47 protein-coding genes and 1 riboswitch (1 of these 48 running past the window's edge) are annotated in these 57,671 nt (G+C 60.2%); of the genes, 25 read left to right on the top strand and 22 right to left on the bottom strand.

The window, feature by feature from the left end; translation table 11 throughout:
* The 4 genes from ACQZ40_RS19560 to ACQZ40_RS19545 form a co-directional block, all read right to left on the bottom strand.
* Window positions 1-121: the 5' end (the start) of an autotransporter domain-containing protein gene (locus ACQZ40_RS19560; protein WP_448748511.1), read on the bottom strand. Its footprint begins 3,815 nt before the window's first position; 121 of the gene's 3,936 nt are visible here — the first part of the coding sequence; the start codon lies at window positions 119-121; its stop codon lies off the left edge, out of view.
* 236 nt (window positions 122-357) lie between these two features.
* Entirely contained in the window at window positions 358-882 is a 525-nt protein-coding gene (locus ACQZ40_RS19555; RefSeq protein WP_003519878.1) for a flavin reductase family protein, read from the bottom strand.
* Complete coding sequence (locus ACQZ40_RS19550; protein WP_078052565.1) at window positions 882-1,775, bottom strand: aldo/keto reductase; 894 nt, start codon at window positions 1,773-1,775, stop codon at window positions 882-884. The genes ACQZ40_RS19555 and ACQZ40_RS19550 overlap by 1 nt, the downstream gene beginning before the upstream one ends.
* Window positions 1,775-2,932: an LLM class flavin-dependent oxidoreductase gene (locus ACQZ40_RS19545; protein WP_448748510.1), complete on the bottom strand. Its 1,158-nt coding sequence runs from the start codon at window positions 2,930-2,932 to the stop codon at window positions 1,775-1,777. The genes ACQZ40_RS19550 and ACQZ40_RS19545 overlap by 1 nt, the downstream gene beginning before the upstream one ends.
* Before the next feature lie 100 nt (window positions 2,933-3,032).
* On the opposite strand from ACQZ40_RS19545, the gene ACQZ40_RS19540 reads away from it, so the two are divergent.
* The 6 genes from ACQZ40_RS19540 (at window position 3,033) to ACQZ40_RS19515 (ending at window position 10,403) form a co-directional block, all read left to right on the top strand.
* Window positions 3,033-3,737, top strand: coding sequence for a GntR family transcriptional regulator (locus tag ACQZ40_RS19540; protein ID WP_065655620.1), 705 nt, complete (start codon window positions 3,033-3,035; stop codon window positions 3,735-3,737).
* Between the two features lie 335 nt (window positions 3,738-4,072).
* Entirely contained in the window at window positions 4,073-5,149 is a 1,077-nt protein-coding gene (locus ACQZ40_RS19535) for an ABC transporter ATP-binding protein (RefSeq protein ID WP_448748509.1), read from the top strand.
* 52 nt (window positions 5,150-5,201) lie between these two features.
* Complete coding sequence (locus tag ACQZ40_RS19530) at window positions 5,202-6,452, top strand: ABC transporter substrate-binding protein (RefSeq protein WP_142844610.1); 1,251 nt, start codon at window positions 5,202-5,204, stop codon at window positions 6,450-6,452.
* 173 nt (window positions 6,453-6,625) lie between these two features.
* Window positions 6,626-7,537 (top strand): carbohydrate ABC transporter permease, encoded by a 912-nt coding sequence (locus ACQZ40_RS19525; protein WP_020810525.1) that lies wholly within the window; start codon window positions 6,626-6,628, stop codon window positions 7,535-7,537.
* Window positions 7,538-7,541: 4 nt separating this feature from the next.
* On the top strand, window positions 7,542-8,396 hold the full coding sequence (locus tag ACQZ40_RS19520; protein ID WP_003519886.1) for a carbohydrate ABC transporter permease: 855 nt from the start codon (window positions 7,542-7,544) through the stop codon (window positions 8,394-8,396).
* 12 nt (window positions 8,397-8,408) lie between these two features.
* The gene (locus tag ACQZ40_RS19515) at window positions 8,409-10,403 is read left to right on the top strand and encodes an alpha-glucosidase (protein WP_448748508.1); all 1,995 of its coding nucleotides are present in this window, start codon (window positions 8,409-8,411) and stop codon (window positions 10,401-10,403) included.
* Between the two features lie 25 nt (window positions 10,404-10,428).
* Here ACQZ40_RS19515 and ACQZ40_RS19510 read toward each other — a convergent pair whose 3' ends face one another.
* On the bottom strand, window positions 10,429-11,718 hold the full coding sequence (locus tag ACQZ40_RS19510; protein ID WP_065655615.1) for a pilus assembly protein TadG-related protein: 1,290 nt from the start codon (window positions 11,716-11,718) through the stop codon (window positions 10,429-10,431).
* A gap of 218 nt (window positions 11,719-11,936) precedes the next feature.
* Window positions 11,937-12,039, top strand: a riboswitch (TPP riboswitch).
* Window positions 12,040-12,163: 124 nt separating this feature from the next.
* On the opposite strand from ACQZ40_RS19510, the gene ACQZ40_RS19505 reads away from it, so the two are divergent.
* The 5 genes from ACQZ40_RS19505 to thiD are packed head-to-tail and all read left to right on the top strand — an operon-like array spanning window position 12,164 to window position 16,076.
* Window positions 12,164-12,949 carry an ABC transporter permease gene (locus tag ACQZ40_RS19505; RefSeq protein WP_448748507.1) on the top strand — a complete coding sequence of 262 codons (786 nt, stop codon included), beginning with the start codon at window positions 12,164-12,166 and terminating at the stop codon, window positions 12,947-12,949.
* The gene (locus ACQZ40_RS19500; RefSeq protein WP_448748506.1) at window positions 12,946-13,896 is read left to right on the top strand and encodes an ABC transporter substrate-binding protein; all 951 of its coding nucleotides are present in this window, start codon (window positions 12,946-12,948) and stop codon (window positions 13,894-13,896) included. Before ACQZ40_RS19505 ends, ACQZ40_RS19500 begins: the two co-directional genes overlap by 4 nt.
* A complete protein-coding gene (locus ACQZ40_RS19495; RefSeq protein WP_174000140.1) occupies window positions 13,893-14,633 on the top strand; it encodes a hydroxyethylthiazole kinase in 741 nt (246 codons plus the stop codon). The genes ACQZ40_RS19500 and ACQZ40_RS19495 overlap by 4 nt, the downstream gene beginning before the upstream one ends.
* The gene (thiE, locus tag ACQZ40_RS19490; RefSeq protein WP_448748505.1) at window positions 14,620-15,282 is read left to right on the top strand and encodes a thiamine phosphate synthase; all 663 of its coding nucleotides are present in this window, start codon (window positions 14,620-14,622) and stop codon (window positions 15,280-15,282) included. The genes ACQZ40_RS19495 and thiE overlap by 14 nt, the downstream gene beginning before the upstream one ends.
* On the top strand, window positions 15,279-16,076 hold the full coding sequence (gene thiD / locus ACQZ40_RS19485) for a bifunctional hydroxymethylpyrimidine kinase/phosphomethylpyrimidine kinase (protein WP_448748504.1): 798 nt from the start codon (window positions 15,279-15,281) through the stop codon (window positions 16,074-16,076). The genes thiE and thiD overlap by 4 nt, the downstream gene beginning before the upstream one ends.
* A 217-nt stretch (window positions 16,077-16,293) precedes the next feature.
* On the opposite strand, the gene ACQZ40_RS19480 is transcribed toward thiD, so the two are convergent.
* On the bottom strand, window positions 16,294-16,752 hold the full coding sequence (locus ACQZ40_RS19480; protein ID WP_003500727.1) for an Lrp/AsnC family transcriptional regulator: 459 nt from the start codon (window positions 16,750-16,752) through the stop codon (window positions 16,294-16,296).
* 127 nt (window positions 16,753-16,879) lie between these two features.
* On the opposite strand from ACQZ40_RS19480, the gene alr reads away from it, so the two are divergent.
* Together alr and ACQZ40_RS19470 are read left to right on the top strand one after the other, a co-directional pair.
* Window positions 16,880-18,046: an alanine racemase gene (gene alr / locus ACQZ40_RS19475; protein WP_448748503.1), complete on the top strand. Its 1,167-nt coding sequence runs from the start codon at window positions 16,880-16,882 to the stop codon at window positions 18,044-18,046.
* Window positions 18,047-18,053: 7 nt separating this feature from the next.
* Window positions 18,054-19,310 carry a D-amino acid dehydrogenase gene (locus tag ACQZ40_RS19470; protein ID WP_078052554.1) on the top strand — a complete coding sequence of 419 codons (1,257 nt, stop codon included), beginning with the start codon at window positions 18,054-18,056 and terminating at the stop codon, window positions 19,308-19,310.
* A 48-nt stretch (window positions 19,311-19,358) separates the two neighbouring features.
* Here ACQZ40_RS19470 and ACQZ40_RS19465 read toward each other — a convergent pair whose 3' ends face one another.
* Complete coding sequence (locus ACQZ40_RS19465; RefSeq protein ID WP_003519916.1) at window positions 19,359-20,069, bottom strand: GntR family transcriptional regulator; 711 nt, start codon at window positions 20,067-20,069, stop codon at window positions 19,359-19,361.
* Window positions 20,070-20,248: 179 nt separating this feature from the next.
* On the opposite strand from ACQZ40_RS19465, the gene ACQZ40_RS19460 reads away from it, so the two are divergent.
* A complete protein-coding gene (locus tag ACQZ40_RS19460; RefSeq protein WP_078052553.1) occupies window positions 20,249-20,725 on the top strand; it encodes a BA14K family protein in 477 nt (158 codons plus the stop codon).
* A gap of 86 nt (window positions 20,726-20,811) precedes the next feature.
* Here the strand turns inward: ACQZ40_RS19460 and ACQZ40_RS19455 are convergent, their stop codons facing one another.
* Both ACQZ40_RS19455 and ACQZ40_RS19450 read right to left on the bottom strand, forming a co-directional pair.
* Window positions 20,812-22,176 carry a sigma-54-dependent transcriptional regulator gene (locus ACQZ40_RS19455; RefSeq protein ID WP_443407738.1) on the bottom strand — a complete coding sequence of 455 codons (1,365 nt, stop codon included), beginning with the start codon at window positions 22,174-22,176 and terminating at the stop codon, window positions 20,812-20,814.
* A gap of 1 nt (window position 22,177) precedes the next feature.
* The gene (locus ACQZ40_RS19450; protein WP_271045745.1) at window positions 22,178-24,019 is read right to left on the bottom strand and encodes a sensor histidine kinase; all 1,842 of its coding nucleotides are present in this window, start codon (window positions 24,017-24,019) and stop codon (window positions 22,178-22,180) included.
* A gap of 236 nt (window positions 24,020-24,255) precedes the next feature.
* Here ACQZ40_RS19450 and ACQZ40_RS19445 point away from each other — a divergent pair, with 236 nt between their 5' ends.
* Both ACQZ40_RS19445 and ACQZ40_RS19440 read left to right on the top strand, forming a co-directional pair.
* Window positions 24,256-25,602, top strand: a complete 1,347-nt coding sequence (locus ACQZ40_RS19445) for a dicarboxylate/amino acid:cation symporter (protein WP_448748502.1) — start codon at window positions 24,256-24,258, stop codon at window positions 25,600-25,602.
* A gap of 183 nt (window positions 25,603-25,785) precedes the next feature.
* Window positions 25,786-26,223, top strand: coding sequence for an EamA family transporter (locus ACQZ40_RS19440; protein WP_127755823.1), 438 nt, complete (start codon window positions 25,786-25,788; stop codon window positions 26,221-26,223).
* A gap of 39 nt (window positions 26,224-26,262) precedes the next feature.
* On the opposite strand, the gene ACQZ40_RS19435 is transcribed toward ACQZ40_RS19440, so the two are convergent.
* Window positions 26,263-27,615, bottom strand: coding sequence for an aspartate aminotransferase family protein (locus ACQZ40_RS19435; protein WP_271045744.1), 1,353 nt, complete (start codon window positions 27,613-27,615; stop codon window positions 26,263-26,265).
* A gap of 36 nt (window positions 27,616-27,651) precedes the next feature.
* The gene (locus ACQZ40_RS19430; protein WP_065655602.1) at window positions 27,652-28,386 is read right to left on the bottom strand and encodes an SDR family NAD(P)-dependent oxidoreductase; all 735 of its coding nucleotides are present in this window, start codon (window positions 28,384-28,386) and stop codon (window positions 27,652-27,654) included.
* Between the two features lie 234 nt (window positions 28,387-28,620).
* Between ACQZ40_RS19430 and ACQZ40_RS19425 the strand changes: the two genes are divergently transcribed.
* Complete coding sequence (locus ACQZ40_RS19425) at window positions 28,621-30,267, top strand: GNAT family N-acetyltransferase (protein WP_125146977.1); 1,647 nt, start codon at window positions 28,621-28,623, stop codon at window positions 30,265-30,267.
* 60 nt (window positions 30,268-30,327) lie between these two features.
* Complete coding sequence (locus ACQZ40_RS19420) at window positions 30,328-31,482, top strand: amidohydrolase (protein ID WP_448748501.1); 1,155 nt, start codon at window positions 30,328-30,330, stop codon at window positions 31,480-31,482.
* Between the two features lie 39 nt (window positions 31,483-31,521).
* On the opposite strand, the gene ACQZ40_RS19415 is transcribed toward ACQZ40_RS19420, so the two are convergent.
* The 5 genes from ACQZ40_RS19415 to bcsN all read right to left on the bottom strand — a co-directional run bounded on the left by ACQZ40_RS19415 (window position 31,522) and on the right by bcsN (window position 40,594).
* Window positions 31,522-33,855 carry a cellulose synthase gene (locus ACQZ40_RS19415; RefSeq protein WP_448748500.1) on the bottom strand — a complete coding sequence of 778 codons (2,334 nt, stop codon included), beginning with the start codon at window positions 33,853-33,855 and terminating at the stop codon, window positions 31,522-31,524.
* Window positions 33,846-34,901, bottom strand: a complete 1,056-nt coding sequence (locus ACQZ40_RS19410) for a glycosyl hydrolase family 8 (RefSeq protein ID WP_448748499.1) — start codon at window positions 34,899-34,901, stop codon at window positions 33,846-33,848. The genes ACQZ40_RS19415 and ACQZ40_RS19410 overlap by 10 nt, the downstream gene beginning before the upstream one ends.
* Entirely contained in the window at window positions 34,898-37,411 is a 2,514-nt protein-coding gene (locus tag ACQZ40_RS19405; protein WP_448748498.1) for a cellulose biosynthesis cyclic di-GMP-binding regulatory protein BcsB, read from the bottom strand. The genes ACQZ40_RS19410 and ACQZ40_RS19405 overlap by 4 nt, the downstream gene beginning before the upstream one ends.
* Window positions 37,408-39,597: a UDP-forming cellulose synthase catalytic subunit gene (gene bcsA / locus ACQZ40_RS19400; RefSeq protein ID WP_448748497.1), complete on the bottom strand. Its 2,190-nt coding sequence runs from the start codon at window positions 39,595-39,597 to the stop codon at window positions 37,408-37,410. The genes ACQZ40_RS19405 and bcsA overlap by 4 nt, the downstream gene beginning before the upstream one ends.
* Before the next feature lie 94 nt (window positions 39,598-39,691).
* Window positions 39,692-40,594: a cellulose biosynthesis protein BcsN gene (gene bcsN / locus ACQZ40_RS19395; RefSeq protein WP_065655645.1), complete on the bottom strand. Its 903-nt coding sequence runs from the start codon at window positions 40,592-40,594 to the stop codon at window positions 39,692-39,694.
* A gap of 432 nt (window positions 40,595-41,026) precedes the next feature.
* Here bcsN and ACQZ40_RS19390 point away from each other — a divergent pair, with 432 nt between their 5' ends.
* Window positions 41,027-42,211, top strand: coding sequence for an AGE family epimerase/isomerase (locus ACQZ40_RS19390; RefSeq protein ID WP_448748496.1), 1,185 nt, complete (start codon window positions 41,027-41,029; stop codon window positions 42,209-42,211).
* Window positions 42,212-42,262: 51 nt separating this feature from the next.
* On the opposite strand, the gene ACQZ40_RS19385 is transcribed toward ACQZ40_RS19390, so the two are convergent.
* Genes ACQZ40_RS19385 through ACQZ40_RS19365 form a run of 5 tightly spaced genes read right to left on the bottom strand, consistent with a single transcriptional unit; the run spans window position 42,263 to window position 47,698 of the window.
* A complete protein-coding gene (locus tag ACQZ40_RS19385) occupies window positions 42,263-43,225 on the bottom strand; it encodes a glycoside hydrolase family 26 protein (RefSeq protein ID WP_448748495.1) in 963 nt (320 codons plus the stop codon).
* A gap of 13 nt (window positions 43,226-43,238) precedes the next feature.
* The gene (locus ACQZ40_RS19380; RefSeq protein ID WP_448748494.1) at window positions 43,239-43,742 is read right to left on the bottom strand and encodes a DUF995 domain-containing protein; all 504 of its coding nucleotides are present in this window, start codon (window positions 43,740-43,742) and stop codon (window positions 43,239-43,241) included.
* Window positions 43,743-43,756: 14 nt separating this feature from the next.
* Window positions 43,757-45,694: a glycosyltransferase family 2 protein gene (locus ACQZ40_RS19375; RefSeq protein WP_448748493.1), complete on the bottom strand. Its 1,938-nt coding sequence runs from the start codon at window positions 45,692-45,694 to the stop codon at window positions 43,757-43,759.
* Complete coding sequence (galE, locus tag ACQZ40_RS19370; protein ID WP_065656279.1) at window positions 45,691-46,674, bottom strand: UDP-glucose 4-epimerase GalE; 984 nt, start codon at window positions 46,672-46,674, stop codon at window positions 45,691-45,693. Before galE ends, ACQZ40_RS19375 begins: the two co-directional genes overlap by 4 nt.
* Before the next feature lies 1 nt (window position 46,675).
* Window positions 46,676-47,698, bottom strand: a complete 1,023-nt coding sequence (locus ACQZ40_RS19365) for a UDP-glucuronic acid decarboxylase family protein (protein ID WP_078052542.1) — start codon at window positions 47,696-47,698, stop codon at window positions 46,676-46,678.
* A gap of 383 nt (window positions 47,699-48,081) precedes the next feature.
* Between ACQZ40_RS19365 and ACQZ40_RS19360 the strand changes: the two genes are divergently transcribed.
* On the top strand, window positions 48,082-48,432 hold the full coding sequence (locus tag ACQZ40_RS19360; protein ID WP_065656281.1) for a hypothetical protein: 351 nt from the start codon (window positions 48,082-48,084) through the stop codon (window positions 48,430-48,432).
* A gap of 59 nt (window positions 48,433-48,491) precedes the next feature.
* Here the strand turns inward: ACQZ40_RS19360 and ACQZ40_RS19355 are convergent, their stop codons facing one another.
* Window positions 48,492-49,265, bottom strand: coding sequence for a helix-turn-helix domain-containing protein (locus tag ACQZ40_RS19355; RefSeq protein WP_078052541.1), 774 nt, complete (start codon window positions 49,263-49,265; stop codon window positions 48,492-48,494).
* A gap of 911 nt (window positions 49,266-50,176) precedes the next feature.
* On the opposite strand from ACQZ40_RS19355, the gene ACQZ40_RS19350 reads away from it, so the two are divergent.
* From ACQZ40_RS19350 to ACQZ40_RS19330, 5 genes are all read left to right on the top strand, one after another.
* Window positions 50,177-51,142, top strand: a complete 966-nt coding sequence (locus ACQZ40_RS19350) for a fibrinogen-binding protein (protein ID WP_065656283.1) — start codon at window positions 50,177-50,179, stop codon at window positions 51,140-51,142.
* A gap of 152 nt (window positions 51,143-51,294) precedes the next feature.
* On the top strand, window positions 51,295-53,313 hold the full coding sequence (locus tag ACQZ40_RS19345; RefSeq protein ID WP_448748492.1) for a hypothetical protein: 2,019 nt from the start codon (window positions 51,295-51,297) through the stop codon (window positions 53,311-53,313).
* Window positions 53,314-53,394: 81 nt separating this feature from the next.
* Window positions 53,395-55,599: a type I secretion system permease/ATPase gene (locus tag ACQZ40_RS19340; RefSeq protein ID WP_448748491.1), complete on the top strand. Its 2,205-nt coding sequence runs from the start codon at window positions 53,395-53,397 to the stop codon at window positions 55,597-55,599.
* An 8-nt stretch (window positions 55,600-55,607) separates the two neighbouring features.
* The gene (locus ACQZ40_RS19335; protein ID WP_035262274.1) at window positions 55,608-56,966 is read left to right on the top strand and encodes an HlyD family type I secretion periplasmic adaptor subunit; all 1,359 of its coding nucleotides are present in this window, start codon (window positions 55,608-55,610) and stop codon (window positions 56,964-56,966) included.
* Between the two features lie 85 nt (window positions 56,967-57,051).
* Window positions 57,052-57,546, top strand: a complete 495-nt coding sequence (locus tag ACQZ40_RS19330; protein WP_035262271.1) for a hypothetical protein — start codon at window positions 57,052-57,054, stop codon at window positions 57,544-57,546.
* The last annotated feature ends 125 nt before the right edge of the window (window positions 57,547-57,671 follow it).

Genomic DNA, 57,671 nt, shown 5'->3' with positions numbered 1-57,671 from the left:
AAAGCAACAGGACAAGAAGACCCTTTGCGTCGAGAATGAGGACTTTGCGTGGTGGCTCCTGACCTGTCCCCGCTATCGGACGGCTTTCGCCTTCCAGGACATGGCAGAAACAAGCGGACATTCACTCTCCCTTACCCGCACAGACGGCGGCCTTCGATCCGACGAATCACCGTTCGCGCGTAAAGGTAAACTAGGCCGGTTTGGAAGATATTTTCCAGTATGAAGAGCGTAAAATGTCGTTTTTACTGACTGAATAAATATAAACGGAGCGCGATGGCGCGCTCCGTGAAATATTTCAGAAGGCGGCTGGAGTAACATTGTCTCGCCGGAAGCCGGGAGGCAAACCAGCAGCGTCTGTTACTGCCGCGAAAACCTTCCAAAGGCTCCGCCCGAAAAGCACAGCGGGTCCCCGTCGCGATGGGCGGCGCGCAGCACCTCGCCGACGATGATGGTGTGGTCGCCCGCATCGTGGGACGCTGCCTGCCGGCATTCGAAACGGGCAAGCGTGCCGGGAATGACGGGAACGCCCTCGTCATTCATTTCCCAGTCGAGATCGTCGAAAGCGCGGCCATTGCGGGTGAAGCGGGCGCTTAGCACATCCTGATCGGCGCTCAGCACGTGGATGGCGAAATGGGTTGCACCGCTGAAGGCCTGATAACGCGACGAGCTTTTCGCCGGCGACCACAGCACCAGCGGCGGATCGAGCGACACGGACGCAAAGCTGTTGACCGTCATGCCGATCGGCCCTTCCGGCGTCGTGGCGGTCACCACCGTCACACCTGTCGTGAAAGCGCCGAGCGCATTGCGGAAGCTGCGGCTGTTTTCGCCGCCGGGAACGAATACATGCTCATTGGGCATTTTGATCGCCTCTGCCACTGTCATCACGGCACCTCTTTTCCAATCGCAAGGGTGTAGAGTTCGAACCAGGTCTGGCGGTCCATCGTCACGTTGAGCGCATCGGCCGCCGTTCTGATACGCTCGATATTGTTGGTGCCGAGCACAGGCACGATTTTGGCCGGATGCCGCAGAAGCCAGGCGATCGCCACTGCCGTGGCATCCACGCCCTGTTCCTTGCCGATGCGCTGCAAGGCGGCCATGGTGCCGCCATGAGCACCGGAGAACAACGAGCCGCCGCCAAGCGGCGACCATGCCATCGGAGAAACGCGCTTTTCCTGCAGGAAGGCCAGATCGCCATTGGTGAAGCAATCCGTGGCAAGAAGGCTCATTTCGATCTGGTTGGTCACGAGCCGGTTGCTCATCGCCGATTGCAGCAGGGAGAAATCCCACGGGCGGAAGTTGGAGACGCCAACGGCCTTGACCTTGCCGGACGCCACCAGCGCATCGAGTGCCTTGCCGGTTTCTTCCGCATCGATCAACGGATCAGGACGGTGAATGAGCAGCAGGTCGAGGTGATCCGTACCCATGTCGCGAAGCGACGCCTCGACCGAGGCGTTGATGTGGCCGGCCGTCGTGTCGTAATGTTTGACACGGGCGGCGGCGTGACGGCCTGCGGGTGCAACGATGCCGCATTTGGTGACGATTTCTATTCTGTCACGCAGCCCCGGAGCGGCTTTCAGGCCGGCACCCAGAATGGCTTCCGCCGTGTATCCGCCGTAAATATCGGCCTGATCCATGGTGGTGATGCCCTGCGCGAGGCAAGCCTCGATCTTGGCCTGCACGTGGGCGGGCGAGGTATCGGCATCGTCGCCTATGCGCCACATGCCGTAGACGATGCGGCTGAGTTCGAGTTTGTCGGAAAGAGCGATGCGTTCCATCAGTGGCGTTCCCCGTTGCCGAGCGGCGTGGCCGGCGTTTCAGAAGGCACCCGGCCATAGGCATGCGGCAGGGAGCAGGTTTTCATCTGCGGCAGAACCTTGGTGCCGAAGTGCTCCGCCTCATCGAGATGCGGATAACCGGAAAGGATGAAGGCGCGAATGCCCATCTTCTGGTATTCCTCCAGCGCCGAAAGCACCTTGTCGGTGGAACCGACCAGCGCCGCACCGCAGCCCGAACGCGCCCGCCCGATGCCGGTCCACAGATTGGGTTCGACATAACCGAACTTGTCGGCGAGTTCGCGGGCACGCGCCTGATGCGATACGCCGAGCGAGCCGCTGTCATGCGCGCGGTTGCGGATCAGTTGCCCATATTCGTCATCGAGCTTCGAAACAAGATGTTCGGCATATTCGCGGGCTTCCTGTTCGGTATCGCGCACCACCATATGGACACGCAGACCGTAATCCAGCGTGCGGTCATGGGCGGCGGCGCGTTCATTTGCGGCACGCATGCGGTCTGCAAGCTGGTCCTTCGTTTCCGGCCACATCAGATAGACGTCGCATTGCGCGCCGCAGAGTTCGAGCGCATCCGGCGAGTAGCCACCGAAATAAAGGAGCGGTCCGCCATTCTGCTGATAGGGTCTTGCCGGCTCGGTGGAGACGCCCTTGAACTGGTATATTTCGCCGTCATGGTCGATGGTGTCGCGCGTCCAGGCCTGGCGCAGAATCTCAACGACCTCATGGCTGCGCTTGTAGCGAAACGCGCTATCGGCCACTTCGCCAGGGAAATCCGAGCTGATGACGTTGAGCGTCAGGCGGCCTTTCAGCATGTGGTCCAGCGTCGCCACCGTGCGCGCCAGCATGATTGGCTGCATCTCGCCGCAGCGGATAGCAGCAAGAAAATTGATGCGGTCGCTGATCGGCGCGCAGCCGGCGACGAAGCTCAGCGTATCCTGCCCGACCTGATAGGACGAAGGGCAGAGAATGTTGCGGAAGCCGAGTTCTTCGGCCTTTTTGACGATATTCGAACAATGCTCGAAACTGGAGCGCAGGCTGCCATCCGGCACGCCAAGATAGGCGTAGTCATCGGAACACAAAGCGGAAAACCAGGAGACCTCGGCAGCATCGAGATCAGCGGATGTAACGGGTACGACGGTCATGCAATTCCTCCTCAGGGCCGCTCTCGTTTTTCTTGCATAACATCAAGAAATATGTAAATCAATGATGTATCAATTTTTGTTTCGGGGGAGGAAACGGCATATGAAACACACTGGCGGCAGCCTGCCAATGTATATGCAGATCGCGGAAATGCTGGTGCGCGAAGTGGCGGCGGGCCGGCTGATTGATGGCGAGAAGCTCGCGCCGGAGCGCGATATGGCGGCGGACCTCGGCATCGCCGTTGGCACGCTTCGCAAGTCGCTCGCCGAATTGCAGGAGCGCGGCCTGCTGGAGCGCGTGCAGGGCTCAGGCAATTACATTCGCGCCGTCAGCGATCCGCAAAGCGTCTACGCCTTCTTCCGGCTTGAACTGATCGAGGGCGGCGGCCTGCCGACGGCGGAGGTTCTGGATGTGGCCCGCCTTGCCAAGCCTGCCGACCTGCCCGCCTTCGGCACATCGACCGAAGGACACAGGATTCGCCGCCTGCGGCGCATTGCCGGCAAACCGGCGGCCATCGAAGAAATCTGGCTGGACGGTTCTTACGTCGACACCATCGCCATCGAGAACATGTCGGAATCCCTCTATCTCTATTACCGCACCCGTCTCAACCTCTGGATATCGAAGGCGGAGGATCGCATCGATCTCGGCGAAGTACCCGAATGGACACCCGAGGTCTTCGGTCAGAAATCAGGCGCGCTGGTGCCGCGGGTGTTGCGTCTGAGCCAAGCGCAGGACGGTGCGGTGGCCGAAGTTTCATGGACCTGGTTCGATCATACCGTTGCCCGATACGTTTCTCGCATACGTTGAGACTGCACAAAATTCGCGTGATCCAGATGAATGGAGAAATTTGACGGGAGGCAAGCAAGCAGCGGCCTGTCCTGCGGGCAGTTTTGCGACTATATTTCTTTAAATCAATGACTTAATAGTTTTTGATTTCTGTCAGAAATAAAATTGATACACTATTGATTTCCTTTTTTTGAAAGGTAATATCACGTCCTCAGGGAGACAGGCGTTTCGCCATCCCACGATATCGCCAGACAATCGGGATCGATTTTCGACGATGCGATGCGTGGAACTTGAAGGTTGATACCGGCAATGGCGTCCATCCGAATTCTGGACGCGCCGGTCGTGAGGAGGAAAATATGGCTTCGGTCAGCCTGCGCAAGCTGGACAAGAGTTACGGTGCGCTTCGCATCGTCAAGGGCATAGACCTTGAAATCAACGATGGCGAATTCGTCGTGTTCGTCGGCCCTTCCGGCTGCGGCAAATCGACGACGCTGCGCATGGTCGCCGGGCTTGAAAGCATTACCGGCGGCGAAGTGAAGATCGGCGACCGCGTCGTCAACCGGCTGCCGCCGCGCGAGCGTGACATCGCCATGGTCTTTCAGGACTATGCGCTTTATCCGCACAAGACGGTGCGCGAAAACATGGGTTTCAGCCTGAAGGTACGCGGTGTCAGCGCCTCCCAGGCCAAAGCCAGCATCGATGAAGCGGCGAAGATGCTCGGCATCGAGCACCTTCTCGACCGTCGGCCCGGCCAGCTTTCCGGCGGCCAGCGCCAGCGCGTGGCCATGGGCCGCGCCATCGTGCGCCGCCCGCAGGTATTTCTGTTCGACGAACCCCTTTCCAACCTCGACGCCAAGCTGCGCGGACAGGTGCGCACGGAAATCAAGCGGCTGCACCAGCAGCTCGGCACGACCATCATCTACGTTACCCATGACCAGGTGGAGGCCATGACGCTGGCCGACCGCATCGTCATCCTGCGCGGCGGCGATATCGAGCAGGTCGGCACGCCGGACGAGGTCTATAACCGTCCGGAAAGCGTCTTCGTCGGCGGTTTCGTCGGCGCGCCGGCGATGAACTTCGCCCGCGCCAAGGTGAGCGGCGACCGGCTGGTATTTTCCGACGGCAACGCCCTGCCGCTGGCAGCCATCCGGCCATCCCGCGAAACGGGGCTCGACGGGCGCGAAGTCATTATCGGCATTCGCCCGGAACATTTCGGCCCCGTCGAGGGCTTCGACACGCAGCTTGCGGTCAAGGTGCAGGTGGTAGAGCCGCTCGGCTCGGACACGCTCGTCCATTTCAGCCTTGGTGATGCGGCGCTGACCGCACGCATGCCGCCGCATCTGCGGCCTGCGCCGAATGAGGAACTGAAGATCGGCGTCGATCCGTCCAAGGTCCATCTTTTCGACGCCGCGACGGAACGCTCTATCCACTGATTGCCGGGCGAGGAAACGCTGCGGCCAACAGGTTTAATAACGGGAGGAACACATGACATTTAAAACCATCAAGGGCAAAGCCCTCATGGGTGCCGCGCTCTGCGCAACCATGCTCGCCTTTTCGGGACAGGCCTTTGCCGATGCCGAACTGAAGATCTTCGTTTCCAGCCAGCATCAGCCCGATGTGTGGCGGAAGGCGCTCGATCAATATGAGGCCAAGACGCCCGGCGTGAAGGTGGTCATCGAGACCGGCGGCAACACCTCGGAAATGCAGGCGCAATATCTCAACACCGTGATGTCGGCCAAGGATTCGAGCCTTGACGTGCTGATGCTCGACGTCATCCGCCCCGCACAATTCGCCACGGCTGGCTGGACAAGCGATTTCTCCGGCAAGGACATGTCGGCCTATCTGCCGACCTATGCCGAAGCCAACACGGTGGACGGCAAGATCGTGGCGCTGCCCGCCTTTGCCGATTCCATGTTCCTTTATTACCGCAAGGACCTGCTCGAAAAATACGGCATCAAGCCGCCAACCACCTGGGACGAGCTGAAGGAAGCCTCCAAGAAGGTGATGGAGGGTGAAAAGAACCCCGAGCTTCAGGGCCTGTCCTTCCAGGGCAAGGCGATCGAAGGCGCTGTCTGCACCTTCCTCCTGCCCTATTGGAGCGAAGGCAAGTCGCTGGTTGAAAACGGCAAACTGAATTTCGACAACAAGGCGGCGGTGGATTCGCTGAAGCTCTGGAAGAGCTTCGTGGACGAAGGCATTTCCAAAAAGAACATTTCGGAAGTGGCGACCGACGACACCCGCAAGGAATTCCAGGCAGGTAAAGTGCTCTTCGCGGTCAACTGGTCCTATGCCTGGACCCATTTCCAGGGCAAGGAATCGCAGGTGAACGACAAGGTTGGCGTCGCCCGCCTGCCGGCCGTCAAGGGCGGCGAGCAGACGACCTGCCTCGGCGGCTGGGAATTCGGCGTTTCCGCCTATTCCAAGCAGCAGGAGGAAGCCAAGAAGCTGGTGGAATATCTCTCCGGTCAGGATGTTTCGAAGTTCATGGCCATCAACGCCGCGCTTCTGCCGACCTATGCCGCACTATACAAGGATGCTGAGGTAACCAAGACGATCCCGTGGTTCGCGGATGCCCTGCCCGTCGTCGAGACTGCCAAGGCCCGCCCCGTGACGCCGCGTTACAACGAGGTCAGCGAAACCATCCGCACCACCGTCAACGGCGTGCTTGCCGGCGTTATGACGCCGGAGGATGGCGCAAAGCAGATGGAAAGCCGTCTGCGGCGCGTTCTGCGCTAAGCTTTGCGCCGGAAAGCGGCATGCCTGCCATGCCCTTTCCGGCCGCTTCGACTGACAGGAATAAGGCCGCCTGAAGGGCGCGATAAACGGGCCGGATAGAACCGGTCCGCTCGGGAGACGACGACGTGAATCCAGTTGCGGGAGTGGCAGACGTGACAATGCCGGAAAGAACCATGGTTCGGGTGGACGAGAAACCGCAGCCGCGCTGGACGCGGTGGCTCGATCTCGGCGACCGGCCGCTGGCCGTACTTCTCTTGGCGCCGGCGGCGATCCTGCTGTCGCTCATCATCGTCTATCCGGTGGCGCGGCTCGTCTACACATCGTTTTTCAGCCTTTCGCTGACGTCGGGCCTGCCGGCGGAATTCATCGGCTTTGAAAACTACACGGCGATGTTCGACGACCCGATCTTCTGGGAAACGACCTGGAACACGGTGCTGATCACGCTGATCACCGTGCCCGGCGCGCTCATCATGGGCCTTGGCCTCGCACTGCTCGCCAACCTGCCTTTTTCCATGCAGTGGCCGATGCGGCTTTCGCTGCTGATCCCCTGGGCGCTGCCGCTGTCCTTTGCCGGCCTCATCTTCGCATGGTTTTTCCATTACGAATATGGCGTGGTCAATGATGTGCTCAACCGTTTCGGCTTCGAAGGGATCATCTGGTTCAATTCGCCGAACTGGGCCTTTGCGGCGATCTGCCTGACCATCATCTGGAAGACATCCTCCTTCATGGCGCTGATGATCCTTGCCGGCCTGCAGACCATTCCGCGTTCGCTCTACGAGGCGGCTGATGTGGATGGCGCCGGCAAAATCCGGCAATTCTTCGAAATCACCCTGCCGCTTCTAAAGCCCTCGATTGTCGTCGCGCTCATCTTCCGCACCATCACAGCGCTGCAGACCTTTGATATTCCTTACATGATGACCGGCGGCGGCCCCGGCACATCCACCACGACGCTTGCCATGTATATCCACCAGAACACCGTCTCCTTCCTCGATCTGGGTTACGGTTCGGCGCTGGCGGTCATGATGTTTGCGCTTTCCATGTGCGTCACCGCCGTTTATCTCCGCATTATCAGGACGAAGGACTGATCCCATGAGCACCGTTGCGAATTCCGGTCTGTCCTCCTTCTTTTCCGGCAAGCCGCTGCGCTTCATCGCGGCCTCCATTCTTCTGGTCAACGGCCTGTTTCCGGCGATCTGGATCCTTTTCACCTCGCTGAAGACCGAAGCAGAACTGACGGTCAAGCCAATCACCTGGTTTCCGCACGCGCCGACGTTGGCCAATTACATGCAGGCCTTTTCCGACCAGCCGCTGCATCTCTTCCTGTTCAACAGCTTCATGGTAGCGCTGCTTTCCACCGCCCTCACCATCCTGATTTCGGTGCTGGCGGCTTACGCGCTGGCGCGGCTGAACCTCAAATATCGTGCGCTGATCCTTTCGCTCATCATCGCCGTTTCCACGTTTCCCCTCGTCACGCTTCTGGTGCCGCTGTTCGAAATCATGCGCGCCTTGAACCTGCTCAACAGCTGGACGGCGCTGATCCTGCCCTACACGGTGCTTTCGCTGCCGGTCTGCACGCTGATGCTGGTCTCCTTCTTCGAAAGCATCCCGCGCGATCTCGAAAACGCCGCCATGATCGATGGCTGCACCCGCATCGGCGCGCTGTTCAAGGTCGTCGTGCCGCTCTGCGCGCCGGGCGTTTTCACCGCCGGCATCCTTGCCTTCGTGAATGCCTGGGATGAGTTCCTGCTGGCGCTTTCCTTCAATTCCAATCCGGCGCTCCGCACGCTTCCTGTCGGCATCCAGCTTTATCAGGGTGAATTCGCCTTCCCCTGGCCGGTCATTTCGGCGGCGCTGGTGGTCGGTATCGTGCCGGTCGCCATCCTGATCGTCATCTTTCAGGAACGGGTTGTCTCCGGCCTCACCGCCGGCGGTCTCAAGGGCTAAACAGGTACAGTCATGCATTTCGAAAAGACCAAAGACGGCTTTGCGCTCACCATCGGCAACCGCACCGTACTTTCCCATTCATCCGAAAACCCGGCCTTCTTCGCCGGTTTCGGCAAGGAGAGGATGGATATGTATCGCGGCAACTTCGATATCGAGGACTACCTGATCGAACGAACCGCACTGCGCCATGCCGAGGTCAGCGGCGAGAGCATCACGCTCTCATCCGCGCCGGGACAGACACCGCGCCTTCGCCTGACGCTCGATGGCAGCGCGATGCGGCTAACGGCGCTGGATGACACCGTCAACCGCCTATGGCTGCGCGTCGTTGCGGAAACGGATGAGCACGTCTGGGGCGGCGGCGAGCAGATGTCCTATTTCGACATGCGCGGTCGCCGCTTTCCGCTGTGGACCTCCGAGCCGGGGGTCGGCCGCGACAAGACCACCGAGATCACCTTCAAGTCCGATGTCAGCGGCAAGGCGGGCGGTGATTATTACAATACCAACTACCCGCAGCCGACTTACCTGTCGTCGCGCAGATACGCCCTCCATGTGGAAACAAGCGCCTATTCGGTGTTCGATTTCCGCAACGGCGATTTCCACGAGATCGAAATCTGGGCCATCCCCGAAAAGATCGAATTCGTCGCCGGCGATCATTTCACCGATATCGTTTCCGCCCTGTCGCTGCGGTTCGGACGCCAGCCGGAACTGCCGGAGTGGGTCTATAACGGTGCGATCATCGGGTTAAAGGATGGCGTCAACTCCTTTGCGCGACTGGAGAAAATCCGCGCTGCCGGAACGAAGGTGTCCGGCCTCTGGTGCGAAGACTGGGTGGGTCTTCGCCAGACATCCTTCGGCGCGCGCCTCTTCTGGGACTGGCAGGCGAATGACACGCGTTATCCGCATCTGCGCCAGAATATCGCCGAGCTTGCCGATCAGGGCATCCGCTTTCTGGGTTATGTGAACCCCTATCTCTGCGTCGACGGCCCGCTGTTCCCGGTGGCTGAAAAAGCCGGCTATTTCGCCACCGACGCCGAGGGCAAGACGGCGCTGGTGGATTTCGGCGAGTTCGATTGCGGCGTGGTCGATTTCACCAATCCGGCCGCCGCCGACTGGTTCGCCGAGGAAATCATCGGCAAGAACATGCTCGATTTCGGCCTCTCCGGCTGGATGGCCGATTTCGGCGAATATCTGCCGATCGACATTACCCTTTCCAACGGCGTCGACGCCAAGCTGATGCACAATGCCTGGCCAACGCTCTGGGCCGAGGTCAACGCCAAGGCCGTCGAAAGTCGCGGCAAGACCGGCGAAGCGCTGTTCTTCATGCGCGCCGGCTTCACCGGTGTACAGGCCCATTGCCCGCTCATCTGGGGCGGCGACCAGTCTGTCGACTTCTCCCGTCACGACGGTCTGGTCACCGTCATCTGCGGGGCGCTCTCCTCCGGCCTCATGGGCAATGCCTATCACCATTCCGATATTGGCGGTTACACCAGCCTGTTCGGCAATGTCAGAACCGCAGAACTCATCATGCGCTGGACGGAGATGGCCGCCTTCACGCCTGTCATGCGTACCCATGAGGGCAACCGGCCGCGCGACAATCTCCAGATCGATCAGGATGAGGCGGTTCTTGCCCATTTCGCCCGCATGACGTCCATCTATGTCGCGCTGGCCCCCTATCTGAAATCGCTCTCGGCGGAAGCGGCCAGGACGGGACTGCCGGTGCAGCGTCCGCTCTTTCTTCACTACGAGAATGACCGGCGGACCTATACCATTCAGGAATGCTATCTCTACGGGGAGGACATGCTTGTCGCACCCGTCTGGAAAGCGGGCGAAACGCAACGCTCGCTCTATCTTCCGGGCGACGGTGAATGGGTGCACCTGTGGAGCGGCGCGCATTATCCCGGCGGACAGGACGTCACCGTCGAAGCGCCGCTCGGCGAGCCTGCGGTGTTTTATCGTGCAGATAGCAGCCATCGGCCGCTGTTTGAACAACTCCGCACCATCGGCTGAAAGATAGCCGAGATCGTCCCTGCCATCACCCCGTCAGGCGGGGTGATGTGATGGCCTTTTTGAAAAGGGCGGTCATCGCCTCGCTGATGCCCTGCGACGGGCTGACTTCGAAGAACAGGCCCGGCGAAGCGCATTGCTGCATGCGTGCACCGATTTCCGGCTGAAATGGCGCGATCCAGCTATTGTACCAGCCATTGGTCGGCAGCGGCAGATAGGTGGTATAAAGCACGGCTATGCGGAAGCCTTTTTCCTTCAGCTTCGTGCAATATTTGATATCGACCGGCTCCTGACAGCGGCCGCTGGTGGTTTTTTTGGTACAGGAGGATGGCTTGTAGCTGTCGCCGACGCCGTCTGACACGAAGAAGACGATCTTCTCTGGGCTCGCCGAACTCGCACCGGTGCCCGAAGAGCCGATCCTGTCGCCAATCTGGGTCAGTGCCCGGTCAAAATCGGTCTGCTGGTCGTTGTTGAAACCCTGCTTGGGGATCGACATCAGGTCGACTTCAGCGGCTTTCTTCTTCGCGGTCGCCAGATCAGATGTCAACGACACGACTTCGAGCAGCTTCGTATCTTCCGCTTTCTCTCCGAAGGAGTAAACCGCCATACGATATTGATTGCTGCTTTTGCGCATGGACTTCGCCGTATCCATCAGGCTTGCCGTGGCCTGCGCCACCACATTGATGCGCGTTGTGACCCCGAGGCTTTTGGCTTTGTAGTAATAGCTGTTCTTATCCACCACCCCGTCTTTCACGATGTGACAGGCGAAAGCACATTTGTCGCTCGTATTCGCAACCATCTTAGCAACGTCGGTTGGCGTCGCGCCAACCCCCATCGAGGGGGTGTTATCCAGAAGGACATAGAAGTCGCTGAATGTTTCCGTCTCGTATTTGGCCGTCGCCTTGCCCGAAATGGTGATGAGATCCTCTCCGAGTATCCGTGAAAGCGTGGTGCCGACGGATGCCTTGAAGCTGACCGAGGATTCGATGGCGTTACCGTGTTTGATCACCGACACATCAAGAGACAGGAGCTTATAATCGGGATTGGCCCGCTCATTGCTTTCAAAGAATGCGGAGGCTTCGCTGCTGCCAAGCGAAATGACACCGTCGCCCGACATTTCCTTTGCCTTCTGAACGCTCGCCGACGTATCGGCAACCACAGCAAGCGCCGCGGCATCCGCCGCCATCTGCAGGTCCGATTTGACGGCCATGCCATGCGTCACATCGAGTGCCACGCCGGCCGCCCCAATCAGCGGCACCATCAACAGGGCGCTGAGAATGCCGAAATTTCCCGATTTATCCTGCCAGATGTTCTTCAAATTCGCCCCCGGAACTTTTCCCGGAGCGAAAATTAGCCGAACAATATTGAAAGGCAGTTTCTAGAGATAACTAATTTTCGATAAATCTAATTTCCTTAATAACTAATACGCCAATGGGAGATGCGCACCAGCGCAGGCCCGTTCAGGCATTCACGATCACGCCTGACGACGGATCGGCGGCGGGACGTTGACATTTATGAAACTTGACCTACAAAACAAAATCTTCCGAGGGGAGCACCGAGCGGTGCTGAGATGGCGTTGAGCCGGACCCTTGAACCTGATCCGGGTCATGCCGGCGTAGGAACGGAACTGCCGCGCCAACAGGCGCTGCCCTTTCTCTTCTCCGCTTTGCCTGATCTCCGAGATTGTCATATCTGGAGACGAATGATGATGCTGAAACCTTCCGTCCTTCGCACACGGTGCGTCTGCGTCTGAGGTCCGGCTCATGCGTGCCACCCATGCGCTGAACGGTGTCGGTCTTCTGCTGGTTTTCTGGCAGGCGGGAACGTGGCTGTTTTCACCGCCCCGCTACATCCTGCCATCGCCAGCCGATGTTGCCGGCGCTTTCTGGCGTCAGCCGGGCTTCCTGTTCGGGCAGGCGCTGATAACGCTCGGTGAAATGGCGCTCGGGCTTGCGGCGGGCATCACCGCCGGCATTCTCGTCGCTTTCACCATTGCCGCCATCCCGCGCCTCGGCCGCCTCGTCTGGCCCATGGTTCTGGTGTTGCAGGCCTTTCCGGTCTTCGTGCTCGCCCCCATCCTCGTCCTCTGGTTCGGTTTCGGCATGGCTTCGAAAGTGGTCATGACGGCGATCATCATCTTCTTCCCCGTTGCCTCCGCTTTCACTGACGGGCTCAACCGCACCGATCGCGCCATCCTCGACGCCGCCTCGCTGACTGAGGCGAGCCACTGGCAGATCCTCACCCGGTTGCGCGTGCCGCTGGCATTGCCATCGTTGATTTCGGGCTTGAGGGTGGCCGCGCCGCTTGCCCCGCTCGGCGCCGTCATCGGCGAATGGGTGGGCGCTTCGGCGGGGCTTGGGTTCGTGATGATCCAGTCCAATGCCCGCATGCAGACCGACACCATGTTCGCCGCCATGGCCATTCTCGCCATCATGGCGGTGCTGCTGCGGCTCATCGTGGACTTCTCGACCGCCAATCTTGCCCCCTGGGCCAACGAAACAGAACACACCATTCCTTTCAGATCTTTACGGAGACTTTTGGCACCATGAAACGAACTCTTCTTTCCCTTGTCGTCGCGGCGACAAGCGTGCTTTCACCCATGCAATCGCATGCAGCAGATAAGCTGACCGTGTTGCTCGAATGGTTCGTGAACCCCGATCATGCGCCGATGGTGATCGCCAGGGAACGCGGCCTGTTTGCCGATGCGGGGCTAGAGGTGGAACTGGTTCCACCCGCAGACCCCTCCGCCGTGCCGCGTCTTGTCTCGGCCAAACAGGCCGATATAGGCGTGCACTACCAGCCGAACCTCTATCTCGATCACGATGCCGGCCTGCCGCTCGTGCGTTTCGGCACGCTGGTCGAAACCCCGCTCAACACCGTCACCGTTCTGGCCGATGGGCCGATCAAGAGCTTGAAAGACCTGAAGGGCAAGAAGGTCGGCTTTTCCGTTTCCGGCTTCGAGGATGCCATGCTGAAGCGCATGCTGGAAAAGGACGGCCTGACGAAGGACGATGTCGAACTCATCAACGTCAACTTCTCGCTCTCGCCGTCGCTGATCGCCGGCAAGGTGGATGCCACGCTTGGCGGCTTCCGCAATTTCGAGCTGACGCAGATGAAGCTCGAGGGACACGAAGGCCGCTCCTTCTTCCCGGAGGAACACGGCGTGCCGGCCTATGACGAGCTGATCTTCGTCACCCACCGCGATCTCGCAAAAGACAACCGCCTGCCGCGTTTCCTCTCCGCCGTGGAACAGGCCGCGATCTTCATGACCAATCATCCGCAGGAATCCTGGCAGCTTTTCATCAAAGCCTATCCGAACCTTGACGATGCGCTGAACAAGCAGGCCTTCTTCGACACGCTGCCGCGTTTCGCCAAACGCCCGGCCGCGCTCGACCGCGCGCGCTACGCCCGTTTCGGCGCTTTCATGCAGGAAATGCAGCTGATCAAGCAGGCGCCGGCGGCGGACGACATCGCCGTGGAGCTGCAGCAGCCATGACGACGACTTTTCCGACAGCGGCAAAGGCCGCCGAGATTCTGGAGCGCGTGCGGCAGAGGCGCCCGCGCGTGCATTGCCTGATGAACACCGTGGTGCAGAAATTCACCGCGGACGGCATCACCGTCGTCGGCGGCATCCCCTCCATGACCACCTCGCTCGAGGAAATCGAGAGCTTCGTCACCAAGGCGGATGCGCTGACCGTCAATCTCGGCACACTGGATGCCGAGCGGCGCAAGGTTATCCGGCTGGCGATCGAAATAGCCAATGCATCCGGCAAGCCGTGGATCGTCGACCCCGTACATTGCGACTATTCGCCGTCGCGTCTGGAATTCGCGCGCGAACTGATTGCACTTTCCCCCACCATCGTACGCGGCAATCGCGCCGAAATGAACCTGATCGGCGATGTGCCTGGCGTGGTGAGGATTGAGACGGGGCCGGTAGATCATCTGCGCGATGCCGCCCGCAGCGTCAGGATCGTCAACGGTCATCCGTGGATGGCGAAGGTGACGGGAACGGGGTGCCTTTCGGGCGGCGTCATCGCCGCCTTCATGGCTGTCGAAAAAGACGCGCTGACGGCGGCGGCCTCCGCCCTTGCCGTCACCGGCGTTTCCGCCGAACTTGCGGCCAAGCACGCCAGAGGCCCCGGCAGCTTCGAACCGGCATTTTTGGATGCGCTTTCCGAAATTTCCGGTGAAGACATCACAAATCACGCAAGGATAGAGCATGAACAAGGTTGATTACCGCCTCAACGCGCTGGTCGATGCGAGCCTTGGCGATGTCGCGCCGCTGCCGGAGCTTGCTCTCGCCGCTGCGCTGAACGGCGCGACCATTCTGCAATATCGCGACAAGCACGGCTCGACGCGCGAGATGATCGAAAACGCCCGCGCCATTCACGAGGCTGTCGCCGGCACAGGCGTGCCGCTTGTCATCAACGACCGGGTGGATGTAGCCCTCGCCTCGGGCGCGGACGGAGTGCATCTCGGCGCCGACGATATGGACGCCAAAACCGCAAGGCGCATTCTCGGCGAAAAGGCGATCATCGGCCTCACCGTCAAGAACCGCCCCGATGCCGAACGGGCAGCCTCCATGCCCGCCGACTATGCCTGTATTGGCGGCGTCTTTGAGACCGTTTCCAAGATCAATCCGGACAAGCCGGTCGGTATCGACGGTTTTACCACGCTGCGCACCCTGCTGAAGGAATGGAAACCGGATATGCCGGTCGGCGCTATCGCCGGCATTGATCTTGCCCGTGTGCCACCCGTCATTGCCGCCGGCGCGGACGGTGTCGCGGTCATTTCCGCCATTTTCCGCGCGGGCGATATTGCCAGCGCGACCAAGGACTTCCGCTCCAAGATTGACGCGGCGCTGAAAGCGAGACAGCCATGACAGCCATTGCATTGACCATTGCCGGCTCCGACAGCGGCGGCGGCGCGGGTATTCAGGCGGATATCAAGACCTTCTCCGCGCTCGGCGCCTATGCCGCCAGCGTCATCACCGCCATCACCGCCCAGAACACCAAAGGCGTAACGGCGGTTGAGGATATTTCGGTCGCCAGCATTATCGCGCAGATGGATGCGGTATTCTCCGATCTCGCCGTCAATGCGGTGAAAATCGGCATGGTCTCGCGGATCGAAACCATCGCCGCCATCGCGGAACGGCTTCGGCGGCAATCGCAGCCGGTGGTGCTGGACCCGGTCATGGTAGCGACCTCCGGTGACAGGCTGCTGCATGAAGACGCCATCGAGACATTGCGGCGCGACTTGCTGCCGCTCGCGACCATCGTTACGCCGAACCTGCCGGAAGCGGCGCTGCTGACCGGGTCTTCGATGGCGAAAACGGAGACGGAGATCGCCCGCCAGGCCGAGGCGATCCTGAAGGCGGGCGCAAAAGCCGTGCTCATCAAGGGCGGCCATGGTGATGGGCCGGAGAGCACGGATTATCTGTTTGCGGATGGCGCCATGCAGGCGCTTTCCGCGGCACGGGTGGAGACGAAGAACGACCACGGCACCGGCTGCACGCTGGCGGCGGCGATTACGGCTCATCTTGCACAGGGTCGTGAGTTGCGGGAGGCGGTGGGGCTTGCGAAGGATTATCTGAATGGGGCGCTCGATGCCGGGCGGGGTCTTGCTGTCGGGCATGGGCGGGGGCCGGTGCATCATTTTTATCGGTGGTGGGGTTAGCGATGAGAGGGCGGAGTGTGGGCTTACCCCCCTCTGTCCTGCCGGACATCTCCCCCTCAAGGGGGGAGATCGACAAGTGGCTTGCCCACCGCATTGAGTAAGCCACTGTATCGATAGCAAGGCAGTTGCGAGGGAACGAGCGGGCGCTCCATCCGATCTCCCCCCTTGAGGGGGAGATGTCCGGCAGGACAGAGGGGGGTGGCCGCGAGCTCCGACGCTACCGCGCCTTCGGCGTCGCCAACACATTCCGGATCGCAAAACTCGAATGAATGCGCGAAACCCCAGGCAACTTCGACAGAATTTCCTTGTGAATCCGCTCGAAATCCCCAGCACTTTCCGCCTCGCAGCGCAGGAAATAATCCGAACCGCCCGTCATCAGATAACATTCGCGGATTTCCGGATAGCGCCGCACCGCATTTTCGAAACGGTTGAGAAAATCCTCCGTCTGGCGGTCGAGCGTGATCTGGACGATAACCGAAATCACCTCGCCACCGGCAAGGCCGCTGGTCAGCGCCGTATATCCCCGGATAATCCCTTCCCGCTCGAGAATATCGACGCGGCGAAGGCAGGCGGATGCGGAAAGCCCGACTTCTGCTGCCAGTTTCGCATTGCTGATGCGGGCATTGAGCCGAAGCAGGCGGATAATGTGGCGGTCGGTCGCATCGAGTGACGACATAGAAGATTCCAATCAGCAAAAGAAAATTGCGTGATTACTAGCTCTATCGCATTTTCTTCGAACAATCGCCAAGAAATTCGATAATCGTTGCAATACCCTCATGGGATAAAAATGAGGGTGAACGACCATGGACATGCAGATCAGCCGCCAGCAGGCCGCCGGTGGTGCAAGCGGTCATCTGACCATCGATCTCGGCGCATTGCGCGACAATTATCTGACCCTTGCGGCCATGGCGCCCGCATCTCAGACGGCAGCGGTGGTCAAGGCGGATGCATATGGTCTCGGCGCGGATGTCGTCTCGCAGGTCCTGTTCGAGGCGGGTTGCCGCAACTTCTTCGTTGCCCATGTCGATGAAGCGCTGGCGTTGCGGCTGCGGCTTTCGGCAGAAGCGCGGATTTTTGTTCTCAACGGTCTTCAGCCCGGCAACGAGACTTCCTGCGCCGCCATGGCCATCACCCCGGTTCTGAATTCGCTGGAGCAGATCGCCCAATGGTCGGCCCACGCCAAAAAGCTTGGCAAGAAGCTCACCGCCGCGGTGCAGATCGATACCGGCATGTGCCGTCTCGGCCTCTCTCCCGAAGAACTTGAAATCCTAGCCTCCCGGCCGCAATTGCTGAATGGTATCGACATCACCTTCGTCATGAGCCACCTCGCCTGCGCCGACGAACCGGACCATGCCTCCAATGCCGCGCAGCTTGCGGTGATGCGCAAAGCCGCCATTGCCTTTCCCGCAGCGCCCGTCTGCTTTTCGAATTCCGGCGGCATCTTTCTGGGCAATGATTACCACAACCACCTGCTGCGCCCCGGCATCGCGCTTTATGGCGGCGCGCCCTCCGTTGCACGCCCCAACCCGATGAAGCCGGTCGTTCGCCTCGATCTGGCCGTCATCCAGACCCGCACCGTTCCCGCCGGTTCGCTGGTCGGTTACGGCGGCTCCTTCGAAGCGGCCGGGCCGACGCGTCTGGCAACCATCGCCGCCGGTTACGCTGACGGCCTGCCACGTTCGCTCAGCAATCGTGGCGCGGCGTGGTATAACGGCGTGCGCCTGCCGATTGCGGGCCGCGTTTCCATGGACAGCATCATTCTCGACATATCCGCCCTGCCCGAGGGAACATTGACCCAGGGCAGTCTTGTGCAGATGATCGGTCCGGACCAGACGCTGGAAGACATCGCCGAGGATGCGGGCACGATCGCCTATGAAATCCTGACCGGCCTCGGACGCCGCTATCGACGCCTTTATATACAGCCGGGAGAAACCCCGGCAGCCGCTTCAACATCAGTCAATCACAAGTGAGACGATCATGAACGTCACTATCCTCGGAGCCGGCGTTGTCGGCGTGACATCCGCCTGGTATCTGGCCAAAGCCGGGCACAAGGTGACGGTGATCGACCGCCAGCCCGCCGCGGCGCTCGAAACCAGCTTCGCCAATGCCGGCGAGGTTTCGCCCGGCTATTCCTCGCCCTGGGCAGCGCCCGGCATTCCGGTGAAGGCGATGAAATGGCTGTTCATGAAACACGCGCCTCTCATCATCCGCCCCACTGCCGATCCGGCCGCATGGCGCTGGATGAGCCAGATGCTGCGCAACTGCACCTCGGCGCGTTATGCCATCAACAAAAGCCGCATGGTGCGCGTTGCCGAATATAGCCGCGATTGTCTGATGGCGCTGCGCGAAGAGACCGGCATCGAATATGACCAGCGCATGCAGGGCACGCTGGAGGTGTTCCGCACCCAGAAGCAGTTCGACGCCATCGGCAAGGATGTCGACGTGCTGACGGCGGGCGGCGTGCCTTTCGAGATTCTCGACCGCGACGGCTGCGCCGCCATCGAACCCGGTCTTTCTCCTTCGAAGGAAAAGATCGTCGGCGGCCTGCGCCTGCCCGGCGATGAAACCGGCGACTGCTTCATGTTCACCACCGAACTTGCCCGCATGGCCGAAGAGGCGGGCGTTACCTTCCTTTACGATACGGGCATCATGCGCCCCATCGTCGAGGCAGGGCGCGTCAAGGCTGTGGAGACCACCCGCGGGCTGGTGGAGGCCGATATTTTCGTGGCGGCACTGGGCAGCTATTCGCCGCAGTTCGTGCGCCAGCTTGGCCTTACCCTGCCGGTTTACCCGGTCAAGGGTTACTCCATAACGGTTCCAATCGTGAAAAAGGAGCGCGCGCCCGTTTCCACGGTCATGGACGAGACGTTCAAGGTGGCGATTACCCGCCTCGGCTCACGCATCCGTGCCGGCGGCATGGCGGAAATCGCCGGTTTCAGCAAGGATTTGCCGGCGGCCCGGCAGGAAACGCTGGCCCATTCGGTGGAAGACCTGTTCGGCGGCGCGGGCGACCAGACCCAGGCAAAATTCTGGTGCGGCCTGCGTCCGATGACGCCGGACGGCACGCCTGTCATCGGCGCCACCCGCTACAGCAATCTATATCTCAACACCGGCCACGGCACGCTTGGCTGGACCATGTCCTGCGGCTCCGCCCGGGTGCTCGCCGATCTCATCAGCGGCAACAAGCCGGAGATCGACACGCACGATCTGGCGATCAGCCGTTACGCCGCCTGACGCGCAATCAACCCGCCATTCCCGTCCCGCGACGGGGATGGCGGTCAATCAGAGCGCCAGCGCATCCTTCAGCGCCAGACCTTCCATCATGCGCAGGTCGAGATCGGCCTCGATGTGGTCGAGATGCTGCAACATGAGCGCGCGGGCCTTTGCCGTATCCTTCGCCTCAAGCGCATCAAGGAGATCGGCGTGATCATTGTGGCCGCAGCTTGAAACACCAGAGCGCCCGTAAAGCGCAATGACCAGCGACGAGCGGGCGACCAGCTCGTCCATAAATTTTTCCAGAATGGCGTTGCCGGCAAGCGAGGCCAGCATCAGGTGGAAATCGCCCGATGCCTTGATTTCCGCGCGTCTGGCGCTCGGGCCGCGCTCATGCTGGTGGCGGCTTTCCTGCACCAGATGCTCACGCAGCCGCTTCACCGCCGCAGGCGTGATTTTTTCGATCGCGGCATCCACGACGCCGGGTTCGATCAACCGTCGCGACGCGAACACCTGCCGCGCTTCATCCGGCGTTGGATTGGAGACGAAGGCGCCCCGGTTGCGCTCGGCCTTCACCAGCCCCTCATAGGCCAGCATTTGAAGTGCGGCGCGCACCACCGTGCGGCTAACATCGAACAGCGTTCCCACTTCCGATTCCGACAGTTTGGTTCCCGGCGCCAGCCGCCGGTCGACAATGGCGTCACGCAGCGTATCGCGAATGGCCTGGGCACGGTCTTCATGCGAGGTGTCGGAATTGACGGTTATCTGGGAAAGGCTCATCGGTGCGTCCTGTTTGTTCTTGAGTTCTAGCGCGAAGTGCGTCGCGCGCAAACAGGAATTGCGGGCCGCCGCCGGTCTGCCACAATTCATTCAGCGCCCGTTCAGCAGCCGCGCTGTATTTCCTTAACCATCGAATTTGCAACTGGCAGCGCCCTGCCACCTGTATGGAAGAACACACCATGTCGTCCTTTGCAGCTAAAACCGTTCTGGCCGTCGCCGTCGCCGCCGCCACCATTGTTCCCTTGAGCAGCGCATCCGCTGGCGACTGGGACCGCCGCGACCGTCGCGATGCCGCCATTCTCGGTGGCGTGCTCGGCCTTGCCGCCGGTGTCGCCGTGGGCTCCGCAATGTCGCGTCCGGCGCCAGCTTACGAAGAGCGCGTCTATGTCGACGAGCCGAGCTATATCGATGAAGAGCCGGATTACCGTTATTATCGCGCAGCACCCCAGCCGGTTTACCGCCCGGCACCCGTCTATCGCGCCCAGCCGGTTTACGACAGCCGCCCGGTCTACAACCAGCGCCGCACCTATCGCACCATCGAGCCCTGGACCAACGCCTGGTACGATTATTGCTCGCAGCGTTACCGGAGCTTCAACACCCGCACCGGCACCTATACGGATTATGATGGCCAGCGCCATTTCTGCGTCGCGGGTTGATCGGGAAGACCTTCAACACGGTTACCGTTATTGCCAGGCCGCGGACGGAAACGTCCGCGGCTTTTTCATGCGCGCTTCGCGCCATCTTACGCCGTGCCGCTCCTCACATAATCCGCCCGGTTGATGCCGTGGCGCTGCAGCTTGTCGTAAAAGGTCTTGCGGGCGATGCCGAGCGTGGCGATGGTTTCCGCCACGTCGCCATTCGATTGTTCCAGCGTTTCGCGGATGATGCGCGCCTCGATCTCATCCATGCGCTCCGGCAGCGTTCCGGAAGCGGGGATTGTGGATTGCAACGCAGGCGCCGTCGCCGGTTCCGTCTCCAGCCCCAGAACCACCCTTTCGGCGAAATGTCCGAGTTCGCGCACATTGCCAGGCCAGTCGTGGTCGTTAAGGCGGCGGGAAATGCCGGCGCTGATCTGCGGCACCGCCATGTTGAAACGGTTGGCCGCCTTGGTGACGAAGTGGGAAAACAACAGCGGAATATCCGCCTTGCGTTCGCGCAGCGGCGGAATGGACAGCGTCACCACATTCAGCCGGTAATAGAGATCCTCACGAAACGTGCCGCGCTCGGACGGATCGCCAAGATCGACCTTGGCCGCCGCGACCACACGAATATCGACCGGCCGCTCCTCATTCGACCCCAGCGGCGAGACCTCACGCATTTCCAGCACACGCAGCATCTTCACCTGCACCGCAAGCGGCATGCTTTCGATTTCGTCCAGAAACAGGGTGCCGCCACTCGAATGTTCGATGCGGCCGACGCGCTTTTTCTGCGCGCCGGTGAAAGCCCCCGGCTCATGGCCGAAGAGCTCGCTCTCGATCACCGTTTCCGGCAGCGCCCCGCAATTCAGCGCCACGAAATTGCCCTTTGAGCGTTTCTTGCTCCAGCGGTGAAGGGCCGTCGCCACCACTTCCTTGCCGCTGCCGGTCTCGCCCGCCACCAGCACATCCACATCCGTATCGGCAATGTGCCTGAGCGTGGTGCGCAGGCGCTCCATGGCGGGCGTCTGGCCGATCAGCGGTAAATCATCCTCAGCCTGTCCCGCCGCCCGGCGAAGCGCCCGGTTTTCCAGCACGAGGCGGCGCTTTTCCAGCGCCCGGCGGGCGCTTTCCACCATGCGTTCAGCGGGAAATGGCTTGGCGATGAAATCATAAGCGCCATTGTGAAGCGCATCGACCGCCATCGGCACATCGCCATGACCGGTGATGAGAATGACCGGCAGATCGGCATCGATCTTGCGAACATGGTCGAAAAATTCGAGCCCGGTCATGCCGGGCATACGTACATCGGTGATGACGACGCCGTCGAAATCCTCGTTCAAAGCCGCAAGCGCCTGTTCTGCGCGGGAAAACGACGTGACCGGCAATCCATCGAGTTCCAGCGTCTGCACCATCGCCTTGCGCAGCTGGGAGTCGTCGTCCACCAGGAATATGGTTCCATCCGCCGTCATGTCATGCTCGCTTCAGAAATACGGAAAAACATGTGCCCGCCTTGCTGCTCGCCACCTCGATGCGCCCGCCATAGTCCGAGGCAATATCGTTGGAGATGACAAGACCGAGGCCGAGGCCGCTTTCCTTTGAGGTGTTGAAGGGCGAAAAAAGCTGGGCGCGGATGGCTTCGGGAATGCCAGTGCCATTGTCGCTGACGGAAAGCACGACCATGTCGCCTTCCTCGCGCACACGAACTTCGACACGCGCCGCCCCAGTCTCTTCAGTGGCTTCCAGCGCGTTTTGCAGAAGGTTGATGAGAATTTGCTCGAGCCGGATACGGCTGCCGAGCACTTTCAGGTCCTGATCCGGCAACACGATATCAAGCGCATCCATCTGCCCAGAGAAGCGGCTGCGCAAAAGCATGACTGCACCTTCGATGACCAGTCGAACACTGACAGGCTCGGCGGCGGTGCGGCCCTTGCGCGCCAATATCTTCAGGTCGCCGGTAATGGTGCCGATACGCTCGGTCAGCGCCGCGATGTTTTCGAGATTTTCGTTGGCCTCGGACATGCGGTCGCGTTTCAGCAGGGTGCGGGCATTGTCGGCAAAGGCGCGGATCGTCGCGACCGGCTGGTTGATCTCGTGCGCCACGCCCGCCGCCACCTGCCCCAGAATGGAAAGGCGGTTGGCCTGCACCAGTTCGTGCTGCACATTGCGCAACTCGCCCGAGGTCTTTTCATGCAGGGCGATTTCGGCCTGCAGATGATCGCGGGTCTTCGTCAGGTCGCGGGTCCGCTCCTGCACCTTCATTTCCAGCTCGGCGCGGGCACGCTGCTCCTCTTCCTTTTCCTTGAGCGCCTTATGCCTGCGCCACAGCCACAGGGCCGAAAGCGCCATCAGCGGCATCAGCGTCGCCAGCGCCACCACCCTGCCCTCGCGGATGGCGGCATTCAGCGCCGGCGCGACCGGTTGGAGATAGTGCAGCGTCCATGAAGTGGTCGGCACCGGCACTTCCAGCCGCAGATAATCGCCGCGTTCCCTCCCCGGCTCATCGACATGAATGAGCGGAACATCCTCGCTCGCGCGCCGCGCCGCGCGAAACGGCAGCGTTGAAAGCGCCTCATTGCCGAATTGCAGGCTCTCGGAGATGATTTTCCGCCGCGCCTCATCGATCGGCGCAACGGTCTTGAAGCGCCATTCCGGCACGCTGGTCATCAGCACGACGCCGTTTCTGTCGACCACATAGACCGGCTTGCCGCCGATGTTCCAGTCTGTCTCCAGCCGGTTGAACTCGACCTTGGCAATGACGACGCCAAGCGGCCGCCCATCGGCGGCATCGATGCGGCGGGAGATATAAAGACCCGGCCGGCGGCTGACATTGCCGAGAGCATAATGTTCGGACATGCCGGTCTTCATCGCGGCCTGGAAATATTCGCGGAAAGCATAATTGGAGCCGACAAAGCTGTCATCCTGCCGCCAGTTGCTCGACGCAATGGTCAATCCGGTCGGCCCGGTCACATAAATCACCGAGGATTGTGTGCCTTCAATCAGCCCCTCCAGCTTGCGGTTCAACCGGTCGAGGGCAGGAGCACCGCCGCCATCCAGCGCGGCGGCAAGATCGGGATCTCCGGAGAGGACAAGCGGAATGGCGCGCGGCCGCTCCAGCGCGACATTCAGGAGCGCGATCTTCAGTTCGGCATCCGTGGCGGCCTCGGAACCGGCCATGCGCATCGCCTGATTGCGGGCGAACTCATCGGCCACCAGCAGAACGCCAAGACTGACGAGCAGCCACAGGCCCGCCAGCGCCAGCCATTGCGCCCGCCGCTTCGCATGGGAATAAGATGCCAGATCCTGATAAGTCATGCGGCAATTGTGCGGATTTACACACAGACCGCAAGAGATCTTGTCCGGAATTCCGCACAAATACATGTGGGCCGATGAAGCGCCAATAAAAACTACTTTTGAAATCAGCCAGTTACACCAAATAAGCAAGTCTGGCATGCGTATTGCACATGACTCCGCAATCGGCGCGAAGCCGTCAACGTCACGGCGATCCCGGGAGGCCAATAAAGGCAGGGTGAGGCCGAGGAGGAAAAAACATGATCGATACGACAGCCGTGGCCGCAGGCCACGCCAAGCAGCCATTCTACAAGCACCTGTATTTCCAGGTTCTGGTGGCCATCATCGCCGGTATCGCGCTCGGCCATTTCTATCCGGCCTTCGGCGAACAGCTGAAGCCGCTTGGCGACGGCTTCATCCGCCTCGTCAAGATGATCATCGCTCCCGTCATCTTCCTCACCGTCGCAACCGGCATCGCCGGCATGAACGACATGAAAAAGGTGGGTCGCGTGGCCGGTAAGGCCATGATCTACTTCCTCGTATTCTCCACGCTCGCGCTCATCGTTGGCCTCATCGTCGCCAACACCGTGCAGCCGGGCGCGGGCATGAATATCGATCCCGCCACGCTGGATGCAAAGGCAGTCGCGACCTACGCCGACAAGGCCCATGAGCAGACCATCACCGGCTTCCTGATGAACATCATCCCGACCACCATCGTCGGCGCTTTCGCCAGCGGTGACATTCTGCAGGTGCTGTTCTTCTCGGTTCTGTTCGGTATCGCGCTCGGCATCGTCGGCGAAAAGGGCAAGACCGTCACCGATTTCATGCACGCCCTGATGTATCCGATCTTCAAACTGGTCGCGATCCTGATGAAGGCCGCCCCCATCGGCGCTTTCGGCGCCATGGCCTTCACCATCGGCAAATACGGCATCTCGTCCGTCACCAACCTCGCAATGCTGATCGGCACCTTCTACGTCACGTCCTTCCTGTTCGTGTTCGTGGTTCTCGGCGCGGTATGCCGTTACAACGGTTTCTCCATCGTCGCGCTCATCCGCTACATCAAGGAAGAGCTGCTGCTGGTTCTCGGCACCTCCTCTTCCGAAGCCGCCCTGCCGGGCCTGATGAGCAAGATGGAAAAGGCGGGCTGCAAGCGCTCCGTCGTCGGTCTCGTCATCCCCACCGGTTATTCCTTCAACCTTGACGGCACCAACATCTACATGACGCTGGCGGCCCTCTTCATCGCGCAGGCGACCGGCATTCACCTCTCCTTCGGCGAACAGATTCTGCTGCTGCTCGTTGCCATGCTCTCCTCCAAGGGTGCGGCCGGCATCACCGGCGCGGGCTTCATCACGCTCGCGGCAACCCTCTCCGTTGTGCCTTCGGTTCCCGTCGCCGGCATGGCGCTGATCCTCGGCATCGACCGTTTCATGTCGGAATGCCGCGCCCTCACCAACTTCGTCGGCAACGCAGTTGCCACCATCGTCGTCGCCCGCTGGGAAGGCGAACTGGATCAGGATCAGCTTGCCCGCGTGCTGAGCGGCCAGGAAGAGTTCACCGGAATCGCCGATGTGGATCAGCTTCCGGCTTCGGTGCAGCCCGCCGAATAATAAGACCTCCCAAGGTCCGGCCTGTCCCGGTTTCTCCGGGCAGGCACATATGGAAAGCCCGGCGCATCGACAGGATGCGCCGGGCTTTCTTTGTTCAGGCTCGCGCCCACTAAACGGGGTTTTTATCGGCCGGAAGATGCGGTAGAGCCGAAGCGGAACAAATGCGATAAGCGGAGTGGCGGCATGAAGAACCTGTTTCTGGCCTGGCAATTCTGGGCGCTGCTATCGGCAGCCTTTGCGGCGCTCACCGCCATCTTTGCGAAGGTCGGCGTCGAAAATATCAATTCCGATTTCGCCACTCTCATCCGCACCGTCGTCATTCTCGCCGCCGCCGGCCTGATGGTTTACATCACCGGCAACTGGCAGCAGCCTTCCACCATCTCGGGTAAAACCTGGCTGTTCCTCGTGCTTTCGGGACTGGCCACCGGCGCATCGTGGATATGTTATTTCCGGGCGCTGAAACTCGGAGACGCCGCCCGCGTCGCGCCCATAGACAAGCTGAGCGTCGTGTTTGTTGCCGTCTTTGCGGTGCTGTTTCTGGGCGAAAGGCTGTCTTTGCCCAACTGGCTCGGCGTGGTGCTGATCGCCTGCGGCGCGGTGCTTGTGGCCTATCGGGGATAGGCCAGCCGGATAAACCGGCCGGCACAATTGCTGAAGTCATCAGCCTCGGGCAGCCGCAACCTTGTCGAGACCACGCTTCACACCGGCAAACAGCTCGTCCAGCTGTTCGGCCGTAATGATGAGCGGCGGGCAGAAGCAGATGGACTCGCCGATAGGCCGCGTGATGACACCCTCCTCCTCGATGGCCGCGGCAAGGGCGAGCGTGGTATCGCCGGGCTTCATGCCCTCCCATGGCTTCACCTCCAGCGCGCCGATCAGGCCGATACCGCGCGAGGAATGAATAAGCGGGTGATCGGCGAGCGCCTTCAGATGATCGAGAAACTTGCCTTCCAGCCGGGCGACGTTACCGACCAGATCGCGCTCCTGAATGATCTTCAGGTTCTCCAGCCCCACAGCTGTTGCGACGGGATGGCCGGAGGCGGTGTAACCATGGCCGAAGGAGCCGATGCGGTCGGATTCGTCGGCAATCGGCTGGTAGAAATTGTCATTCATGATGATCGCCGAAAGCGGCATATAGGACGACGAAATCTGCTTGGAGACGACAAGCACATCCGGCTTGATGCCATAGGTCTCGCAGGCGAACATCTTGCCGGTTCGGCCGAAACCGCAGATCACCTCATCCACCACAAGCAGAATATCGTATTTCTTCAGGATCGCCTGAACGCCTTCCCAATAACCTTCGGGCGGCAAAAGAACGCCGCCGGCGCCCATTACCGGCTCGCCCCAGAAAGCGGCAATGGTTTCCGGGCCTTCGCGAAGAATCAAATCCTCCAGCTCTTTCAGGATACGCGCGGTGAAATCCGCCTCGCTTTCCCCTTCCTTTCCAAAATGCACATAGGAGGGGCAAGCCGTATGCAACATGCGGTCCAGCGGCAGGTCGAAGCTTTCATGGTTACGCGGCAGGCCGGTGATTGAGGCCGAGGCAATCGTCACGCCATGATACCCCTTGATGCGGCCGATGATCTTCTTCTTTTCTCGTCTGCCCAGAGCGTTCGAGCGATACCAGACCATCTTGGCGACCAGATCGTTGGCCTCGGAGCCGGAGGAGGTGAAATGCACCTTGGACATCGGCACCGGTGAAAGCTCGATCAGCAGCTCGGCGAGATCAACCGACGGACCGTGCGTCTTGTAGGAAAAGGTGTGGTAATAGGGCAGCTTCTGCATCTGCTTCGTCGCCGCGTCCACCAGCCGCTGTTCACCGAAGCCGAGCGCCACCGACCACAGCCCCGCCATCGCCTCGATATAGCGCTTGCCGCTGCTGTCGGTTACATAGATGCCTTCGCCGCTCTCGATCACCAGACCGCCGGTCTTTTCGAATTTGCGCAGATTGACGTTCGGATGCATCTGATAGGCGATATCGCGTGCCTCGACGGAATTCGGCAGGATGGTCATCGATGAAGGCTCCATTTTCGGTTGATGCTCGGCGTGTCAGACGTGCTGTCCGCCATTGATGTGAATTTCCGCGCCGTTGATGTAGCTCGACTGTTCCGAGCACAGGAAATAGATGGTCTGCGCCACCTCGGCCGTGGTGCCGAGCCGCCCGAGCGGCACCTGGGCTTCCACCAGCTCGGCCGTTCCGGGGGAGAGGATGGCGGTGTTGATCTCGCCCGGCGCAATCGCATTGGCGCGCACGCCGCGCGGACCGAACTCATGCGCCAGCTCGCGCGTCAGCGCCGCAAGCGCCGCCTTCGATGTGGCATAGGCCACGCCGGCAAAAGGATGCACCCGTGAGCCGACAATCGACGTGACGTTGACGATTGAGCCTTTTGCCGCTTCCAGTTCCGGCAAAAGCGCGCGGGCGAGCAGCGCCGTCGAAACAAGATTGACGTTCAGCACCCGCGTCCAGATTTCCGCCGTCGTATCCATGACACCCAGACGGCTGCCACCCTCGCCCTTCGGCGAAATTCCGGCATTGTTGACAAGCGCCGCAAGCTTTCCCTCCGGCAGGCGTGAACGCACCTCGTCCGCCAGATCGTCAATGCGGGACAGGTCCTCCAGATCGGCCTGAATGTGGCTCTCCCGCGCTGACGGCCAACGGCATTCCTCGGAGAAGGGTTGCCGCGATACGGTGAGAATTCTCCAGCCCTTTTCCTGAAACAGCTTGACGGTGGCGTGCCCTATTCCACGGCTTGCGCCGGTCAGAAGCATATAAGGAACAGCCATATGAGAACTCCTGTGCCATGCGGACCGTTGAGCCGGCCGCGCATTCAGCCCCACATGTTAGAGCGCTGCCACCGGCTGACAAGGTCTTTTTTGTCGCGGCGCAGCGATGGCGGATCGGCGACGGGCTAATCCCATTTGATGCACGGCTTTCACCCGAAGGGAATATTTGAAGCCGACCGTTTACCCATAAAATGAAGCCTCCCGAATGTGTGATCAGTATTGGGAGGGGGACGAATGCGTATCGATATCATCGACACGGACGCCGGCTTCGAGGCGATCCGCGAAAACTGGGATGCGGTGTTCATGGCCGATCCCCATGCCCGGCATTTCCTCTCCTGGGGGTGGCTGAGGGACTATATGCCGCGCCGCAGGCGCTGGTTCATTCTTGCGCTGCGCGAACGGGCGGAAGGCTCGCCCTATGTTGCGTTTTTCCCGCTGCGCATCGTCACCGAACCGGACAAAAAAACCGGACGTTTCCACGACAGCATCGTCATGGCCGGCAATGCGGCGGCCGATTACACCGGTTTCATCACCCTGCCGGACTATGAAAATCACGCAGTCGCCGGTTTCTGTTCCTATATCCGCCAGCAAAACTGGACCGAGCTGAAGCTCGATTATCTTTCCGGCCCTCCGGAACGCCGCGACGCTATGATCCGGGCACTTCAGGGCCCGCTCGTCATGTTTCGCGACAACATGCCAACCAACCCCTACAACATCAACAATTGCATCTGCCCGGTGGTGACGCTGCCGGACACGTTCGACGGCTATCTCGACAGTCATATGAGCAGCCAGACCCGGCAGAAGCTGAGGCGTTTCCTGAGAAAAGTGGAAGGCGGCGACGAATATCGCATCACCTTTGCAACGAGGGAAACAATCAAGCGGGACATGGACATCCTGTTCGATTTCTGGCGCATCCGCTGGGCGCCGCACAAAGGCAAGGAACGCACGGAACTCCTGATCGGTGCGACACGGCAGATGCTGATGGACGTCTATATCCGTGGCGACCTGGAAGTGCCGGTGCTGTGGTTCGACGACCAGCCGCTCGGCGCGCTCGCCAATATCATCGACCGCCAGAAGAAATCGGTCCTGTTCTACATTACCGGCCGCGACGAGAACTGGAAGACCCCTTCCCCCGGGCTCGTGCTGCATGGCCATTGCATTCGCAGGGCAATCGAGCAGGGTTTCAAAACCTATGATTTCCTGCGCGGCAACGAGCCTTACAAATATTTCTTCGGGCCGGAGGAGCAGAAGCTGAGCTGCACGCTGTTCCGCACCCGCTCGGGCGACAATCTCGGCGGCACGCTTCACCCGCGCAGCATCCGTTTTGTCTACGAACAGGCCCTCAAACTCTATAAGACCGGCCAGAAGGCGGCCGCCAATATTGCCTTCGCCCAGGTGCTGACTGCGGCACCGGACCATCTCGGCGCGCAATTCGGGCTCGCCAATCTGTTGTTCGACCGGGGTGAATTCCGAGAGGCCGAAATCGCCTTTCTCAGCCTTCTGGCCGCCGGGCAGGAACCCGTTGTCCTTTGGCTGCGCATCGGCGAGGCCCGGCTGGCGCAGCAGCACTACCACGAGGCGTCCGAGGCCTTCCGCCAGGTGACCAATCGCGCGCCCTTCCACCGGGAAGCGCTTTACAAATGCGCCGTGGCGCTGATTGCCGCCGAAAGAACGATGGAAGGTGCGGAAATCCTCGACAGGCTGCAGCACTATCATTCGGACGATGCGGCACATCTGGAATATGCGGAAAAGGCCCGTGCAGCCCTTGCCCGGCTGGAACTGGCAAAAGCCAAGGTTCCGCTGCCAGCCGATGTCGTCACGCTCGCCATCAAGCCGAAAGCGGCGGGCAAACGCTGGCACCCGCCAAAGGTTTTGCATTAAAGGCAACGCCCTGTAAGTTGCGGCAGGAAAAACCGGCCGGACGACTTACAAGGATTTTTGATGTTTCTGACCAACAAGGACATGCTCGATCTCATTGAGCTTCGCCATGATCTTCACCGTCATCCGGAAATCTCCGGCGAGGAGAAGGAAACGGCGCGGCGCATCCGCGCTTTCCTCGAGCAGGCGCAGCCCGACCGGCTTTTCGCCGATCTCGGCGGCCATGGCGTGGCTGCGGTCTATGACAGCGGTAAAAGCGGCCCGGCGATCCTCATCCGTTCGGAACTCGATGCCCTGCCCATTCACGAAAAGAGTGACGCCGAATACCGCTCCGGCACTGATGGCAAAGGCCATCTTTGCGGCCATGACGGCCACTCCACCATTCTGACGGCGCTGGCGCTCGGCCTTTCCCGGCAGCGGCCCGCGACAGGTCGCGTCATCCTTCTGTACCAGCCGGCGGAAGAAACCGGCGCGGGCGCCGCCGCCGTCCTCGCCGACTCGCGTTTTGGGCAGATAAAGCCGGATTATTCCTTTTCGCTCCATAACCTGCCCGGCCTGCCTTTCGGCCATGTCAGCGTGGTGGAGGGCCCGGTCAACTGCGCGTCGCGCGGGGTCAAAATCCACCTTTCCGGCAAGACGGCGCATGCGTCTTCACCTGAACATGGCATTTCCCCGATGCGGGCAATATCCCGGCTGATGCCGGCCTTGGCCGAACTGGGCTCCGGTTTTCCGCCAGAGCCCGATTTTTCGATGGTGACGATCACCCATGCCGTAATGGGCGAAGCCGCCTTCGGAATTTCCCCGGCCGATGCTGAAATCTGGGCGACACTGCGGACACTGACCGACAACCGGATGGAAAAACTCTGCGAGGCTGCGGAAACTCTGGCTAAAAAGGTGGCGGACGAACAGCAGCTGACCCTCGACATCACCTATGACGATATTTTCCTGCATTGCGAAAATGCGCCTGACGCGGTCGGGCATATCCGGCGCGCGCTGGACGAGGAAAAAATCTCCCACGGTTCGGAGGGGCTGCCCATGCGGGCTTCCGAGGATTTCGGCCGCTTTCGCGCCGTTTCGTCATCGGCGATGTTCTTTCTCGGCGCAGGCCGGGACTATCCCAACCTGCATAATCCGGATTACGACTTTCCGGATGCGTTGATCGGCACCGGCGCGCGCATCTTCATGCGCATCATCCGCAACCTCACCGACGCGAGATAGCAGCGACTGTTGCTATATCCAGCCGCGATCAGCCGCCCGTCAGCCGCCCTGTGGACCGTTGCTCGGCCGGGCGGCGCGCACCGCAGCCAGCCCCCGGATGCCATCCTTGTTTCCGATAGCTGTAAGGCTTTCGAAAATCTGGGCGGCCTCACCATAACGGCGCATGGCGAGGTAGGAATAACCGCGCAGCACCATCAGGTCCGTGCGCTCATCCGCCAGCCGCGCCCGCTGGTCGAGCAGGAGAAGCGTTTCGGCATATCGCTTCGACCCGAATGCGGAGACCGCTCGATCGGCAAGGATCGAAACCTGCAGCTCCGTCGCGCGTGGGCGATCCATACGCGATTTCGTCGCCGAGACGGCTGCATGGTCCGTCAAGCCCATGCGCAGATAGGCAAGGCTCTGGCCGTAGGCTGCGTCGCTTTTGACATTGGATTGACCGCTTTCAATTGCGGATTCGAAAGCTTTCAGAGCCTCCGCCGGCCGGTTCGTCTCCATCAGGCACCAGCCGAGATCGAGCGCCTGCTGTGGCGGCAGACGTTGCGGATCGGGATAGGCCGCGCAGGAACGCGGGCGCGATGCAGCACCGGCTTCCCTTTGCACCTGCGCGGGGCGGCGCGCCTGCTTGCGCGAAGGCTCAGGCTGCTGGACGACAGGCGGGTTATAAACCACCGCCGTCTCACCCTGCGGTGCACTGGTCTGCACGGGCGGCGCCGTTACCTGTGCGACAACCGGCGGCGCGGTTATGGGAGCAACCGCCTGCCCGGGCTGGTCCACCATGCGCGCCGTTCCGACATCGGCGATACGTTGCGAACGGCCTCCCCATTGCTGCTGGATGCCACGCAGGCCGGCGAGATTGCGAAGATCGTGATAGCTGACCGCCATGCCGTAGGCTGACGGCTCATCATCGGGTTTCCAGCCAAGGGCCGTGCTGAACCATTGCAAAGCAAGCGGCGTCTGCCGGAAGGCAAGCGAATACCAGCCGAATTGCTGCGCCGTCGCCGCATCCTTCTGCGCCACCGTTTCGGCGGCGATACGTTGCAGCACCTCCGGCGGCAGGACGACCGGCGGCTCCAGCGCCAGAAGATTGGCCGTTGCGGCGAGATAGGTCGCAAGCGCATCGTCGGATGCCTTGCGCCATTTATACATGACGTCCTCGGCCTCACGCGGCTCGTTACGGTCGATCAGCGCCAGCGCCAGCCCCTGCGAAGCCGATGCGCTGTCTTCCTCTTCCCGCGCCTTGCGGAACCATTTTTCCGCCTCCGCCATGTTCTTTTGCCGGATATTGTACCAGCCGAGCAACAGGGCGTCGCTTGCAAGCTTGTCGGTCTCGGCAAGCCGCTGAAGCCGCATCACATAGGCCGAAGGAACGGCAATGCCCTCCTTCTCCCCTGCCTTGGCCACGAACTGGCGGGCGAGATCGTTCTTGACCGGTTCGAATTCCAGCTGACCATCGGCGCCCGGTTTTTCCTTGGCCAGCAGTTCGTCCATCATTTCCGCCGGCAAAAGCGCGGATGCCTTCTGCACGGTGGCGAGCCTGTCGCTGGCGACCGTGCAATTGTTGAGGATGTAGAGATAGGCGTCCCGCGCCCGTCCCATCCGGTCGGTATTGGCGAAGGCATCGGCAACCCGCCACAGCACATCGACCTCGCCGCATGTCAGCAGGCTGGGATTATTGGCGGCTGTATCCACCACTGTCGTATATTGCTTGAGATCGGAAGCATTGACGAGCCGTTGGCGCGCTTCGGCAAGGGAAAGCATGCCCGTCAGATTGTCGGGTGGCTGCCAGCCGGGCTCCGCCTGCTGGCGGTCGGCAATCGCCTTCCTCACTTCGGCATAACGGCCGTCGGTATAAAGCTGCCACATGGCGTCGAGCCGTGGATCGCCATTTTCGGGAATGGCGAGAGGATCGGCAGGCGGCGTCCAGTTGGGATATAGCGCGCGCAGGCGCGCGATTTCGGCCTGAAGACGCTGCGTATCGCCCCTCGCCGCGAAATAGCGCAACGCACTCAGATCGACCTCGGGCATATCAGCCGATGCAGGCTGGGTGACGCGAGGGTCCGGCGCCTGCGCCGTCTGTGTTTGCAGCGCCTGCCCGCCAGCCTGTGTCACCGGCAAGGGGTCGGTCGCGGGCACCGTGACCGGCGGTGTCGCGGGCTGCGTTACCTGCGCCATTTCACGGTTCTTGACGAAAGCGTTGATCTGCGCCGGATTGGCCGCCGCCGGCAAAACACGCTGTACCGCCCGGTTGTCGCCGACCGCCGAGGTATGCACGTCCGACACCCGCCCAAGAATGCTGTCGCGCCAGTGGAAGGCGGCAAGCGCTATCAGAAGCAGAATGAGAGCCGAGGTCGACAGTGGCTTGTTCATCGGCATTCCCCGTTATTCCTTGCCAGAAACGACAATGCCAGAAGATGCAATGTGGAAGGATAATAAAGTGTTGGCTGGAAGTTTTTGAGTTCGGCGGAAACGGCCGGCCCGCCGGCGACACAGGCCGCGAGCGCCGGAATGATGCGATAGCCGGGATCGGACAGGACATCCTTGACCGCTCCGCTCTTCAGGTCGAAGGTTCCGGCAGCGCCGCTTTCCAGCGTCATGCCGCCTTTCAGCCGGGCGAGCAGCTCCGGCGACCCCATATTCGCCCTTGCGAGATAAAGTGGTATGCGCACCGCATTATAGCCGAATTCCGGCGGGAAGCCCGATGCCGGCTGCGGCTTCGTCTTCACCGATACCCAGTCAGCCGGCAGTTTTCTATCGCTGAAAGCGAATGTCCCGATCTGCGCCAAACCGTCATCGGCAAGCGCTTTCCAAAGCGGCGATGGCGCAACAAGATTGAGCACCGGAAAGGCCTCGAAAATCAGATAGGAAGGATTGACCACTGGCCCATCCTCCCGGTCATCCTCGTCGAAACCGCTGGCCGCCGGCAGAAGCAGCGTTCGCCCGCCGCGTTGCACCACCGTCTTCCTGAGAATGGCGGATGCGATGGCCGCGGATGCTTCGGCATAATCCTGCCGGTTCCATTGCCCTGCCGCCAGCGCCAGCGCATAGGCGATCAGGATATCGCCATCCGTAGCGTTGTTGATATCGGTTACATGCGGTCTGGTGCGCGGATCCCATTTCCAGGCGGAAAGCCCGTCGTCACGCACCAAAAGCTCGGTGCGCGTGAAACTCCAGATCAGCTCGAAGTCGGACAGGTTGTCGGCAAGCACGGCAAGCCACATGCCGTAGCCCTGGCCTTCGCTATGGCTGATATTGCCGTTGCCGGTATCGATGACGCGGCCGCCGGGATCGAGAAACGCGCCTTTATAGGCAGACCACGCCTCCGGCGAAACCGAAGCGGCGCGGCTGACGGAAATACCTGCAATCACCGTCATCATGGACAGGAAGAAAATGCCGGCCAGTTTCGAGATCCCGTTCTTCATCGATGCCGTCCCATCATGCGCAGCATCGTGAAAGTGGCGAGGCCGAGGAGAGATACGAAGCCGATGAACGCCAGCGAATAGGAAAGAACGTTGGACGACAGCCAGTTGGCCGCGACCAGCCTCCAGTTGGAAAAGGAAAACGCCCGCGTGACGTAAAAATACGGCCGTTCCACCTCCACCGTTTCAAGTTTTTCGGCAGCGGCATCGTAAGCGGCAACGCGTCCAGTGACACCGCGCCAGCGGTTTTCCCGCGTCATCGCCGCCATCCCGTCAAGAAGTTCCGCGGACGTTGGCGCCGTGGCAAGCGTCCACACCCCTTCGCCGGAGGGGCTCAGTCCCTGGGCCAGCATGAAGGAAACATTGCTTGGCGGCGCATAGAGCTGTTCGGCTGCCGGCAGGAAGCGTAGCGTATCCGAACTCAGGTCGAAATTCCGCTTCATCCACTCCTCGAGAGAAGACACCTGCCCCTCCCATACACCGCCGTCCACCCGCTCTCGCCAGTCGTTGAAAAGGGTTTCGCTGCTTTGGGCGGGCGGCTGAACGCCGGTTCCCATTTTCCAGGATATCTGACTGGAGGGAACAAGATTGAACTGGCCGATCAATGCCTGCGGGAATTGCGAAATCGTGCCGACGAACAGCGCGTCGCGATCACCGATCACCAGCGGCGAGGCGACAGTCTCGATGTCGATGGGATGCCCCGCCACGCTTGCCAGCCGGCTGATCAGCGTGGCTGCCGCAGACATGGTGTCGGTGTCGAAACGGTCGAGCGACAGGGCAACAGGCGCTCCGCCCGTCCGATAGGGCTGTCCGGCCCCCGCCATCGCGGCAAGATCCGGCTTGCGGCCGATCTGCGCATAGTCCGGAATATGAAGTTCCGACGTGTCGAACAATGCAAAACGCGGCGTTGTGCTGGCAGGGGCGCCCGGCGCGCAGGCCTGATCCTGCGCCGTCATCAAAACTGCCTCGATGGTGACCTTGTTCGGCCCGGGCTTGAAATGACGCATCGTCACATTGATCGGCAGATGCCGGAAAATGCCGCCGCCATTGTTGGAAATCGGTACGGTCGAGGCGATCTGGTCATTGACGTAGATATCGACATGGCTGCCCGGCAATACCTGCGACGAATAGGCGGCATCGAGAAGAAGCGACGCCTCACCATAAGCGGACGCATAAAAATCGGCTGGCATGCCGACGTAAAATTCGTTGCGGAAACGCCGGCCGCCAAATTCGGTGCTTTCGAGACCAAGTTCGGAAAGCGCGATACGGCGATCCGACATGACAAGCGGCACATCCGGCGCATGCCAGCTTCGGGTCGAAAAAGTCGTTCTCTGCGCACCGGGTGTGCGCGATATCGACGAAAACAGCGTCTCAATTGCCGCCTGAACCGCCTGCGGGGTGGGGCCGCTGACGAAAAGCGGCGAAAGACCGCCCGGCGCGGCGGCGCCAAAGCCGGCAAAAGCCCCCGCCGAAGCCTCGGGTGGCAGCGTTCCGGCAATTCCGGCAATCTCGCGGGCCGTTCCGACGAAGACCGTCAGCGTGCCCGCCTTGCGTTCAGCGGAAGGAGCGGCCACGAAACGGATCGTCTGGTTCGGCATCTGGGTTCTGAGCGCCAGCGCCTGTGAAAGACGCAGGAGAGAATCCGCAAATGCCGGATTGCCGAGCGCCGGTGCGACAATCTCGATAGACGTCATCGCCTTGCCATCCGGCCCCGTTGCCTGAATATCGTCGATATTGGCAAAGCTTCCGGCGACATCCGCATTAAAGCCGATATAGGTATTGGCAGGGTCTACATCGGTCCACAGATCGTAGGTGGACTGGATCGTGCAATCGGTTCTGTGGCGCTGCTGCACGCCCAGTCTCACGACATTTGAGCCGACCTGCAAGACGCCGGGCGGTATCTTCAAGGAGACATTGCCCTCGCTGTCGGGCGCTTCGATACGCGCCGGATCCAGCGCGACATTGTTCAGGCTGACCTGAAAATTCGAGCTTTCCGGCGCGACCACGATGGCGTTTTGATACCCGATATTGAGCGAAACGGCGGCGTTCACCTGCTCCGGCGTCAGATAGATGCTCCATTGCCGCCGGTCCATCTCCCCGGAAAGACTGAGCTTTTCATAGGGCAGGATGTATCGGCGGCGGCTGTCGGCGTCGAGCGACGGGGCCGTTACGGGAACGGGTCTCGCACCTTCCTGACGCGGAGGAGCCGCAACCGGCGGCGGCAACGGAACGGCTGGGCGCTGTTGCGACTGCGGCGCGGGCTGAACCGCAAATGGCGGCGAGGCGGATGGCTGAGACGGCGTCTGGGCCGGAATTTGGGCCGGAATCTGTGCAGGTGGCTGCTGACGCGGCGCGGCAGGCGCGACGGCGGACGGCGGCACGGGTGTCGGAGCCGTCCGGGCGGGCCGTTCCGGCGACATGTCGAAGGGCGAGGACTGCGCCATCGCGCCCGTGGCGACGGCCCCCCATACCAACATTGCCAGAGTATCCCGGATGGGTTTACGGCCGGTCATTTTACCGCTCCGACAGGTTTGGCGTCTCTGGGAGCAGGCTTCAGTGTTCGGACCAGATAATAAAGGCCGCGCTGCGTCTGGAAGAGCGATATGGCGAGGAAGATGGCCGTACCACGGATAAGGCCGGGGTTCTTGCGGCGCACCCGCTGGAATTCGCTCCATTGTTCCGAATTGGCGAAGATCAGGTCCGCAATCAGGCGGTGATCGACGGCGCGTTGCGGCGAGAAGGTACAGCCGATCGAGACGAAACCCTCGCCCTTCACCGTTCGCACCACGTTGACAGGCATGGTTTCCGGCACGCCCTCGCTATGCGGCTTGACCTTCACGATAGCCGTCGCGCCTTTTTCGATGGTTGTCGCGCTGTCGAAGAGATTGATCAGCAGGCCATGCACCGAGACGTTATCGATGGAAGCCGGCACCCAGGCGTCGCTACCCTCGAGCTTGACTTCGCAACGCCGTTTGACCGTGATGCGCCGCGACGCCGACTTGTCGCCGCGCTCGGAAACGACGCCGAGCGCACAGCCTGCAAAGATGAGATTGAGCAGGTTCCAGCCGCCGACCACAAGCGTGACATCCGCCTTGTAAGGCTCGCTGTAGATGCGCCAGGCGGCAAAGGCCATCGCCACCAGCAGCAGCGCGAAAATGACGAAGAACGGCCGGCTGATTTCCGAAAGCCGTGCCTCGGCAATGGATTCATCCTTCGCCGTCACCTTGAAGGTGGGCTTGCCGGGATTGAAAATCACCGAAACGACGGCAGGCAGGAGGTGAACCGTCTGCACATATTCGTAAAGTTCCGAAATCCACGGCCAGCGGAAGCTGCCATAGAGATAGTTCTGCATCATCAGGTTCACGAGCATATAGGCCGCCGTATAGGCCAAAAACTCGCCGCCCGAGGCCACGAAAATCTGAAGGTCGAAGAACAGGTAGAACAGCGGTGCGAACAGGAAGATGGTGCGCGGGAACGGAAACAGCCAGAACAGTGTCGATGACATGTAGCAGAGACGCTGCGTAAACGAGAGACCGCGCCGGAAAAGGGGCTGGCGGAAGATCAGGATCTGCATCATGCCCTGCGCCCAGCGGCTGCGCTGGCCGATGAAGCTTGCGAAGGTGGCCGGCTGCAACCCGGCGATCAGCGGCTTGTCGACATAGATACTGTTCCAGCCGCGCGAATGCAGCGCCAGCGCCGTTTCGCAATCTTCCGTGATGCTGACGCCGCTGAAACCTTCGGTATCCTGCAATGCCTCACGCCGCAGCACGGCGGCCGAACCGCAGAAGAATGCACCGTTCCACTTGTCGAGGCCGCGCTGGATGATGCCGTAGAACATCTCGTTTTCGCTCGGCATCGTCTCGAAGGTGCGCAGATTGCGCTCGATGGGATCGGGATTCACGAAGAAATGTGGTGTCTGCACCAGAAAGAGCCGCGGATCCTCTTCGAAATAACCAACCGTTTCCAGAAGGAAGTCGCGGGCGGGCGCGTGGTCGGCGTCGAACACGGTCACGAGCTCGCCGGTCGAATGGGCAAGACCGTTATTGAGATTTCCGGCCTTGGCGTGGACGTTGCGCTCGCGCGTCAGATAGCGCACGTCGAGGTCCTCGCAGAGCTTCTTCAACTCCTCGTGGCGGCGCTGCGCCGCCTGCGCCTCGACGATATTGCTGGCGTTGCGCTTCTGCACCGAGCCGCCATCGTCCAGCAGCCAGACGGTGAACCGGTCGGCCGGATAATCCATGTTCTTAGCCGCTGCGAGCGTATTGGCGAGAAGCTCAGCGTCCTCGTTATAGCTCGGCACGAAGACATCGACCGTCGGCCGGTAATCGGGTGAACCGGGCCTCGTCTTGCGCGACGGCAGCGGCATCGACACGATGACGAGACTGAGCGCCAGCATCACAACGCTGTACATTTCCGCCAGATAGAGCAGAAAACCGGGAATGAAGTTCTCGAGCTGGTTAACGGGCGGCAACGTGCTGGTGGTGCGCCAGTAGACATAGCGCAGCACGATGGCCGTGCCGAAACCGAGCGCTACCAGACGCCAGGCCCCCTGCCCATTGAAGCTCTTGATCGTCGCCAGCAGGATGAGCGAAATCGCCGTGGCGACCAGATGCGTCTGCAGGCTGACCGGCATCGTGACGATGGCCAGAACGCAAAGCGACACAAGTAACCAGACAATGATTGTGATGGCCTTGCTCATCCAGAAACTTTCCGTTGTCTTCCCCACCCGGAATTTCGGTCCGGAATTTTTGCGATCTGCGCCTTGGCGTGCTCTTTCCCGCTGGTTCCGGCGATCACCTGCATCCTGACGCCACCCCCGAACCGGACAGACATGCGGGCGACGGAATGGAAACCTGCGGGACCTGCGACGGTTGCCGGCCACTATCTGCCGGCACACCATCCAGGCGCCTGCCCGCCACCGTGGGCCTTGCAGGCTGGAGGGGTGCGCCAGCCGATGCGGGCGACGGGATACTGACTGCAGCAACGGGTGGAAGCGGCTGCGGTTCCGGCTGGGCGGGCGGTGCAACGGCAGCCGTGCGACGAACGGGCCGGGGCGGCACGCTCGCGGTCACCTCGCTGCCGGGCCGCATCGGCACCTCATCCGCCTTTATGGGATAGACCGGGTGGCCCGGACGCCCGAGATTTTTATCCACCGCCTGCGGCGTGCCGTAAGGGTTCCAGCTGGGCGAGGCATAGGTGCCGGTGATCGTGTAATTATACATGACCGCCAGCAGCCGCTCGACGCTGGCGCCCGACTGGCAAAGGCGCAGCCGCACCTTGATGCGCCCGAGATTTCGGAAATCCTGCCGCATGCTTTCCGGCGAGCGTATGTCCTGCCATCCATAAAGGCAGGTATCGTCGCCACGGCCGCTGCCGGCGGCATAGGAGAACGCGCCATAACCGTTTTGCAGGTAATTTGCCGACATGGCGATATTTTCGCCCGGAAACTCGGCGCGGATTTCCCGCGCGACGGAAGATGCCCTGAAACCGGAAAAAGCCAAAGCGTCGCCACCGGTATCGCCAGCCTGTTGTGGCCCGAAAAACTCCGCCTTGATGTAGTTCTGCCCGGGGGTGGTGGCCTCGGAGCGCAAGATGACCTGCTGCGCCACGGCGTTGGAATAGGTGCGGTTGACCACGGTCACGATTTCAGGACCACCGGGCGGCGGGAAAACCAGCGCCTCGGAAGGAGACAGCATCTGGGATCCCCCGAAGGACCGAACGCCCGCGGGAGTATTGCAGCCCGACAGAACCGCAATGGAGAACAGCAATAAAGTATAGGCAGAAAAATTCACTGCCTTACGCCCCTTTATTTCCCCAACGCCGCCCAGGTTACAAGGAGACCGAATCACTAATGAGCAGACCATTGTTACGAAATACGTGAGGACTACGAATAAGCAATCTCAAATTTGCGTTGTAATTTCTGACACTTTATGGCTAGCGAATCACCATTTCCGCCCATGTTCGCCATGGAACAAGGTGGAACCAATCGCGCTGCTGGGGGTTGGCTTTCTGTCAGGTCCATAATTTTACGGTTGCAGCGCAATATGTCCCATGGTCTACTTGCCTCCATAATGACGTATTTTTATTGGTCCGCTTTTTATTCAACTGTAAAAACAGAGAGTTGACTCATGACATTGCAATTTCCGAGCATCGCGCAGACGCTTGCCGAAGAGATCGGAAGATTACGCAAATGGCTGGATGAGGACGCCCTGCCCCTGTGGTGGGAGGCGGGTTCGGCCCGGCCTGATGGCGGCTTTTACGAACGTCTCGGCCAGGATGCGAAACCGGTTTTTTCCGATGACCGCCGCGCCCGCGTGCAGCCGCGCCAGGCCTATTGTTTCGCCGCCGCCGGCCAGCATGGCTGGCAGGGACCGTGGAAGGACGCGCTCCTGCACGGGCTTTCCTGGTTCGAGAAGGTCTATCGCCTTGAAAACGGCCTTTACGGCAACCTTGCCGACCAGACGGGCCGGCTGATCGATCCCTCCTTCGATCTCTACAATCAGGCCTTTGCGCTGTTTGCCGCCGCACAGGCGGCTGCAAGCCTTCCCGAGCGCCGGGACGAGATGCGCGGCCGGGCGCTCGATATCCTTGCCATCCTCGAACGCGACTACAGACATCCGGTCGCCGGCTTCGAGGAAGCGAACCCGCCGCGCACGCCGCTCTGCTCCAATCCGCACATGCATCTCTTCGAGGCGATGCTGGCCTGGGAGGTGCAGGACCCGGACGGCCCGTGGTCGGCGCTGGCCGACGAGATCGCCGATCTTGCGCTTAACCGCTTCATCGATGGCGGCAATGGCGGCTTGCGCGAATTCTTCGCCCATGACTGGACACCGCATGACAGCGACAAAGGCCGGATCATGGAACCGGGGCACCAGTTCGAATGGGCCTGGCTTCTGGTGCGCTGGGGCAGCCTGCGCGGGAATGATGAAGCGATCAGGAAGGCAAAACGCCTCTTCGAGATCGGCGAAGAACACGGCATCTGCCCACGCCGCAAGGTGGCGATGATGAGCCTCTACGACGATTTTTCGGTGCATGACGGGCTGGCGCGGTTATGGCCGCAGACGGAATGGCTGAAGGCTTCGGTGCGGCTTGCGAGCGTCACGGGCGGTGAGGAGCGTCAGCGTTACCTCGCCTCCGGTCTCAGCGCCATCGGCGCGCTGCAGCCTTTCCTCGACACGCCGGTCAAGGGCCTGTGGTTCGACAAATGGCCGGCCGACAGGCCGATGCTCGACGAACCGGCGCCGGCAAGCACGTTTTATCACATCGTCTGCGCCATATATGAGGCAGAGGCCGTGCTGGCGACGGCTAGCTAATATTGGACCACCGGACGAGCGGCATCGCCGCTCGCCGGTTTTCGGCGTAGATCAGACCTTGGCCGGGCGCACGACGCGCCAGTCCGGTCTGCCGAGATTGTGCGGCCAGGGGTGAACATCCTTGTCGTTAAAATAGACGACCTCTTCCAGCTTCGGAAAATCCGCCTGTTTCAGCGTCACATCATTCATCCACGGACGAACATAGGAATCGCCGCCTTCATAACCCAGTTCGGCAACCCAGACCGGCTTGTTGAAGGTTTCGACAAGTCCATAGCCCTTGCGCAGCAGATCGGTGAAGGTCTTCGGTCCGCCATATTCGATCTTGTCGTACTCCTCGAGACCGAAAACCGAGAGGCCGACCAGATCGGCGTAGCTGTCACCTGGGTAGTAGGCCCGCAGACCGTCCAGACCTTTCGGTGACCACATTACCTTGACGCTGGGAACCGCCTTGCGGGTCATGTCCACCATGCGTTTATACGCCGAGATGTAATCACGCGGGTTCCAGCCCGACCACGAGAAGCGGCCGGACGTGTCTTCCATTTCCTGTCCCCAGCGCAGGATCAGCGGACTTTTCATCGCCGACATGCGTGCGGCGATCGCCTGCATGTTCTGGTCATAGTCGCCTCTCATCACCTTGCGGCGCAACTCGTCGGAGGTGAGCCGCCAGTTAACGTCCCAGGACCAGGGTTCTACGGTGATCAGCACGTTGCGCTTGCGCTCCAGAGCGTAGGCATCCGCAAGTGCGAGACTGTCGAGATCCACGTCTTCCCAGGGCAGGAACAGATGTTCCGACGCCACCCCGGTCTGGGCCGTGAAATCGCCGTGCGGATCGTAGGCACCAAAACGGATGCCGTCCGCATGCAATGTCGGTCTTTTGTCGGCAAGTGTCTTCATGCCCGTCGACGTCATGGGGGCGACACCCTGTGCGTCGAGCTTGAGCACCGGATACATGCCGGCGGTAAAGGCTGCGGCGGCACCACCTGCGAACAGAAGTTTTCTTCTTGTTATCTGCATGACACCTTACTCCCTACCTTGTTGCCGTCATCGCCTTGTCGTAGGCGGCGATCTGCGGCGTGACATCGTCCTTGCGGACGAGCTTGAGGAATTCATCGCCAGGGCGTGGCGGGTTATGCCGGAACACGTACCATGGCCCGCCCTGCTTGCGCTGGTAGAGCACCTTGCCAATGCGACCGTGGTCGAAGCAGGTATCGGCCTTGCCGTTTCCTGCCGCGCTTTTCCAGGTGGCGCGCATGCACAGGGTGCCTTTGGCATCGACGGTCCAGCGGCCTTCACCGATGGACTTCTTGCCCTTTTCTTCCGTTGCAGCGATGAATTTGCGGTCTTGGGCGATGAAGCGTCCACCGCCCGTTTCCCATTTCCAGGTCTTGTCGAAGTACATGTCCACGACTTCGCTGGTTCTGAGCGGTTTCGGCGTCTTCGTGCCGCCTGCAGCGTGGACCGCGCTTGGCACGACCACCGCAAGACAGAGTACGAAAGCGGAGAATCCGCATTTGCTTATTGTTTTTTTCATCACAGCCTCCTCCTTCATTGTCCGACCCTATTGTCGGCCAGCATGATCTCTCCGGTCGCCACCGCCGGCGGCGGCGCCACGATGGGTTCCGCCTGCATTTCCTGCGGTCCGCGCAGTCCCGGTACGGTAATGCGCAGTTTCAGACGCACCGATCTCGCACCTTCCACGCCCGCACCGGCGACCGTGAACCGCGTTTCGGTAAAACTGACATAGGGCTGCCCGTGCGACAGGGCCTCCAGCCCGCCGATCGCGTGGGAGCTGAGCTGTACGGCACTGCCCGCCACCAGCAGCAACGAACAGGCGGCGGCAGTCGCTCCCCCACGCAGTGCCGGCAGCTTTGGCAAGCCGTTTTCCATCGCATGGCGGATGAGCAGAAACACCGAAAGGCCCGCGTAGATCGCCACATTGATGGCGGCGAAGACGAAGAAGCCCTCCGCCCCGTTTTCCCGCGGCGCCAGAACCATGGCCACGAGGCTGAGCGCCGCCAGAAGAATGTAGGGTGCCACGACCCTCAGCGGCAGCGGCGGTTTTGCCTGCGTGCCCTTGGGAGTGATGCGGAAATCGACGAAATCGCCACGGATCGTGTCGCGTATCGCCGCCAGCACGCCCATCAGCGACCAGGGCCAGCGCAGGAACAGAAATACCATGGCCTCCCAGCTGAAGAGCTTCGCATCATGCGGGCGGAATGCGCCCGTGGCCCGCCAGAAGAAGGCAAACACGATCATGATCAGCGAAACCGGCAGGAAGTGCGCCAGGAACGCCGGATAGGATGCGTTGACCAGCACATCGCCGCGTATCAGCGCAACGGCGGGAAGCACGAACATCAGCGCCATGAAGCCGGAAAACAGCGGATACCAGAGCTGCGAAAACAGGAACTGGAACTTCAGCCGCGGCGGCAGCTTCGGCACGTAGTGCCTTGAATATTGCAGCAGAATGGTCATCAGGCTGCGCGACCACTGGAATTCCTGCACGATGAGATCGGCAAAGGTCACCGGTCCGTCGCCATGGGCGATGGCGTTGACGGCGTGAACGCCGCGCCAGCCGCCGGCATTCATCAAAAGCGTGGTGGAATGATCCTCGGCAAGCTCCGGCCCAAGGCCGCCGACCTCCCGCAGGGCTTTCGTGCGCACGGCATAATGAGAACCGATGCAGAGCGGCGCCCAGCCATTATTGTAACCCAGTTGCAGCGCGCCATGCAGGCTCGCCTCGGCATAAAGCCTGCCGCGCGCGGCCCAGCTTTCACCGGCATTGGCGTCGCAGATGCTCGGAGCCGAAACATATCCAACCTTCGGATCGGCAAAGGGACGCATGATCTCGCGCAGATAATCCGGTTCCGGCACGTGATCCGCATCGAACTGGGCGACGAAATCATAACGCTCGTAACCGTAGTGATCGTAGAAATAAGCGAGATTGCCTTCCTTGCAGCGTGTGCGCCGCGGCCAGGTCTTGCGATGATACTCCGCAACGCCCTGTCGGGTGGAAACGAAAACGCCGTGCGCGCCACACCATTTCAGCGTTTCCGCATCCGGAGCCTCATCCGCGAGCCAGACATCGAATTCCAGGCCCTTCTGTTCGAGCATGGCCAGCAGCGTCTTCTGCACCACCGCGAAAGGTTCCGACGGCGCCTTGGTGACGACCATCGCCACCCTGCCCCGTGGTAGAAGGGAGCGCCGGTCGACAACCTTCGCGTTCAGAAAGATGAAGATGAAATAGGATGGCAGAAGCGTGATCCACGCGAGCGTTATCGTCACGACGGTATAATAGGGCCAGTCGATGACACGATCGCGATCGAGCCACCAGATCCAGAAATAGGCGAGCGTCACCAGCCAGCCGCCAATGCCGAGAAGATAGGCCGTGCGGTTCCAGCCGGCAAAGACCGGCAGCATCCGCAAATCACTGGCGACTGCAACCGCACGGGCCGATGGAACGGAAGGGGTGGAATGGGCTTTCATGACCGCACCTCCAGTCCGAAACCGGGACCTGCCGTCCGGATGATGGTGTCGATATCCGAACGCTTCGGTATGAAACCGAGTGTTTCTTCCGCACGTTTGATATCTGCGAACAGGGCTGGCGGATCTCCGGCGCGCCTTGCGCCGAAATGCACCGGAACTTCCTGCCCCGTTACGCGATGGATCGCCCGGATGATATCGCCGACCGATGTACCGTGACCGGAACCGAGATTGACGCGCAGCGTCTCTCCGCCCTCGGCAAGATAATTGACGGCAGCCACATGGGCATCGGCCAGATCGCTGACATGGATGTAATCGCGAATGCAGGTGCCGTCGCTGGTGTCGTAATCCGCCCCGAAGACATCCAGTTGCGGAAGCCTTGCGGCAGCCGCCATCAGTGCCCGCGGGATCAGATGGGTTTCAGGTTCATGGCGCTCGTAAAGCTCACCGTCCGGGTCGGCCCCGGCGGCATTGAAATAACGCAGCGCCACGAAACGCAAACCGTAGGCAGCGGCATAATCCTCCAGCGCCATTTCGAAGATCAGCTTCGTGCGCCCGTAAGGATTGACCGGCATTTGAGCCGTTTCCTCACGGATGGGCAATTGCGGCGGCACACCATAGGTGGCGCAGCTTGAAGAAAACACCAGCCCGCCGATATTCTGGTCGAGACAGGCATCCAGCAGCGCAAGACTGCCGCCGACATTGTTGCGGTAATATTTGCGTGGATCCTCGACGGACTCACCGACATAGGCATTGGCGGCGCAATGGATGACGAAGGCCGGCGAGAACTCCTTGAGCGAGGCTTTCAAAAGGCCACGATCCAGAATGTCGCCCTCGATGAAGGGACCCCAGCGAACCGAATCCGCGTGACCCGTCGAGAGATTATCGTAAGCGATAGGCTTGAAGCCGGATTGGGCCAGCGCCTTGCAGATGTGGCTGCCTATGAATCCGGCCCCGCCCGTGACGAGGATTGTGCGGGGCATCTCATACGGCCTCCGCCACAGCCTTGCCGGCCAGCAATGCATCGAAATAGACGATGGTTTTTTCCAGGCCGATTTCGAGCGGCACGCGCGGCTGCCATCTCAACAGTTCGTTTGCCCGCGAAATATCGGGGCGGCGCTGCTGCGGATCGTCGATCGCGGCGGGCAGATGCACGATGCGCGAACGGGAACCCGTCATGCGGACGACGATATCGGCGAGCTGCCGCACCGGAATTTCGCTCGGGTTGCCGAGATTGATCGGCCCGGTGCAATCCTTCGGCTTGGTCGAAAAGCGCAGGAAACCGTCGATCAGGTCATCGACATAGCAGAAGGAACGGGTCTGGCTGCCATCGCCGTAAATGGTGATGTCGGTGCCCTTCAGCGCCTGGACGATGAAGTTCGAAACCACACGCCCGTCATCGGGTCGCATGCGCGGCCCATAGGTGTTGAAGATGCGTCCCACCTTGATATCGACACCGAAACTACGGTGGTAATCGAAAAACAGCGTTTCGGCGCTGCGCTTCCCTTCATCGTAACAAGCTCGCGGCCCGATTGTATTTACATTGCCGAAATAGGTTTCCGGCTGCGGATTGACGTGCGGATCGCCATAGACTTCCGATGTCGACGACTGCACGACGGTTGCACCACATCTGCGCGCCACTTCCAGCACATTGACCGCACCAAGGACATTGGTGAGCAGCGTGCCGACCGGATCGCGCTGATAGTCGGGCGGTGAAGCCGGCGAAGCGAAGTTGAAGATCAGCGAGACATCGATGTCATACGGTTTGCGCACATCGTGCTCGACCAGCAAAAACCGCTTATTGTCCCGCAAATGCGCCACATTCGCGGTGCGTCCGGTCGAAAGATCGTCGAGACAGATCACCTCGTGGCCGCAGCTCAACAGGCGTTCGCAAAGATGGGAACCGAGAAAACCGGCGCCGCCATTGACGAGAACGCGTTGGCCAGGTCTCCATTCGGAGTAGATGGTGACGCCGTTGTCGTGTTCGTTGGGAACGAAATTACGCATTACACACTCCTCCCCATGAGGAATCAGCGCAGCTGATTCATCTAAACTGGATCAAACTCCCGATTGTACGATATCCTGAATATCATCCTCCGGTTTTTACTTCTTCTGGAGGTTTAATATTTCGGTCAGATAAATTTCAACTTTCATGATAGGCGCAGAAGAAAACAGGTCAACTTCATTTTATCAAAATATTACAATTGATTACCCAAAATAGCCCCTTGATTTAATACTTTTTAACTATGCCTCTATTATGCCTTTCTTATTGAGCATTAGCGCAAGCTTCGCTCAACCAGTCGGGGCTATCCTGGTTTTGTAAGGCTCGGTCCACCGGGAACAAAACCGCCCGGCGAGATGCGACAGACAGTCGATTTCAGGGGACACACATGACGAATGAAATGCCTTATTCCCATAGCGGCAAAGCAGCCCGCCATTGTCGCTTCGCGCTTGTTGCCGCAGCACTTGTAACTTTCACCTTCGCGACGGCTTCATGCTCCGTGGTTGAAGACGCCGTTCTCATCAAGACCGCGTCGGCCAATACCGCCACGACCAAAAGCAGCGTCGTTCCGGCGAAGGCGTCCTACGGTTATCAAAAACCCGGCAACGCGGCCGTTACGCTTGTTGCCGATGCCTCGGGCGCACCCGCGGTATCTCGGCAGTCTTACTCGGGCTCCTCTCCCTACATCTGCTCACCGAGCGGATTCGGGCAGAAATCCCGCTGCTTCCTGAGGCCCTGAGCCTCCTGGAGAAACACCGGAGGGAACTGGCGTCCGGACGGCCCTAGCCGCCCTGACGCTCAGTTCTTCCAGCCGCCGGAGAACGTCGTGTCTTCATCTTTGTTGAAGAAGCGCGACGCCGCTTCCGTGCGGTTGCGCACGTTCATTTTCTTATAGATATTGCGAACGTGAACCTTGACGGTGTTCTCGGACAGATGCAGCCGATCAGCGATGATCTTGTTTTGCGTTCCCTTGCAAAGCAGGTCGAGGATTTGCACCTCGCGTGTCGTCAGCGCCGCCACGTCGCCCCTGCTTGCGGCAAGGGCATCGGCGCGGTTGGCGATCACGGCATCGCTTTGAACGCTCTTGCTGTTGACCGAAGGCGAATAGGGCGTGAGCTTGCCGAGAAGAGCGGCAGGAAAATGTTCCCCGCCCTTCATGAGCAGATCGACAGCCGCCATGAAAACATCGAGCCTGAGATTGAGCGGCAGCACGCCATCGATGACGCGCATTCCCACCAGCCTTTTCAGCGGCTCCTCGAATTTATCGATGGTTTCGACGACGAGCGCGATCGGCGCATCGGGATGTTTTTCCCGAACCTCCGAAAGAACGGCATGAAGACGGTCCCCCGACATCCTGTAAGGCAAAACCAGCCGTACATTGTTACCGTAGTCGTCCTCGATGCCCGCCGACGACCTTACGCTCACCACCGCGAATGTGGGGAACTTTTTGCCCAGCGCCTCCATGAGGCACTCGGAAAACAGGTCCGGATCCGCTATGACCAATAAAGTTCCATTTATAGGAGCAACGGCGTTTTTTTGTTTTGCCGCATAATCTGACGTTCCCATGAACATTGACGCCTCCCTCAAGCGCTTACGCATTACTTTCTTTTGGTTGTGCAGTCTGTCGTCCGCCGGCTATCTTTCCCCTGAATACTTGGGGGCGATTCTCCGCTTTAGGCCATGTCAACTATCATTAATTACCCGTTAATTAACACACGCTAATACGAAAAGCTGTGTAAATAAATGGCCCAAACGGGTTATTTTTTACAATTGACATACAAAATAGGTTACGCGGGGATAGAATCATTCATTCTGTAACCGCTGCAAAAACAAACACATCGGAAAAGCTTTCGCTGTGGTTTTGCCTTCCGGGAAAATATAACTTTTAGTTGATATCCCTTTACATAGCTCGCCGGCGAAGCACGCTGCAGCCTGTTCCTTTTCGGGATAAAGGCCTTTGTCCACCGAAATAAACCATGTTTCTCGAAAACGCCGCCTTGCCCTGACGAAGCGGCATTTTTTGAGGCCAGATCGGCGAAACGACCCGCCGGAGAACCCCCTGCGACATATATATTCGGGTAAAGCGCCGATATGTTTAACCCGAATTGATATCTAGGAAGCGCAATTTTTCTACGGCACAGTCTGACCGTCGCTGAACGGCGGCCGATGGAAAGACACCTCCGGCCTTACGTGTGTTTGAAAAACGCCGGTCCCTTTTCAAGAAAACATGCAAGCGAAAAGACGAAGCCACCGCGCTCTCCTTATGGAGCGAGGAACGGATTTGTGCGCCGTTTTACCGAGTAGCGCACAAGGGCTGAACGAAAAGAGCCCGATCACGGGCCACTACCGAACCGCAGATGATGCGTACCGAGTGCATCTGCAAAACATCAATCTTCATGCTACCCGGGGCAAGCGCGAAAAAATCCCGTTTGAGATGAGAGGGATTTCGAAAGCTGCTCCGAGCTTTTTCGGAGGAAATCGAAATGGGTTACGATCACAAGGCATCCGGCAGCGACGACGACATCACCAAGATCGGCGCGCTTTCCGATGGTTTCGCCAACACGTCGACCAATGACGCCAAGGTGGAAGACAGCAACGTCGGCACCGCAAACGGTGAAAACCGCAACAACGACAACAGCGACAACAGCACCAATGTGGATGTTGACGCCAAGATCGATGTTGAAGCCAATAACGGTGACAATCGCGACAACGACTATGACTGGAGCTATGACAGCAAGTCCTATAGCGACAACGACACGACCACCAAGACCAGCACCGAAACCAACACCGATATCAAGGTCGACTACGACTGGAGCTATGAAAGCAAGTCGTACAGCGACAACGACACCAATGTAAAAACGATCACGGATACGGACACAAAGACGTCCAACTATTCCGACAACGACACCTCCACCAAGACCACGACGACCTCCGACAGCTTCAACTCCGCAGACAGTTTCTACAAGTCGGATGACGACTTCGGCAACATCACGGGCGTCAAGGATGTCGGCAATCTCGGCATCGCCGGCGGAGACCTTACCTTCAATCTGGGTGACGACTTCTCGTTCACTCTCGATGTCGACAATATCCTCAACGGCTCGCTCAACGGCGATGGTAACGACACCGGCTTCAGCATGGTGCAGGCCAACCACCTGGCAGACCAGGATGAGGCCTACGACATCAAGATGCAGAATGGCGGTGCGGAAAACCACCTGAGCGCCAATGCCGGTGACGCCTATGGCGCCGAGGGCATCGACGGCAAGGGATGGGATCTCAAGGCCGGCGACGACGCAGCAGGTACCAGCACTGCGGATGCATCGGCAATCCTTGCAAATTCCGGCTTCCATCTGGAACTGGTGCAGGGCGCCAACATGCTCTCCAACGCAGTTGATGTCACGATCACAGGCGGTAACTCGAATGTGTCTGATGTCGGTGAGGATCACTCCTGATAACCACCTCTTGACGAAAAGAGCTGCACCGGCACCCGCCGGTGCAGTTCGCGGTTGAAGGACCGGGGTTGCGTAAAACGAAGCACCGCCTCCAGGACGTGTGCCATCCGCAGCCTTAAGGCTCTGCCGCGATGATCAGGGAGGGACCTCCAATGCATATCGACAAGATTTCGGACATGATTGCGCATTTCATCGGCCTGTTCGACACGGTGATCGAGGAAGCGCGTCTGAGAGCCAACTATACCGAAGGCCCGGCGCATTCCAATCCGGACCGTTTGCCGGACGACGAAGCAGCAAAGCTGCTCGACAAGAACTATGACGTTGCGCTCAAGGACTACGATCCCGGCGTCAACTACCGCGCCGGCTATTATGATTTCGATTATCTGCAGCCGCATTTCGCGCGAATGGTCGAACACGACATGCAGCGGCTCGCAGATGCCATCCCTGTCGATATTTCCGGCGTCAATTTCCGTTTTCCCGGCCGTCTTTCCTTTGAGGAGGAATATGAACTGGTGGTTCACACCGGTCCCGGTTCGGTCATCGCGCATGTGGCGCAGGTCAATATTCTTCAGGACGACGACTATCTGAACATGACGGACGGCCCTTTTGTGTGGCGCGACACCAGCTTCGCCACAGAGCGCGCCGTCGAGTTCTACAATGAAGCGTCCGTCTTCACACCTTTTGCCGGTTTCCAGCGGACCGACAGCTACGACGCCCTGCAGGCGCTCGCCAAATCCGCGCACGACTATATCGACCATGCCCGCGAAAACGACGTGACGTCGCTCGGCACCGGTGCGGATCAGGATTTCGTTCTGGCCGGCAATGACATCCACGGGCTTTACATCAACGGCTCGATAGCCAGCGAAAAGCCAATGCTCGACGACTACATGCCCGATCGCGGCATCGCCAAGCCGGCGGAAGAGCCGGAAAAGAGCGATGTTTCGCTGCATGAGGACAGCCCTGCCGGCAACAGCCTCGATGTCGCCGCAGGCGCCAATGTGGTCGCCAACATCGCCACGCTGGTCAATACCGGCGTCATGACGTCGGTAACCGCCGTCATGGGCGACTATCATCAGATCGACGCGATCACCCAGGCCTATATTTATAGCGACCGGGACGAGATCGACTCCGTTTTCACACGGTCGGAAGATCAGGCGTCAACGGTAGCCTTCAATATCGCCAGCTTCGAGCGCAGCGTATATCCGGGTGCGGAAAACACGGAGAACAGCAGCCAGGAAAACGGCGAACCGCCGATATTTCCGACCGCCTGGCGCGTCAGCGTGCTGGAAGGCGACGTTTCCTTCGTGCACTGGATCGAGCAATACCAGTTCGTCAGCGACAACGACACGATGACGATAACGACCTCGGGCGCCACCGTCAGCCTGCTGACAGGCGGCAACGCCGCGCTCAACATTGCGAATTTCCTCGGCATCGGCATGCAATACGATCTGATCATCGTAGGCGGCAATGTGCTGGACATGAACATCATCAGCCAGATCGCCGTGCTCTACGACAATGACTGGGCGCGCGCCAACCCCGATGCGCCGGAAGGCGCCACCATCCAGTCCGGCAACAACCTGCTTTGGAACGACGCCGCCATTCACAATGTCGGCAGCAACGACCGTTTCGAAACCATGCCGGACTATATGAACCAGATGGTGAACGCCATCAACGAGCGCGATCCCAACATGCCGGATGCGCTTGCCCATGACGTCAATTTCGCCGGCTATGAGGGTCTGAACGTCCTCTATATCACCGGCAATCTCTACGATGTCAGCATCATCAAACAGGTGAGCGTGCTCGGCGATTCCGACGATGTGACGCAGGCCGCCGCCAAGGTTCTCGAAAATAACGAGGGCGCCACCATTCATATCGATACCGGCAGCAACGCCGTGGTCAATCTGGCGCAGATCGTCGACTATGACAGCTTCGGCTCCACCACCTATGTCGCCGGCGGCGTTTATTCCGATGCCATATTGATACAGGGCGGCATCATCGAAAACGACACCTCGCAACCCCAGCAAGGCCAACTGGCGAACGAGGTCATCGCTTTTCTTCACGACGATCCCGCCACCATCGAAAACGAATCCAATGGCGTCATCAATGCCGGTCACGACCTTTCATGGTCGAACGGGCATTCGGCCGACGTCATGCAGGCGGTGACCGCGTAGATTTGGCTGGCGGGGCGATAACCGCGTCCCGTCACGGCCGAACCGCAAACACCGTGAGATCACCGAGGGGACAGATATAAAATGGATCATATTTCTAGAAAAACCATTGCCGACGGACGCTCGCTGGACTTGCCGCTGGATCAGGACGCGGAAGACAGCAAACTGACGGACGCCTGTATTTCAGCAATTAATGAAGCCGTCGAAAACCTGCGCCAATTATCCGGCGCGGAACAGGCGGCAAAAGAAGTTTCCACCCCTGCACAGACCGCCTCCCCACAAGTTCTCTCCCAACCGCATGCAAAAACGGAGCAGGCGGAACAGTTGCGGGATGTTCCCGCAGAAAGGCCGGCGCCGCAACGGGACCGGCAACCCGCCTCCCCGCCGGAACCGCAGGCCAAGATCGACAATGCCGACCTGCCTTTCGTCAAGACCATCGACAATAATGACGGACCGATCCGTGAAAACGAACGCCGGCCGGTGACGGGCGGCGGCGGCAAGGAGCCGACGGACAATGGTGGCGGCGGCGGTGGTGGCGGCGGCGGTGGAAGCCAGAGCGGTTTTCACAAACGCAGCGAGCCGATCAATTTCGCCGCAAGCCTTGCCAAGGGCATCGCCGCCGTGCGGCGTAACATGGTGGTGGTGATGCTGTTCACGGTCGCCATCAACGTTCTGCTGCTCGCCATCCCGCTTTATCTGTTCCAGATTTCCGACCGGGTGCTGACCAGCCGCTCGATGGATACGCTGGTGATGCTGACAGTCGCCGTCCTTGGCGCGGTTCTGCTGCAGGCCTTCATGGACGCCATTCGCCGCTTCATCCTGATGCGCACCGCCGTCGAACTCGAGGTACAGCTTGGCGCGCCGATCCTGTCCGCCGCCGCCCGCGCTTCCCTGCATGGCAGCGGCAAGGACTACCAGACCTTGCAGGATCTCCAGCAATTGCGCTCCTTCCTCACCTCCGGCACGCTCATCGCCTTTCTCGATGCGCCGCTGATGCCGCTCTTCATCGTGGTGGTCTATCTCGTCCATCCACATCTCGGCATCATCATCATGGTCTGCTGCGCCGTGCTGTTCGGCATCGCCTGGCTGAACCAGCGCTTCACCGCAAGACAGTTCTCCGAGGCTTCCGGTTATTTGAGCCGCGCCAACTTTCACCTCGATTCCATGTCGCGCAATTCGCAGATCATCAATGCGCTCGCCATGATCCCCGAAGCGGTGAAGATGTGGGGCCGCGAAACCGCAGGCTCCCTGAAATCGCATGTGGCGGCGCAGGATCGCAACATCATGTTCTCCGGCGTATCGAAGGCGGCGCGCATGATTACCCAGGTGGCGCTGCTCGGCTGGGGCGCGCATCTGTCGCTATCCGGCGAACTGACCGGCGGCATGGTGATTGCAGCCTCCATCATTTCCGGCCGGGCGCTGGCGCCCATCGAAGGCGCCATAGAAGGCTGGCACCAGTTCAACAAATCTGCCGCCTCCTATGGCCGCATCAAGCAGCTTCTCATCAATTCGCCGCTCAATTTCCCGCGTCTGCGCCTCCCCAATCCGGAAGGGCGTCTCGATGTGGAGCGCATCCTCTTCGTGCCGCCGCCGCAGAAGAAGGTGATTTTGAACGGCATTTCCTTTTCGCTGAAAAAGGGGGAGTCGCTCGCCATCATCGGCAATTCCGGCTCCGGCAAGACGACGCTCGGCAAGATGCTGGTCGGCTCCATCCTGCCCACGTCAGGCAATGTGCGCCTCGATCTCATGGATCTGCGCAACTGGGACCAGCGGCAATTCGGTGAAAGTATCGGTTATCTGCCACAGGACGTGCAGCTTTTCCCCGGCACCATCAAAGCCAATATCTGCCGCATGCGCGACGATATCGAGGACCGGCAGATTTATGAGGCGGCGGTGCTGGCCGATGTGCACGAGCTGATCGCCGGTTTCCCGCAGGGCTATGAAACCGTGGTCGCCGCCGATGGCGCCCCGCTTTCCGGCGGCCAGAAACAGCGCATCGCGCTTGCCCGCGCCTTTTTCGGCGATCCGAAATTCGTGGTGCTGGATGAGCCGAACTCCAATCTGGATACGCAGGGCGAACAGGCGCTGGCCAAGGCGCTGCTGCATGCCAAAAGACAGGGCATCACCACCGTCACCATCACCCAGCGGCCGGCGCTGCTTCAATGCGTCGACAAGATCATGGTGCTGAAGGACGGATCGGTCGCCATGTTCGGCGAAAGAATGGACGTGCTGAAGGCGCTTTCCGGCAATGGCCGCCAGGCCAACCAGTCCCCGCAGATCGAGGGTTGAGAACCATCATGTTCAAGAAGAAAAACGCCATTGCCGAAGTCAAACCCCAGGGCCAGCTCGAATGGTACAGCGAGGTGCCGCGCTCGATCCGCCTGCACAGCTCGATCGGTCTTGCCGTGCTGCTCGCCTCCTTCGGCGGTTTCGGATTCTGGGCCGGCACCGCGCCGCTCTCCTCCGCCATCATCGCCCAGGGCAGTTTCGTCGCCACCGGCAACAACAAGGTGGTCCAGCATCTGGAAGGCGGCATCATCAAGGAAATGATGGTCAGCGAAGGCGACACGGTCAAGGAAGGCGACGTTCTTCTGACGCTGGACAAGACGACGGCGCTTGCCAACGAGCGCATGTTGCAGTTGCGGCGGCTTCGCCTCGAAACCATCGTGGTGCGCCTGCGCGCCGAGGCCCAGGGCGCAAAAAGCTTCAAGGTGCCGGATATCGTCATGAAGGAAGCCGGCGATCCGGATATCAATTCCATCATCCAGAGCCAGAACATCGTGTTCCACAGCAAGCTCATCAAGCTTGAGGAACAGATGAACCTGATCGACAAGAATATCCGGTCGCTGGAGTTCCGCTATGCGGGCTATGACGGCCAAAAACAGTCCTTCGACCGGCAATTGGCGCTTTTGACACAGGAGCGCGACTCCAAGGAGCGGCTCGCCAAGGACGGCGTCATCCGCAAGACCGACATGCTGGCGCTGGAGCGCGCCATCGCCGACGCCATGGGCGACATCGCCCGCCTGAGCGGCGAAATGAACCAGAGCGAGGCGGAAATCGCCAAGTTCCGGCAGGAAGCGGTCATTGCCGTCAACGCCAACAAGCAGGCGGCGCTCGATGCGCTGGAAACCGCCGAATCCGATCTCGACAGCGTGCGTGAACAGGTGCGTGGCGCCGCCGAAGTGCTGGAACGCACCGTCATCCGCTCTCCCGTCAACGGAACCGTGGTGCGCGCCTACTATCATACGCCTGGCGGTGTCATCACCACCGGCAAGCCGATCATGGAAATCCTGCCCGCTCACGTGCCCCTTATTCTGGAGGCGCAGGTGCTGAGAACCTCCATCGACCAGCTGCATGAGGGGCAGACCGCCGCGATCCGCCTTTCGGCGCTCAACCGCCGCACCACACCGGTTCTGAACGGCAAGGTCTTTTACGTTTCAGCCGACAGCATCGAGGAAAATGCCGGCCTTCAGGTCAAGGACGTCTATATCGTGCGGGTGCAGATACCCGATGAGGAAATCGCCAAGGTTCACAATTTCCACCCCGTGCCCGGCATGCCGGCCGACGTGCTGATCCAGACTTCGGAGCGCACTTTCTTCGAATATCTGACCAAGCCGATCTCCGATAGCATGTCCCGTGCTTTCAAGGAAAGATGAAGAAATATCAGTAACCTACACTGTCTTTTCCGCAGCGGTCGGCATATAATATCCAAATATGTTTCGTCGGGGCGGGAGAAGCAGCATGGCGGCGATGTCGGATGTATTGCTGCTGGTCGGCAGGCTGAATTACGTGTGGACCAACACGGAAAGCCTGATGATCTATCTGATCGTCCATCTCCTGAAAGTGGAAAAGGAAGCAGCCATCGTCGTGTTCCTGACGCTCAACACCACGCGGGCGCGCATGGATCTGATCGAGCGCCTGGCGAAGCTTCCTTCCACCGACGCGAAGGACCGCAAGACCATCCTCTCCATCATGGCGCGGCTGAAGAAGGAAGCGAAGACGCGCAACAAATATAATCACTGCATCTATTCCTTCGACGAAAAAGGCGAAATCGCCAGCACGCAGCTCATGCGGCTGGTGGAGGATGACAGCCAGGTGCGCTACGGCAAGGTGGAGCGCATGGACGAGAAGGAAATCGGACAGCTTGAAAAATCGATCGCCGACATCGTCGAGGTCAGCAAGGACATGTGGAGTTTCATCCATGCCAGTCCGCATGTCTCGGCGGATTATCTTTAGAACCACCTCGCCTTCGTCATTCCGGCCTTGTGTGGACGTATTGTGGTTTACTTGATGCATAGGCCGGGATGCGCATCCCGGCCTATGCAGGCAGGCGGCCGTATTTCCGGACTGGTTTACGCAGC

The sequence above is a fragment of the Agrobacterium sp. 16-172Ci genome, from assembly GCF_053522725.1.
Note: the sequence above shows the minus strand (reverse complement) of the source record. Positions and strands in the feature narration are given on the sequence as shown.

What these genes read in the sequence shown, in the direction of transcription:
- ACQZ40_RS19365 (WP_078052542.1), bottom strand. Translation starts at nt 47,698, where the DNA reads ATGCGTAATTTCGTTCCCAACGAACACGACAACGGCGTCACCATCTAC.
- galE (WP_065656279.1), bottom strand. Translation starts at nt 46,674, where the DNA reads ATGCCCCGCACAATCCTCGTCACGGGCGGGGCCGGATTCATAGGCAGC.
- ACQZ40_RS19330 (WP_035262271.1), top strand. Translation starts at nt 57,052, where the DNA reads ATGGCGGCGATGTCGGATGTATTGCTGCTGGTCGGCAGGCTGAATTAC.
- ACQZ40_RS19360 (WP_065656281.1), top strand. Translation starts at nt 48,082, where the DNA reads ATGACGAATGAAATGCCTTATTCCCATAGCGGCAAAGCAGCCCGCCAT.
- thiE (WP_448748505.1), top strand. Translation starts at nt 14,620, where the DNA reads ATGAACAAGGTTGATTACCGCCTCAACGCGCTGGTCGATGCGAGCCTT.
- ACQZ40_RS19465 (WP_003519916.1), bottom strand. Translation starts at nt 20,069, where the DNA reads ATGAGCCTTTCCCAGATAACCGTCAATTCCGACACCTCGCATGAAGAC.
- ACQZ40_RS19530 (WP_142844610.1), top strand. Translation starts at nt 5,202, where the DNA reads ATGACATTTAAAACCATCAAGGGCAAAGCCCTCATGGGTGCCGCGCTC.
- ACQZ40_RS19440 (WP_127755823.1), top strand. Translation starts at nt 25,786, where the DNA reads ATGAAGAACCTGTTTCTGGCCTGGCAATTCTGGGCGCTGCTATCGGCA.
- ACQZ40_RS19415 (WP_448748500.1), bottom strand. Translation starts at nt 33,855, where the DNA reads ATGCCGATGAACAAGCCACTGTCGACCTCGGCTCTCATTCTGCTTCTG.
- ACQZ40_RS19435 (WP_271045744.1), bottom strand. Translation starts at nt 27,615, where the DNA reads ATGACCATCCTGCCGAATTCCGTCGAGGCACGCGATATCGCCTATCAG.
- ACQZ40_RS19455 (WP_443407738.1), bottom strand. Translation starts at nt 22,176, where the DNA reads ATGACGGCGGATGGAACCATATTCCTGGTGGACGACGACTCCCAGCTG.
- ACQZ40_RS19375 (WP_448748493.1), bottom strand. Translation starts at nt 45,694, where the DNA reads ATGAAAGCCCATTCCACCCCTTCCGTTCCATCGGCCCGTGCGGTTGCA.
- ACQZ40_RS19445 (WP_448748502.1), top strand. Translation starts at nt 24,256, where the DNA reads ATGATCGATACGACAGCCGTGGCCGCAGGCCACGCCAAGCAGCCATTC.
- ACQZ40_RS19505 (WP_448748507.1), top strand. Translation starts at nt 12,164, where the DNA reads ATGCGTGCCACCCATGCGCTGAACGGTGTCGGTCTTCTGCTGGTTTTC.
- ACQZ40_RS19380 (WP_448748494.1), bottom strand. Translation starts at nt 43,742, where the DNA reads ATGAAAAAAACAATAAGCAAATGCGGATTCTCCGCTTTCGTACTCTGT.
- ACQZ40_RS19540 (WP_065655620.1), top strand. Translation starts at nt 3,033, where the DNA reads ATGAAACACACTGGCGGCAGCCTGCCAATGTATATGCAGATCGCGGAA.
- ACQZ40_RS19520 (WP_003519886.1), top strand. Translation starts at nt 7,542, where the DNA reads ATGAGCACCGTTGCGAATTCCGGTCTGTCCTCCTTCTTTTCCGGCAAG.
- ACQZ40_RS19470 (WP_078052554.1), top strand. Translation starts at nt 18,054, where the DNA reads ATGAACGTCACTATCCTCGGAGCCGGCGTTGTCGGCGTGACATCCGCC.
- ACQZ40_RS19430 (WP_065655602.1), bottom strand. Translation starts at nt 28,386, where the DNA reads ATGGCTGTTCCTTATATGCTTCTGACCGGCGCAAGCCGTGGAATAGGG.
- ACQZ40_RS19525 (WP_020810525.1), top strand. Translation starts at nt 6,626, where the DNA reads ATGGTTCGGGTGGACGAGAAACCGCAGCCGCGCTGGACGCGGTGGCTC.
- ACQZ40_RS19550 (WP_078052565.1), bottom strand. Translation starts at nt 1,775, where the DNA reads ATGGAACGCATCGCTCTTTCCGACAAACTCGAACTCAGCCGCATCGTC.
- ACQZ40_RS19515 (WP_448748508.1), top strand. Translation starts at nt 8,409, where the DNA reads ATGCATTTCGAAAAGACCAAAGACGGCTTTGCGCTCACCATCGGCAAC.
- ACQZ40_RS19500 (WP_448748506.1), top strand. Translation starts at nt 12,946, where the DNA reads ATGAAACGAACTCTTCTTTCCCTTGTCGTCGCGGCGACAAGCGTGCTT.
- ACQZ40_RS19425 (WP_125146977.1), top strand. Translation starts at nt 28,621, where the DNA reads ATGCGTATCGATATCATCGACACGGACGCCGGCTTCGAGGCGATCCGC.
- ACQZ40_RS19340 (WP_448748491.1), top strand. Translation starts at nt 53,395, where the DNA reads ATGGATCATATTTCTAGAAAAACCATTGCCGACGGACGCTCGCTGGAC.
- ACQZ40_RS19385 (WP_448748495.1), bottom strand. Translation starts at nt 43,225, where the DNA reads ATGCAGATAACAAGAAGAAAACTTCTGTTCGCAGGTGGTGCCGCCGCA.
- ACQZ40_RS19450 (WP_271045745.1), bottom strand. Translation starts at nt 24,019, where the DNA reads ATGACTTATCAGGATCTGGCATCTTATTCCCATGCGAAGCGGCGGGCG.
- ACQZ40_RS19495 (WP_174000140.1), top strand. Translation starts at nt 13,893, where the DNA reads ATGACGACGACTTTTCCGACAGCGGCAAAGGCCGCCGAGATTCTGGAG.
- ACQZ40_RS19555 (WP_003519878.1), bottom strand. Translation starts at nt 882, where the DNA reads ATGACAGTGGCAGAGGCGATCAAAATGCCCAATGAGCATGTATTCGTT.
- ACQZ40_RS19420 (WP_448748501.1), top strand. Translation starts at nt 30,328, where the DNA reads ATGTTTCTGACCAACAAGGACATGCTCGATCTCATTGAGCTTCGCCAT.
- ACQZ40_RS19460 (WP_078052553.1), top strand. Translation starts at nt 20,249, where the DNA reads ATGTCGTCCTTTGCAGCTAAAACCGTTCTGGCCGTCGCCGTCGCCGCC.
- ACQZ40_RS19410 (WP_448748499.1), bottom strand. Translation starts at nt 34,901, where the DNA reads ATGAAGAACGGGATCTCGAAACTGGCCGGCATTTTCTTCCTGTCCATG.
- ACQZ40_RS19390 (WP_448748496.1), top strand. Translation starts at nt 41,027, where the DNA reads ATGACATTGCAATTTCCGAGCATCGCGCAGACGCTTGCCGAAGAGATC.
- ACQZ40_RS19355 (WP_078052541.1), bottom strand. Translation starts at nt 49,265, where the DNA reads ATGTTCATGGGAACGTCAGATTATGCGGCAAAACAAAAAAACGCCGTT.
- ACQZ40_RS19335 (WP_035262274.1), top strand. Translation starts at nt 55,608, where the DNA reads ATGTTCAAGAAGAAAAACGCCATTGCCGAAGTCAAACCCCAGGGCCAG.
- alr (WP_448748503.1), top strand. Translation starts at nt 16,880, where the DNA reads ATGGACATGCAGATCAGCCGCCAGCAGGCCGCCGGTGGTGCAAGCGGT.
- ACQZ40_RS19345 (WP_448748492.1), top strand. Translation starts at nt 51,295, where the DNA reads ATGCATATCGACAAGATTTCGGACATGATTGCGCATTTCATCGGCCTG.
- thiD (WP_448748504.1), top strand. Translation starts at nt 15,279, where the DNA reads ATGACAGCCATTGCATTGACCATTGCCGGCTCCGACAGCGGCGGCGGC.
- ACQZ40_RS19405 (WP_448748498.1), bottom strand. Translation starts at nt 37,411, where the DNA reads ATGACCGGCCGTAAACCCATCCGGGATACTCTGGCAATGTTGGTATGG.
- ACQZ40_RS19545 (WP_448748510.1), bottom strand. Translation starts at nt 2,932, where the DNA reads ATGACCGTCGTACCCGTTACATCCGCTGATCTCGATGCTGCCGAGGTC.
- bcsA (WP_448748497.1), bottom strand. Translation starts at nt 39,597, where the DNA reads ATGAGCAAGGCCATCACAATCATTGTCTGGTTACTTGTGTCGCTTTGC.
- ACQZ40_RS19350 (WP_065656283.1), top strand. Translation starts at nt 50,177, where the DNA reads ATGGGTTACGATCACAAGGCATCCGGCAGCGACGACGACATCACCAAG.
- bcsN (WP_065655645.1), bottom strand. Translation starts at nt 40,594, where the DNA reads ATGCTGTCTCCTTCCGAGGCGCTGGTTTTCCCGCCGCCCGGTGGTCCT.
- ACQZ40_RS19480 (WP_003500727.1), bottom strand. Translation starts at nt 16,752, where the DNA reads ATGTCGTCACTCGATGCGACCGACCGCCACATTATCCGCCTGCTTCGG.
- ACQZ40_RS19535 (WP_448748509.1), top strand. Translation starts at nt 4,073, where the DNA reads ATGGCTTCGGTCAGCCTGCGCAAGCTGGACAAGAGTTACGGTGCGCTT.